This is a genomic window from Chryseobacterium sp. 1B4, assembly GCF_036631475.1.
In the GTDB taxonomy this organism is placed as follows: domain Bacteria; phylum Bacteroidota; class Bacteroidia; order Flavobacteriales; family Weeksellaceae; genus Chryseobacterium.
Genome location: NZ_JAPNUF010000003.1, coordinates 170,330 through 228,000 on the forward strand (window position 1 = coordinate 170,330; position 57,671 = coordinate 228,000).

Annotated in this window: 49 protein-coding genes and 11 pseudogenes (2 of these 60 running past the window's edge); 22 read left to right on the forward strand and 38 right to left on the reverse strand. The window is 38.3% G+C overall.

Annotated features, from left to right (window positions below; translation table 11 throughout):
• On the forward strand, positions 1-714 hold the 3' portion of the coding sequence (locus tag OWR28_RS02805; RefSeq protein WP_332385403.1) for a trehalase family glycosidase. 774 nt of this gene lie to the left of the window's left edge; the window shows 714 of its 1,488 coding nt (coding positions 775-1,488); its start codon lies beyond the left edge, outside the window; it ends in the stop codon at positions 712-714.
• A 40-nt stretch (positions 715-754) separates the two neighbouring features.
• Positions 755-3,172 carry a TonB-dependent receptor domain-containing protein gene (locus OWR28_RS02810; RefSeq protein ID WP_332385468.1) on the forward strand — a complete coding sequence of 806 codons (2,418 nt, stop codon included), beginning with the start codon at positions 755-757 and terminating at the stop codon, positions 3,170-3,172.
• Between the two features lie 122 nt (positions 3,173-3,294).
• Here the strand turns inward: OWR28_RS02810 and OWR28_RS02815 are convergent, their stop codons facing one another.
• Entirely contained in the window at positions 3,295-3,933 is a 639-nt protein-coding gene (locus tag OWR28_RS02815) for an MBL fold metallo-hydrolase (protein WP_332385404.1), read from the reverse strand.
• Between the two features lie 70 nt (positions 3,934-4,003).
• On the opposite strand from OWR28_RS02815, the pseudogene OWR28_RS02820 reads away from it, so the two are divergent.
• Positions 4,004-5,223, forward strand: a pseudogene (locus OWR28_RS02820) (type IX secretion system plug protein).
• A 360-nt stretch (positions 5,224-5,583) separates the two neighbouring features.
• Positions 5,584-7,539: a M4 family metallopeptidase gene (locus OWR28_RS02825; RefSeq protein ID WP_332385405.1), complete on the forward strand. Its 1,956-nt coding sequence runs from the start codon at positions 5,584-5,586 to the stop codon at positions 7,537-7,539.
• Positions 7,540-7,620: 81 nt separating this feature from the next.
• Here the strand turns inward: OWR28_RS02825 and hemH are convergent.
• From hemH to OWR28_RS02845, 4 genes and pseudogenes are all read right to left on the reverse strand, one after another.
• Positions 7,621-8,647: pseudogene (gene hemH, locus OWR28_RS02830) on the reverse strand (ferrochelatase).
• A 15-nt stretch (positions 8,648-8,662) separates the two neighbouring features.
• Positions 8,663-8,821 (reverse strand): hypothetical protein, encoded by a 159-nt coding sequence (locus tag OWR28_RS02835; protein WP_332385406.1) that lies wholly within the window; start codon positions 8,819-8,821, stop codon positions 8,663-8,665.
• 42 nt (positions 8,822-8,863) lie between these two features.
• On the reverse strand, positions 8,864-9,190 hold the full coding sequence (locus tag OWR28_RS02840) for an NADPH-dependent FMN reductase (protein ID WP_332385407.1): 327 nt from the start codon (positions 9,188-9,190) through the stop codon (positions 8,864-8,866).
• 12 nt (positions 9,191-9,202) lie between these two features.
• Positions 9,203-10,080 (reverse strand): annotated as a pseudogene (locus OWR28_RS02845) (NifU family protein).
• A gap of 165 nt (positions 10,081-10,245) precedes the next feature.
• Between OWR28_RS02845 and OWR28_RS02850 the strand changes: the two are divergent.
• Positions 10,246-10,782 carry a gamma carbonic anhydrase family protein gene (locus tag OWR28_RS02850; protein WP_332385408.1) on the forward strand — a complete coding sequence of 179 codons (537 nt, stop codon included), beginning with the start codon at positions 10,246-10,248 and terminating at the stop codon, positions 10,780-10,782.
• Positions 10,783-11,105: 323 nt separating this feature from the next.
• Here OWR28_RS02850 and OWR28_RS02855 read toward each other — a convergent pair whose 3' ends face one another.
• Complete coding sequence (locus OWR28_RS02855) at positions 11,106-11,381, reverse strand: hypothetical protein (protein ID WP_332385409.1); 276 nt, start codon at positions 11,379-11,381, stop codon at positions 11,106-11,108.
• An 82-nt stretch (positions 11,382-11,463) separates the two neighbouring features.
• Between OWR28_RS02855 and OWR28_RS02860 the strand changes: the two are divergent.
• Positions 11,464-13,589, forward strand: a pseudogene (locus OWR28_RS02860) (helix-turn-helix domain-containing protein).
• A 31-nt stretch (positions 13,590-13,620) separates the two neighbouring features.
• Here OWR28_RS02860 and OWR28_RS02865 read toward each other — a convergent pair.
• From OWR28_RS02865 to OWR28_RS02875, 3 genes are all read right to left on the reverse strand, one after another.
• Complete coding sequence (locus OWR28_RS02865) at positions 13,621-14,259, reverse strand: M12 family metallopeptidase (protein ID WP_332385410.1); 639 nt, start codon at positions 14,257-14,259, stop codon at positions 13,621-13,623.
• Positions 14,260-14,625: 366 nt separating this feature from the next.
• Positions 14,626-14,877, reverse strand: coding sequence for a hypothetical protein (locus OWR28_RS02870; RefSeq protein ID WP_332385411.1), 252 nt, complete (start codon positions 14,875-14,877; stop codon positions 14,626-14,628).
• Positions 14,878-15,063: 186 nt separating this feature from the next.
• Entirely contained in the window at positions 15,064-15,519 is a 456-nt protein-coding gene (locus OWR28_RS02875; protein WP_332385412.1) for a hypothetical protein, read from the reverse strand.
• A gap of 185 nt (positions 15,520-15,704) precedes the next feature.
• On the opposite strand from OWR28_RS02875, the gene OWR28_RS02880 reads away from it, so the two are divergent.
• The 4 genes from OWR28_RS02880 to OWR28_RS02895 all read left to right on the forward strand — a co-directional run bounded on the left by OWR28_RS02880 (position 15,705) and on the right by OWR28_RS02895 (position 18,614).
• The gene (locus OWR28_RS02880) at positions 15,705-16,709 is read left to right on the forward strand and encodes an LLM class flavin-dependent oxidoreductase (protein ID WP_332385413.1); all 1,005 of its coding nucleotides are present in this window, start codon (positions 15,705-15,707) and stop codon (positions 16,707-16,709) included.
• A 68-nt stretch (positions 16,710-16,777) separates the two neighbouring features.
• On the forward strand, positions 16,778-17,899 hold the full coding sequence (gene ribB, locus OWR28_RS02885) for a 3,4-dihydroxy-2-butanone-4-phosphate synthase (RefSeq protein ID WP_115958382.1): 1,122 nt from the start codon (positions 16,778-16,780) through the stop codon (positions 17,897-17,899).
• Between the two features lie 96 nt (positions 17,900-17,995).
• Positions 17,996-18,358 (forward strand): cyclic nucleotide-binding domain-containing protein, encoded by a 363-nt coding sequence (locus OWR28_RS02890; protein ID WP_332385414.1) that lies wholly within the window; start codon positions 17,996-17,998, stop codon positions 18,356-18,358.
• Positions 18,345-18,614: a hypothetical protein gene (locus OWR28_RS02895; RefSeq protein WP_332385416.1), complete on the forward strand. Its 270-nt coding sequence runs from the start codon at positions 18,345-18,347 to the stop codon at positions 18,612-18,614. The genes OWR28_RS02890 and OWR28_RS02895 overlap by 14 nt, the downstream gene beginning before the upstream one ends.
• Positions 18,615-18,659: 45 nt before the next feature.
• Here OWR28_RS02895 and OWR28_RS26765 read toward each other — a convergent pair whose 3' ends face one another.
• The 7 genes and pseudogenes from OWR28_RS26765 to OWR28_RS02925 form a co-directional block, all read right to left on the reverse strand.
• Complete coding sequence (locus tag OWR28_RS26765; RefSeq protein ID WP_494168422.1) at positions 18,660-19,097, reverse strand: methionyl-tRNA formyltransferase; 438 nt, start codon at positions 19,095-19,097, stop codon at positions 18,660-18,662.
• 27 nt (positions 19,098-19,124) lie between these two features.
• Positions 19,125-19,611, reverse strand: a pseudogene (locus tag OWR28_RS26770) (methionyl-tRNA formyltransferase); the annotation flags it as partial.
• 139 nt (positions 19,612-19,750) lie between these two features.
• Positions 19,751-21,656 (reverse strand): annotated as a pseudogene (locus OWR28_RS02905) (RecQ family ATP-dependent DNA helicase).
• A gap of 77 nt (positions 21,657-21,733) precedes the next feature.
• On the reverse strand, positions 21,734-23,173 hold the full coding sequence (locus OWR28_RS02910) for an OmpA family protein (RefSeq protein ID WP_332385417.1): 1,440 nt from the start codon (positions 23,171-23,173) through the stop codon (positions 21,734-21,736).
• A gap of 238 nt (positions 23,174-23,411) precedes the next feature.
• Positions 23,412-24,908, reverse strand: a complete 1,497-nt coding sequence (locus OWR28_RS02915) for an OmpA family protein (protein ID WP_332385418.1) — start codon at positions 24,906-24,908, stop codon at positions 23,412-23,414.
• 52 nt (positions 24,909-24,960) lie between these two features.
• The gene (locus tag OWR28_RS02920; protein ID WP_332385419.1) at positions 24,961-26,076 is read right to left on the reverse strand and encodes an OmpA family protein; all 1,116 of its coding nucleotides are present in this window, start codon (positions 26,074-26,076) and stop codon (positions 24,961-24,963) included.
• A 31-nt stretch (positions 26,077-26,107) separates the two neighbouring features.
• Complete coding sequence (locus OWR28_RS02925; protein WP_332385469.1) at positions 26,108-26,365, reverse strand: 2-amino-4-hydroxy-6-hydroxymethyldihydropteridine diphosphokinase; 258 nt, start codon at positions 26,363-26,365, stop codon at positions 26,108-26,110.
• 154 nt (positions 26,366-26,519) lie between these two features.
• On the opposite strand from OWR28_RS02925, the pseudogene sppA reads away from it, so the two are divergent.
• A pseudogene (sppA, locus tag OWR28_RS02930) lies at positions 26,520-28,278 on the forward strand (signal peptide peptidase SppA).
• A 77-nt stretch (positions 28,279-28,355) separates the two neighbouring features.
• Here sppA and OWR28_RS02935 read toward each other — a convergent pair.
• The 6 genes from OWR28_RS02935 to rpmB all read right to left on the reverse strand — a co-directional run bounded on the left by OWR28_RS02935 (position 28,356) and on the right by rpmB (position 30,818).
• Positions 28,356-28,616 (reverse strand): GlsB/YeaQ/YmgE family stress response membrane protein, encoded by a 261-nt coding sequence (locus tag OWR28_RS02935; RefSeq protein WP_002976752.1) that lies wholly within the window; start codon positions 28,614-28,616, stop codon positions 28,356-28,358.
• Positions 28,617-28,689: 73 nt separating this feature from the next.
• Entirely contained in the window at positions 28,690-29,643 is a 954-nt protein-coding gene (gene ftsY, locus OWR28_RS02940) for a signal recognition particle-docking protein FtsY (RefSeq protein WP_332385420.1), read from the reverse strand.
• A 15-nt stretch (positions 29,644-29,658) separates the two neighbouring features.
• Positions 29,659-30,126, reverse strand: coding sequence for a RidA family protein (locus tag OWR28_RS02945; RefSeq protein WP_332385421.1), 468 nt, complete (start codon positions 30,124-30,126; stop codon positions 29,659-29,661).
• A gap of 67 nt (positions 30,127-30,193) precedes the next feature.
• Entirely contained in the window at positions 30,194-30,367 is a 174-nt protein-coding gene (locus tag OWR28_RS02950) for a DUF4295 domain-containing protein (RefSeq protein WP_332385422.1), read from the reverse strand.
• Positions 30,368-30,387: 20 nt separating this feature from the next.
• Entirely contained in the window at positions 30,388-30,570 is a 183-nt protein-coding gene (gene rpmG / locus OWR28_RS02955) for a 50S ribosomal protein L33 (RefSeq protein WP_002976756.1), read from the reverse strand.
• Positions 30,540-30,818 (reverse strand): 50S ribosomal protein L28, encoded by a 279-nt coding sequence (gene rpmB / locus OWR28_RS02960; protein ID WP_332385423.1) that lies wholly within the window; start codon positions 30,816-30,818, stop codon positions 30,540-30,542. The genes rpmG and rpmB overlap by 31 nt, the downstream gene beginning before the upstream one ends.
• Before the next feature lie 268 nt (positions 30,819-31,086).
• Between rpmB and OWR28_RS02965 the strand changes: the two genes are divergently transcribed.
• Entirely contained in the window at positions 31,087-32,742 is a 1,656-nt protein-coding gene (locus tag OWR28_RS02965) for an FG-GAP-like repeat-containing protein (protein ID WP_332385424.1), read from the forward strand.
• A 151-nt stretch (positions 32,743-32,893) separates the two neighbouring features.
• On the opposite strand, the pseudogene lnt reads toward OWR28_RS02965, so the two are convergent.
• Positions 32,894-34,526 (reverse strand): annotated as a pseudogene (gene lnt / locus OWR28_RS02970) (apolipoprotein N-acyltransferase).
• 56 nt (positions 34,527-34,582) lie between these two features.
• On the opposite strand from lnt, the gene OWR28_RS02975 reads away from it, so the two are divergent.
• Positions 34,583-34,996, forward strand: a complete 414-nt coding sequence (locus tag OWR28_RS02975; RefSeq protein ID WP_332385425.1) for a VanZ family protein — start codon at positions 34,583-34,585, stop codon at positions 34,994-34,996.
• Here the strand turns inward: OWR28_RS02975 and OWR28_RS26775 are convergent.
• From OWR28_RS26775 to OWR28_RS02995, 5 genes and pseudogenes are all read right to left on the reverse strand, one after another.
• A complete protein-coding gene (locus tag OWR28_RS26775; RefSeq protein ID WP_494168423.1) occupies positions 34,986-35,120 on the reverse strand; it encodes a pyrroline-5-carboxylate reductase dimerization domain-containing protein in 135 nt (44 codons plus the stop codon). The genes OWR28_RS02975 and OWR28_RS26775 overlap by 11 nt on opposite strands.
• Positions 35,117-35,794, reverse strand: a complete 678-nt coding sequence (locus OWR28_RS02980; RefSeq protein ID WP_494168424.1) for a pyrroline-5-carboxylate reductase family protein — start codon at positions 35,792-35,794, stop codon at positions 35,117-35,119. Before OWR28_RS02980 ends, OWR28_RS26775 begins: the two co-directional genes overlap by 4 nt.
• Positions 35,795-36,100: 306 nt before the next feature.
• Positions 36,101-37,112: pseudogene (gene murB, locus OWR28_RS02985) on the reverse strand (UDP-N-acetylmuramate dehydrogenase).
• A gap of 133 nt (positions 37,113-37,245) precedes the next feature.
• Positions 37,246-37,599 carry a hypothetical protein gene (locus OWR28_RS02990; protein WP_332385426.1) on the reverse strand — a complete coding sequence of 118 codons (354 nt, stop codon included), beginning with the start codon at positions 37,597-37,599 and terminating at the stop codon, positions 37,246-37,248.
• Between the two features lie 10 nt (positions 37,600-37,609).
• A complete protein-coding gene (locus OWR28_RS02995) occupies positions 37,610-38,815 on the reverse strand; it encodes a pyridoxal phosphate-dependent aminotransferase (protein ID WP_131435779.1) in 1,206 nt (401 codons plus the stop codon).
• Between the two features lie 226 nt (positions 38,816-39,041).
• Here OWR28_RS02995 and OWR28_RS03000 point away from each other — a divergent pair, with 226 nt between their 5' ends.
• The 6 genes from OWR28_RS03000 to OWR28_RS03025 all read left to right on the forward strand — a co-directional run bounded on the left by OWR28_RS03000 (position 39,042) and on the right by OWR28_RS03025 (position 44,873).
• Entirely contained in the window at positions 39,042-41,477 is a 2,436-nt protein-coding gene (locus OWR28_RS03000) for a fibronectin type III domain-containing protein (RefSeq protein ID WP_332385427.1), read from the forward strand.
• A complete protein-coding gene (locus tag OWR28_RS03005; protein WP_332385428.1) occupies positions 41,474-41,635 on the forward strand; it encodes a T9SS type A sorting domain-containing protein in 162 nt (53 codons plus the stop codon). The genes OWR28_RS03000 and OWR28_RS03005 overlap by 4 nt, the downstream gene beginning before the upstream one ends.
• Positions 41,636-41,854: 219 nt before the next feature.
• Positions 41,855-42,529 (forward strand): hypothetical protein, encoded by a 675-nt coding sequence (locus OWR28_RS03010; RefSeq protein ID WP_332385429.1) that lies wholly within the window; start codon positions 41,855-41,857, stop codon positions 42,527-42,529.
• The gene (locus OWR28_RS03015) at positions 42,517-42,960 is read left to right on the forward strand and encodes a hypothetical protein (protein WP_332385430.1); all 444 of its coding nucleotides are present in this window, start codon (positions 42,517-42,519) and stop codon (positions 42,958-42,960) included. The genes OWR28_RS03010 and OWR28_RS03015 overlap by 13 nt, the downstream gene beginning before the upstream one ends.
• 10 nt (positions 42,961-42,970) lie before the next feature.
• Complete coding sequence (locus OWR28_RS03020; RefSeq protein WP_332385431.1) at positions 42,971-44,392, forward strand: hypothetical protein; 1,422 nt, start codon at positions 42,971-42,973, stop codon at positions 44,390-44,392.
• Between the two features lie 25 nt (positions 44,393-44,417).
• On the forward strand, positions 44,418-44,873 hold the full coding sequence (locus OWR28_RS03025; protein ID WP_332385432.1) for a DUF1801 domain-containing protein: 456 nt from the start codon (positions 44,418-44,420) through the stop codon (positions 44,871-44,873).
• A gap of 190 nt (positions 44,874-45,063) precedes the next feature.
• On the opposite strand, the gene OWR28_RS03030 is transcribed toward OWR28_RS03025, so the two are convergent.
• From OWR28_RS03030 to OWR28_RS03050, 5 genes and pseudogenes are all read right to left on the reverse strand, one after another.
• Positions 45,064-46,329 (reverse strand): TolC family protein, encoded by a 1,266-nt coding sequence (locus tag OWR28_RS03030; RefSeq protein WP_332385433.1) that lies wholly within the window; start codon positions 46,327-46,329, stop codon positions 45,064-45,066.
• Positions 46,319-49,413 (reverse strand): annotated as a pseudogene (locus tag OWR28_RS03035) (efflux RND transporter permease subunit). The gene OWR28_RS03030 and the pseudogene OWR28_RS03035 overlap by 11 nt, the downstream one beginning before the upstream one ends.
• Before the next feature lie 19 nt (positions 49,414-49,432).
• Positions 49,433-50,101, reverse strand: coding sequence for an efflux RND transporter periplasmic adaptor subunit (locus tag OWR28_RS03040; RefSeq protein ID WP_332385434.1), 669 nt, complete (start codon positions 50,099-50,101; stop codon positions 49,433-49,435).
• A complete protein-coding gene (locus tag OWR28_RS03045; protein ID WP_332385435.1) occupies positions 50,017-50,526 on the reverse strand; it encodes an efflux RND transporter periplasmic adaptor subunit in 510 nt (169 codons plus the stop codon). The genes OWR28_RS03040 and OWR28_RS03045 overlap by 85 nt, the downstream gene beginning before the upstream one ends.
• Before the next feature lie 4 nt (positions 50,527-50,530).
• Positions 50,531-51,013 carry an MgtC/SapB family protein gene (locus OWR28_RS03050; RefSeq protein ID WP_433986325.1) on the reverse strand — a complete coding sequence of 161 codons (483 nt, stop codon included), beginning with the start codon at positions 51,011-51,013 and terminating at the stop codon, positions 50,531-50,533.
• A gap of 405 nt (positions 51,014-51,418) precedes the next feature.
• On the opposite strand from OWR28_RS03050, the gene OWR28_RS03055 reads away from it, so the two are divergent.
• Entirely contained in the window at positions 51,419-52,264 is an 846-nt protein-coding gene (locus tag OWR28_RS03055) for an EamA family transporter (RefSeq protein WP_332385436.1), read from the forward strand.
• 230 nt (positions 52,265-52,494) lie between these two features.
• On the opposite strand, the gene OWR28_RS03060 is transcribed toward OWR28_RS03055, so the two are convergent.
• Genes OWR28_RS03060 through OWR28_RS03070 form a run of 3 tightly spaced genes read right to left on the reverse strand, consistent with a single transcriptional unit; the run spans position 52,495 to position 54,586 of the window.
• Positions 52,495-53,316, reverse strand: coding sequence for an ATP-binding protein (locus OWR28_RS03060; protein WP_332385437.1), 822 nt, complete (start codon positions 53,314-53,316; stop codon positions 52,495-52,497).
• A complete protein-coding gene (locus OWR28_RS03065) occupies positions 53,313-53,855 on the reverse strand; it encodes a hypothetical protein (protein WP_332385438.1) in 543 nt (180 codons plus the stop codon). The genes OWR28_RS03060 and OWR28_RS03065 overlap by 4 nt, the downstream gene beginning before the upstream one ends.
• Complete coding sequence (locus OWR28_RS03070; protein WP_332385439.1) at positions 53,852-54,586, reverse strand: response regulator transcription factor; 735 nt, start codon at positions 54,584-54,586, stop codon at positions 53,852-53,854. Before OWR28_RS03070 ends, OWR28_RS03065 begins: the two co-directional genes overlap by 4 nt.
• A 182-nt stretch (positions 54,587-54,768) precedes the next feature.
• Here OWR28_RS03070 and OWR28_RS03075 point away from each other — a divergent pair, with 182 nt between their 5' ends.
• Both OWR28_RS03075 and OWR28_RS03080 read left to right on the forward strand, forming a co-directional pair.
• Complete coding sequence (locus OWR28_RS03075; RefSeq protein ID WP_332385440.1) at positions 54,769-55,362, forward strand: YiiX/YebB-like N1pC/P60 family cysteine hydrolase; 594 nt, start codon at positions 54,769-54,771, stop codon at positions 55,360-55,362.
• Between the two features lie 159 nt (positions 55,363-55,521).
• Positions 55,522-55,833, forward strand: coding sequence for a cysteine methyltransferase (locus tag OWR28_RS03080; RefSeq protein ID WP_332385441.1), 312 nt, complete (start codon positions 55,522-55,524; stop codon positions 55,831-55,833).
• Positions 55,834-56,073: 240 nt separating this feature from the next.
• Here OWR28_RS03080 and murA read toward each other — a convergent pair whose 3' ends face one another.
• Both murA and OWR28_RS03090 read right to left on the reverse strand, forming a co-directional pair.
• Entirely contained in the window at positions 56,074-57,381 is a 1,308-nt protein-coding gene (gene murA, locus OWR28_RS03085) for a UDP-N-acetylglucosamine 1-carboxyvinyltransferase (protein WP_332385442.1), read from the reverse strand.
• Positions 57,381-57,671 (reverse strand): annotated as a pseudogene (locus OWR28_RS03090) (DUF4290 domain-containing protein) (it continues 374 nt past the right edge of the window). Before OWR28_RS03090 ends, murA begins: the two are co-directional and overlap by 1 nt.

The window sequence follows — 57,671 nt, forward strand, 5'->3', positions numbered from 1 at the left end:
GCTGAATTTTACAGAAACATAAGAAGCGCCTGTGAGTCAGGCTGGGATTTTTCCAGCAGATGGTTCGCAGACGGACAAAATATACAGACGATAGAAACGCTGAACCTTGCACAGATTGATCTGAACTGCCTTTTGTGGCATCTGGAAATGTCCCTGGCAAAAGCTTCAGCACTTCAAAATCTGACAGAAAAAGAAAATTATTTTACTGAAAGAGCAGCAGGCCGAAGACAGATGATCAATCAATATTTCTGGGATGAAAACGCTAAGATTTACAAAGATTATCACACTAAAAAAAACACAAAAACACCGTCTGAACATATTGCTGCTCTTTACCCTTTATTCCTTGGTATTGCAGATCAGAAGCAAGCAGAAGCAGTTGCTGAAGCTATAGCTGAGAAATTTCTTTATCCGGGAGGACTTGTGACGACCACAAAAAAATCAGGACAGCAATGGGATCTTCCCAATGCATGGGCTCCTTATCAATGGCTGGGCTTTAAGGCAATGAAAAATTACGGCTTTGATGAGCTGGCAGAAAAAATTAAGACTAACTGGTGTTCCAACGTAGAAAGAGTCTACCAGAATACCGGGAAACTAATGGAAAAATACAATGCATTAGATACGGAAACAATAGCAGGCGGCGGGGAATACCCCAATCAGGATGGATTCGGCTGGACGAATGGAGTGTATTTACAATTACAACAGAACAGAAACTAACTATAAAAAATAAGGCTATGAAAAAAAATCAATCTTTTTAATCGCCGCAACAGCTACGTTATATTTTAATAATGCTTATGCCCAGGAAACTCCGCAGGACTCTGCAAAAGTTTCTTCCATCGATCAGATTGTCATCACAGGAAACTCAAATCCTAAGAAAAAAATAGAATCCAGTACAGCGATTTCCACATTCAGTTCCAAAGAAATTCAGAAGCAAAACCCGATCAGTGCAGCTGCTTTATTACAAAGGGTTCCCGGATTTGCTGTGGAAACATCGGGAGGTGAAGTCGGTAACAACCTTTTTGCAAGAGGTATTCCTTCCGCTGGAGCCTATGAATTTGTACAGGTACAGGAAGATGGTCTTGCCGTTTTTGAAGACGGCGCGCTTCAGTTTGCCAATGCGGATAATTTTTTCCGTGTAGATAATTCCGTAAGCCGTATGGAAGCTTTAAGAGGAGGTTCAGGATCCATTTTTGCAACCAATTCCCCCGGCGGTCTGATCAATTTTATTACAAAAGAAGGAACCAATGATTTCAGAGGTACGGCAAAACTGGAAACCAGTACCTACGGATTAATGCGTACTGATGTGAATGTAGGCGGAGCATTGGTTCCGGATAAATTATTCTTCAATGTCGGCGGCTTTTACAGAACAGACGACGGTATCAGAAAAACAGGCTTCAAAGCCAATAATGGAGGGCAGATCAGAATGAACCTGAAATATGTTTTTGATAAAGGCTATGTAAAAGTATATTATAAAAAACTGGATGACAGAAATACATTTTTCCTTCCCATTCCTTTGATCCAGAATGGAAATAAACTGAAGGGATTCCAGGGATTTGATCCTAATTATGGAACCTACAGTTATAGAGCCATCAGCCAGCTGAACATTCCGCAGGCCGGAGGCGGTTTTTTTAACAGAAATCTTGAAGACGGAATTCATCCGAAAGTTGATGTTGTAGGTGCTGAATTTAAATATGATCTTGGGAATAATTTCAGTGTTTTAAACAAGACAAGGTATACGGATATCAATATGAACTATACCGGGATTTTTCCGGCGGGAGGTCCTAAGCAGGCTTCTAAATATGCAACAGATCAGGTAAAAGACGGCGGACTTGGTATGAGTGACTATCAGTACTCCCTGGTGAGCAACGGAGCTGTTGTAAATCCTGAGTTTGTACAAAAATTAGGATTCTGGGCAATTGATAAGCAGATGAATAACTTTGTGAATGATCTGCAGTTCAATTATAAATTCGATAAAGGAAACGTTACAGCAGGGTTTTACAAATCCAATTGGAAATCCCAGCAGTACTGGAACTGGAGCAATATTCTGACAACAGCTACAGACAGACCTGAACTTCTGAATCTGGTAAACCCGTCTCTTAGTCCATCTGATGATGGATACTCTAAAACTTATAACGGAGTGATGGATATGACATTTTTGCAAAGAAGAACCCAGACCCAGGGAAGTTTGAATGACCTTTATGTAAACTTAGACTATAACATTACAGATGCTTTAAGTGTGAATGGAGGCCTTCGTTACAGCCATGATTATTATAAAGGAAATTTTGCCAATACAACGGCTTCCAACCTGAATAATTCCGGGTTAACAACAGATGGAACTCATGGTTTCAATACCACTACAGCTGATGATAATATGAGTGTATTAGGAAATAAATATACCTATTGGAATTATAATATAGATAAAGTTTCCTTCACATTGGCAGCCAATTATAAGATCAACAGGGAGAATGCAGTGTATGCCCGTTTTTCCAATGGATTCAGATCTCCGAATGAGGAAGCGTACTACAACTATTTTTCCAATCCGACACCGGATAAACCTTTAAAATCGGTAACAACCAATCAGCTGGAAGTAGGATACAAATATTACTCGCGTACTTTTGATGTGGCAGTGATTCCGTTTTATTCTACATTAAAGAACCTGTCATTTACCGATATTTTCTCTGATGGGAAATCTGAAAATACTTTTGCCAATACACAAAACTATGGAGTTGAGGTGGAAGGATATGCCCGCTTATTCAATAATATTTTAGAACTTACTTTCAACGGAACCATTCAAAGTCCAAAATATAAAAACCTTGAAGCAGGAAGTGTTCTGGAAGGTAATGTAGTAAGAAGAATGCCGAAATTCTATTTCAATATTTCACCGGCAGTGAATATCACAAAAGAATGGAGAGCTTATGTAAGCATGAATTACTATGGAAAACGTTTCCAGGATGAGAAGAATGTACAGACATTGCCTTCTTTCACAGAATTTGGAGCAGGAATGTCTTATCAGCTGGGAAAAATACGTTTTGCAGTGGACGGTACCAATATTTTCAATACAATTGGTATCACAGAAGGAGATCCGAGAGCAGGATCACCAAACGGAGACGGAATCATCATGGCCAGGCCGATTATGGGGGCTGCTGCCAGAGCATCAATCACTTTGGATTTCTAAACTCTGTTTCTTTATAACAACAAAACCGTCGGAATTTCTGACGGTTTTGTATTTTTATATTCTCCGGTATTAAGTATCAGGCCTAAGTTAGATTCCGGGTATTTACAGAACCTTCTCAAATGCTACTTCAAAAACGGATTATACTGTTTCTCAAACCCGATTGAAGTAGGATTTCCATGTCCTGAGAAAACCTGGGTATCATTATCTAAAATAAAAAGTTTCGATTTGATCCCTTCAATCAGCTGATCATAATTTCCTTTATACAGATCTGTTCTTCCTATGCTGCCTTCAAAAAGTACATCACCGGAGATCATGAATTTCTGGCCTTCATGATGATATACTACGCTTCCCGGAGAATGTCCCGGAACATGATATATTTTAAACTTTTCACCATCCAGGTCAAGTTCGTCTCCCTCTTTAATATATTCGATATCTACTTTTACAGGATCTACCTTCATCCCGAATCTCACACCGCTTGCCTGAAGCATATCCAGTACTTCCTGATCTTCCTGATGCATATTCACAGGGACCTTGAAGGTGTCAAATGCCCATTGAAGCCCGAAGACATGGTCAATATGAGCATGTGTCAAAAGAATTTTCTGAATCTTCAGTCCTTTCTCAGTAATGAAATTATCAATAGCCTGAGTTTCCTGAGCATTCATATTTCCCGGATCTATTAACCAGGCATTTTTATTTTCGTTATAGATGATGTAAGTATTTTCGCTCGCAAAGTTGAAAACGAAACCTTGAATCTGAAGCATATCTGAATATTTTTTATTCAAAAATACGATATTATTAAGAAAATGGCTATTTTTCGCTATCTTCGTCATAATGAAAACTTTGCGAATACTCTTACTTTCTTTAAGCGGACTGGTTTTTGGGCAGAATATCCAAAGTATCCAGCTGTTCAATCCCCAGACCAATGACGAAACTCCTGTCATTAAAATAGGAGAACAATTGGTTCTTGGTTTTGATGATCTTACCAACGGCAGTCAGATCTACCGGTATACCTTCAAACATTATGACAGAAACTGGAATGATGATAACCTGTTTTTTACAGAGTTTGCCGCCGGAAGCATGAATGCGCTTCTGGATCAGTTTCAGTATTCTTTCAACACACTACAGGCTTATACCCACTACAAACTGGTTTTTCCCAATGATAAGATCCAGCTGAAAGTGTCAGGGAATTATGAACTGATCGTTTATAAAGATTCCGCAGACCAGCCTCTTTTCAAAAAAGGTTTTATCTGGTAGAAGATGTAACATCTGTGGGGCTAAATATTTCGAGATTTTCAGATGCAAAAAATCCCAACGTTAACCAGAGGGTAGAAGTGAATGTTTCTCCGAAAGGAGGGGATATTTCTTCCAACGTCAATTCAATCACGATGAATGTGATGCAGAATAACAACCCGAATATGGTGATTTCTAACCTTAAGCCGAGCAGCGTTTTAGGAAATCAGATACTTTTCCAGCAGATGAATCTCGTTTTTCCGGGAGACAATGAGTTTTATTATTTCGATAATAAAAATATGAACATGGCAGCGGATATGGTGCGCGCCACGGAAATAAAAGATGATGTCAACCAGACCTATCTTCATCCTGTATGGGCATTTCCTTTGAATTATCAATACCAGCCTGACGTAAATGGAGCATGGTATTACAGAAGAAATGACCTGGGAAGAGAAAGAGATGCGGAAAGAGAAGCTGACTATTCATGGGTACATTTCTATCTGGATTCTGATCCTGTGGACAAAGAGATTTATGTTTTGGGAGGATTTAATAATTATAAGCCAACTAAGGAAAATCAGATGCAGTACGATTCTGCTACGAAGCAGTATGTGGCTAAAATATTCCTGAAACAAGGTTTCTATAATTATGTACTCGCAACGAAAGAGGCAAATGGCTCTTTGAACTTTGGTGAAGTTAATGGTAATTTCTGGCAGACGGAGAACCTTTATCAGGCATTTCTGTACTATGCGCCTTTCGGAAGAAATTACGATGGCCTTATGGGATATGGTGAATTCAGAACCCCGATTGCCAATAAACGATAAATGATCTGATATAATCATTATAAAAATTATACATATAAATGGGACTGTCTCTTGAGATGGTCCTTATTTTTTGTCCGTATTAAAACAATTAATCTTATAAACCTTAGATTGAGCCTTATTTTTTTAATTATAATGCACTGCATAGTGAAAAAAATAATTCACAAAATTTTGATTTTAATTAAATTTTTTAACATAAAATTTATATTGTTGAAAAATTATATTTAAATAATTTTCTTTGTTTTAAAATCATTATTGTGTTTTATTTATTGATTTATAATATCAATTGAATTTTATTCATTGTTTTTATTGTTTTATTGTGAAAAGTTTATAAATTCGTCATCACAATCAACCATTATTAATATGAAAACGAAATTTATCTTAGTGGCAAGCGTTGCTGCCTGCTCTTTTGTTTTTGGACAAAACACACCATCACAATTAACTCCGGGTAAAAGCGGTTTACATGCCGAATTTATGAGATTTGAAAAAAATGCGCCGGCATTCCAGGGAAGTCCGGTTTTATTTGATGAAGCCTCTCAGCGACTTTCTCCCGGACAAGGCCGTAAATTAAGCTCAGAAAAAGACGCATTAGGTTTTGAAATTCAAAGGTTTCAACAGACTGTAAATAATATTCCGGTAGAATACGGAATGATGGCTGTACAGACAAAAGACGGAAAAATTGTAGGTCAATCCGGGAAATGGGTTATGAAAGTTCCCAAAGGACTTGACAAAAACGCCAGCCTTGCTGAGAATGTAGCATTACAAAGTGCTTTATCATTTGTAGGGGCAGAATCCTATAAGTGGAAAAACAAAGAAGAGGAGGATTTTCTTAAAAAAGAAACCGGAGACCCTAATGCAAGTTTTGCTCCAAAAGGTGAATTGGTATATTATTCAGATCCTGATGATGACAAGCTGAACGATTTAAGGCTGGCATATAAATTTGATATCTATGCCGAAAAGCCATTAAGCAGACAATATGTTTTTGTAGATGCTAAAAACGGAAAAGTACTGGGAGTAGATGCTATTATTCATGAAGTGAACAGCCCGGGAACAGCTGTTACAGGATACAGCGGAACCCGTAGTATAACCACAGACTCTTATAACGGAAGCTACCGTTTAAGAGAAACAGGAAGAAATGCCGGAACAGCTGTGGAAACTTATAACCTGAGAAAAGGAACCAGCTATTCTTCTGCTGTAGACTTTACAGATACGGACAATAACTGGAATAATGTCAATACCAATAAGGATCAATATGCTACAGATGCCCATTGGGGTGCAGAAATGACAGTAGATTATTTTTATTCAAAATACGGACGTAAGAGTATTGATAATAATAATTTCGCTATTAAATCTTATGTGCATTATTCCACCAACTACTTTAATGCGTTTTGGGATGGCTCCAGAATGACTTATGGTGACGGAAGCTCTACGACAAACGGTGGAAAACCTTTAACAGCACTGGATGTCTGCGGTCATGAAATCACGCACGGCTTAACTTCCAAAACAGCTAATCTTGCTTATCAGAGAGAATCAGGAGCTTTAAATGAAGGGTTCTCAGATATTTTCGGAAATACAATTGAGCGCTGGGCAAGACCTACACAGGCAAGCTGGACACTTGGAGAAGATTTCAATTATGTGATCAGAAATATGGCTAATCCCAATGCTTACAGCCAGCCGGATACCTATATGGGAACTTACTGGAAAACAACCACCACTTCAGGTTGTGTAACGCCGAGCCAATCTAATGATTATTGTGGGGTACATACCAATTCAGGAGTACTTAATTTCTGGTATTATCTGTTAGTAACAGGAGGATCAGGCACCAACGATAAAGGATTTGCTTATAATGTTTCCGGAATCGGACTGGATAAGGCAGGTGCTATTGCCTACAGAACACTGACAACTTACCTGACTTCTTCTTCTACATATGCGAATGCAAGAACCTATTCTCTTCAGGCAGCAGCAGATCTGTACGGTGCCGGAAGCAATGAAGTAACACAGGTTACCAATGCATGGAATGCTGTAGGGGTAGGAGGTGGAACTTCTCCTGCCGGATTGGTAGCATCAACTTCAAACCTTTCAGCTTATACCATCAGCCCGAATCCGGCAACTGACAGATTCACTGTAAATTTTGAAGGTAAAGCAGGAAAAGGAATTGTAGAGTTGGTGAGCCTTACAGGTAAGAAAGAACTTTCTGAAAAAGTTGAAATCACTGATGGAGTGAATAAACTTAACATCCAGTTACCATCCAGCATTCTTCCGGGAGTATACATTGTAACCGTAAACGGTCAGAAAGCAGGAAACCTGATTAAAAAGTAACACCAAATAAATTTTAATATATTCAACAAAAAGGCCGCAAGTTAATCCTTGCGGTCTTTTGTATATTTAAAAACAGATAAATTAAACCAAATAGAAATCGTTCAGTTTTTCTTCACAAAGGATTTTCACCACTTCAATCCAGCGGTCTTCATCATTCAGACATGGAATATAATGGAAGTTTTCACCGCCTCCGTGCAGGAACTGTTCTTTACCTTCTACAGAAATTTCTTCCAACGTCTCAAGACAGTCGGAAACGAAAGCCGGGCAGACAATGGCCAGATTTTTTATTCCTTTTTTACCAATAGTTTCAAGTGTTTCATCCGTATAAGGCTCAATCCACTTGTCCTTTCCTAACCTTGACTGGAAGGAAACAATGGTTTTTTCCTTAGGTAAATTCAGTTTATCGATGACAAGCTGTGTCGTTTTATAACATTGGTGGCGGTAGCAGAACTGATGACTTGGATTATCCTCCCGGGAACAACAGTCATTAAGGTTACAGGTTCTGGTAGGATCTGTCTTATAAATATGCCTTTCCGGAACACCATGGTAAGAGAACTGAAGGGCATCAAAATTTTCTGGAAGTTTCTCTTTAATACTCTCTGCAAGACAATTGATATAAATATCCCTGTTGTAGAAAGGCTGAATATAATTGATCTTCACCTGTGGGAACTTCTTTTTCTGACTTCCTCAGCTTTTTCAATTACAGTTTCCGTTGTGCTCATCGCATATTGAGGATATAGAGGAAAAAGAACAATTTCAGTGATTCCCTGATCCACCAGTTTCTGAATACCGGTTTCAATACTTGGTTCTGCATACCTCATCCCGATTTCCACCGGAACATCTACTATTTTCTGCAGTTTTTCTGAATCTGCTCAGTAATGACAATCAGTGGTGAACCCTGATCTGTCCAGACCGTCTTATAGGCTTCTGCAGATTTCGCAGGTCTTGTCTTCAGGATAATTCCCTGTACAAGCAGCGCACGAAAGATCCAGCGATAGTCAATCACTCTTTCGTCCATCAAAAATTCATCAAGATATTCCTTTACGTCGTTTACAGAAGTTGATCTCGGTGATCCGAGGTTGACCAGTAAAATTCCTTTCTTATTCAATATTCTAATTTTTAATTATGAAACAGACATTGTAAAATCTGTTACTAATTCTGCTACTTTAGCAAAGGTATTACTTTCCAGTAAGCCATTGCTGTCAAATCTGCCTTTTATCCCTTTTATTAATACCTGATGTTTATCATCTGTTACAGCGCCCAGCGTTTTTAAAATCAGCAACAGCTCTTCATGTCCTTTCTCCCCACTGGCAGAAGCAAGTGATTACTGCTGTCGGTTTTTCAGAAAAACTGTTGTGGAAACACACCACTCCAATAGATTTTTTAATCTTCCGGGGATGCTGAAAATATATTCCGGTGTGGAAAATATGACTCCAACTGAATTTTTAATAGCTTCTCTGATCTCCAGAACTTCTTCAGGGGTATGATCATCTGTTAATGCTGTATCAAAATGGGGAAGAAGAGAAAGGTTATCATATATCCGGAAATCTGCATCATTCGTTTTTTCCAGTACCTGCTGCATCAGCTTCAGGTTGCCTGAATTTTCAGAAGCACTTCCTATAATGATAACAATTTTCTTTTCAGGAGGCATTTTTTAACTGTTTTATCCGTTTACAGCTTCTACTTTTTCTACCAGGTCCGGAACGAATTGTTTTAAAATGTTTTCAATTCCGTTTTTCAAAGTAGCTGTAGAGCTTGGGCATCCTGAACATGCACCTTGCAGAAGCATTTTTGCCGTTTTATTCTCCTGGTCATATTCCATCAGGGAAATCTTTCCACCGTCATTTTCTACGGCAGGAGCTACATATTCATTTAAGATATCAGAGATTTTCTGTTCATCTTCAGTATAATCTCTGTTGATGATTTTTTCAACAGGATTTTCATGTTTCTGAGGTTCTATTTTTGAAATCTCACCTCCGTTTTGAAGATATTCGGCGATAAGAGCACGAACAGTCATCATTACCTGATGCCATTCCACAGAATTATCTCTGGTAACGGCTACAAAGTTGTCAGAAATGAAAACTTCCGTTGCAAAATCAAATTCTTTAAAAATAGCCTGAGCCAAAGGAACTTCTTCTGCAGCATCTTTCGATTTTACTTCCACAAAACCGTCCATCAGTAATTTGCTTGAAACAAACTTCATTACATTGGGATTCGGAGTCATTTCAGCATAAATCTGGTACATTTCTTTTTCTTCTGAAGATAAATTCTCGGGTTAGCCAGTAATTCATCTTCAATTACATTTTTCAGACTTTCAGCAACATGTTCCCACTCCACAGTATCCTGCTTTGCCACAGCAACAAAATTAGCCGTAATGAAAATTCTTTCCACAAACGGATAATTGAAAAGTTCCTGTGCCAATGGAATTTCTGATATATCTGAATTTCTGTCCAGCTCTAAAGAACCCGGGATGAGATTGTAATCTGCTACAAATTTCATCACTTTTGGGTTTTCAGTTGGTTCTATAAGTACGGTACGCATTTTTTCGTTAAATTTGAGATACAAAAATACGCATTAGAAGTCAGAAGCTGAAGACAGAGAGTTAGATTTTTGCTATCGCTGTAATTTAGAAGTTAGATACCTGAAATTATATGGCATATATCACATTCTCAAATCGGCTTATTTTCAAATTTTCAAATTAATATTATGGCACTTATAAAAGCACTTTTAGGAAAAGCACCACAGATCGGGGAGAATACATTTTTAGCAGAAACGGCAACCATTATTGGAGATGTTACCATGGGAAAAGACTGCAGTATCTGGTATAATGCAGTGATCAGGGGAGATGTTAATTATATCAGAATGGGAGACAAGGTGAACGTCCAGGATAATGCGATGCTCCATTGTACCTATCAGAAATATCCTCTGAATATCGGAAATAACGTCTCTATAGGACACAACGCGATTGTGCATGGATGTACTATTAAAGATAATGTACTGATCGGGATGGGAGCTATTGTAATGGATGATTGCCTGGTAGAAGAAAATTCTATCGTAGGAGCAGGTTCTGTAGTTACTCAGGGAACCCACATTAAATCCGGAGAAGTCTGGGGCGGAGTTCCTGCAAAGAAAATCAAAGATATCAATGCACAGTTACTGGAAGGAGAGGTAAACAGAATTGCGGATAATTATGTCAAATACTCTTCATGGTATAAGGAAAACGTGAAAGATCATCAATTCTAGTTAAATGTCAATCCGCTGCGCTTGTCAATTTTTTTGGCTACAAACTTCACTATTCAGTTGCGAGTAAAAATTCACGATTAACAAATAGAAAAGCTCCGTCCCCGGGACAGAGCTTTTTCGATTTGATATAGAACCTTTGCTTTATTGTCAGTTTGGGTCAGGCGTGATAAGCCTTATCTTGCCATTGATACATTTTAGGGATGTAGGAGGCATAACCATCATACAGTCTGACACAATATTATACTTTTCATTAAAAGCTCTCACTTTATCCGTATACTCATTGACCCTCGGCAGGAAAGTCTCTTCTATTTTCTTTGGATAGGCTATGTATTGCTGAGGCCCGCCGCAGGATTTTGAACCCATAGGAGTAAATGCCCATTCACCGGCATCCGTACATTTTCACCTGATACCTCAGATTCAATAGAAGCTTTTAATTTATCCAACTGGGCCTGTTCATATTTCTGACTGTCTTCGTCAGCGGGTCTGTCTGCGATATCGACAGGAAGATTGGTATTGGCATTTTTTGATGTAGTACAGGAAACCAAAGTTAATGTAGTACATAATACTATTGCCGGGATATGAAAGAATAATTTTTTCACAATAAACTTTTTTCTTTTTAAGAATTTTCAAAACTTATGCCAAGGTAAGAAAATCAAATTCATTTCCGTATTTTTGACAACGATGAACAATCATTTTTTTGACTTAATAGAATACACCAACAGAAGTGTTTTTCTGACTGGGAAAGCCGGAACGGGGAAGACAACATTTCTTAATGATTTTGTGAGGCGTACCAAGAAAAAGCATATTGTGGTAGCTCCTACAGGTATTGCTGCCATTAATGCGGGAGGAGTAACGATCCACTCTATGTTTGGACTGCCGTTGAGAACCTTTCTTCCTACTACAGAGAGGATAGATACCAGCTTGGCCAATAATATTGCCGATCTGATGCCTCATTTCAAATATCGTAAAGATAAGCTTAAGCTTCTGAGAGAGGTTGAAATCATCATTATCGATGAGGTTTCGATGTTGAGGGCTGACGTTCTGGATATGATGGATTTCTCTTTGCGGTTTATCAGAAGGAATAATCAGAGGTTTGGAGGGGTGCAGATGCTTTTTATCGGGGATTTGTATCAGCTTCCGCCGGTGGTGAGGGATGAGCATATTTTGAAAATGTATTACAATTCACCTTTCTTTTTTGACAGTCATGCCATTAAAGAAATCCCCATTGTTACCATTGAGCTGACAAAAGTATACAGACAGTCTGATGAAGAATTTCTGGAAATCCTGAATGCGATCCGTGACGGAGATGTGGATAATATCGATTTTGACCATCTTAATGAAAGGTATGATCCTGACTTTGATATGGGAAAAGAATCTTACGTTTATTTGTGTTCTCACAATAAAATGGCAGATGAGATCAACCAGGAAAAATTAGCTGAGATAAAAGTAGATCCTCAGGTTTATGAAGCTAAGCTTGTAGGTGATTTTAAAGAGAACCAGTTTCCGAACGACCAGTTTTTAGAACTGAAAATCGGGGCTCAGATCATGTTTATCCGGAATGATATTTCCGGTGAGAAAAAATATTTTAACGGAAAACTGGGGGAGATTATCGGGTTGGATGAAAATGAAATCCGGGTAGTATTGGATGAAAGTGAAAGAGAAATTGTTGTAAAAGAGAAACCTGGGAACAGAAAAAATATTTCCTTGATACAGATAAAAATATCAAGGAAGAGGTATTGGGAAGTTTTGAGCAGTTTCCAATTAAGCTCGCATGGGCTGTCACAATTCATAAAAGCCAGGGGTTGACATTTGACAAAGTAATTATTGATGCCGGAAAAAGTTTCACGGCAGGTCAGGTGTATGTGGCTTTATCCCGCTGCAGAACCCTGGAAGGAATTGTTTTAAAGTCAAAAATTACCCCTGAAGTTATTTTTAAGGATAACCGGATTTTACACTTCCATACCGATACGATTGCCAATGATCATGTAGAAGCCATCCTTAATCAGGAAAAATATGATTACAGCATCAGAAAAGTGCTGCGTACCCTGGATTGTACATGGTTTTTGAAAGAAGTGGAAGAGTGGAACAGCCTTTCCATTGTCACGAAAAATATTGATCATGTTAAAACCAAACAGCTTTACCTCCAGTTAAAACATGAAGCGGTGAACCTTGGGAAAATATTTGAAAAGCTGGAAAGAATCATTTTCCAGAAAGTCAATAATTTTATTGAACAGAAAGAAGAGTGGTCGGAAATTGAAAGCAAATCAAAAGGCGCAGTTAATTTCTTTTTTACAGAGACCAGAAATAAAATATTCGATCCTTTGAAGGAATTTTATGCTGAGATAAAAGGAGCAAAAGGATTAAAACAATACAACGAAGAATTCAAAAGCTGGCTGGAAGACATTGAAGAATATCTGAATAGCTTAAGAGAAATTCATCTTCTTGAAACGAAACTTTTAGATGAAAAGAATGATAAGGAGATCAATCTGAAAATTGCTAAAGTCCCTTCTCAGGTTTTAACCTTCCAGTTGTTTGAACAGGGGAAAACCATCGGAGAAATTGCATTGGAAAGAGGTTTGGTGAAGGAAACCGTTATCGGCCACCTGGCTAAATTTGCAGAGCAGGGATTACTGGATATCTCCAGAGTCATCACTTCAGATAAAATCAAAGCTTTTGAAGATGAGTTTTACAAGAATCCGCATGAAACATTGACCGAGTGGAAAAACGCACTGCCCAATCATTTTGAATTTAACGAAATCCGGATTTTAATTAATCATTATAATTATAAAAAAGAAAAGAACTCGTAAGAGTTCTTTTTTTGATATGAATTTTTGAAAACTAAGGATACATCGCATTGATGGTATTGATGTCTCCGGTAGTAAATCCCGTTCTGTTATAAGTAAAATTGCTGTTGTCAGCTCTGGTAATCGTCGGCAGTCCGTTTTTAGAGTACGAAGTGGGCCAGTACATCATCACCGAATTGATATTAAAAGGACCAATATCCGTTCCGGAACTGTAGATATTAAAATTATAAGCCTGCCCGTTCTGGATGTTGTTCCACAGGATTTTTACATACTGATCCCTGTCTTTACGTGTATGCTCATGATAAAGACCTACCGTATGCCCCATTTCATGAATAACTGATCCTACAGAAATATATTGATCCAGAGAAATGGTTTGTTTTCCACCCTGATATCCGATATGAGCCCAGCCATCAGATCCTGATGAGCTTCCGAATATAAACTCTACATAATTAGACTGGTTGGTACGGTAAATCCATTGAGTATTGGTTTTAGTATTGTACTCATTAATTGCAGTATTGATTTTGTTTACGTTGATAGAGCCCATATTGCTGGCAATTGTGTAGTAAATCTTACCGTTTGGCCACCTTGAATAACTGGCGCCGCCTTTATTAAGTTCACTGCCTCCGGATAACTGTTTATCGGTAAGAACAATATCTCCCTGGAAAAAATTCATTCCGTTTTTCTTTCATAGGTAATTTCTGGCCGTTCAATTGCCCTTTTTTAATGTTTTCGGTATTGAAAGCATTGGTTTGTGCTTCAGAAGTAATTTCCTCATTATTTTTACTGCAAGATGTGAATGCTGCAGCAATAAATAAGATCAAAACAATAGTTTTTCCCGTCCACGATTTCTGATGGAACGGGATTTTAATTTTCTGGTTCATATTAATTAAGATTTGGTACACGAATATAATTAATATTCTCTTTTTATTGAATTATTTTTGTTGAAATATACTTATTCGTATTATTTGTTTAAAAACCATTTAAACAAAACCCTGTAAAATAAAAAAGGTTCTGAAAATACTCAAAACCCTTTTTATTCTTATTCGTTTAACATATCTTGATTGATTCTGTAACCAACGATTTTTATGTCTCCATCTTTATTCTTTTCTAAAGTAAAAGATTCTTCTGTTTTCTTAGTTTCCCTTTTTACATTGTACAGGAAGAAATATTGACTTCGGGCATTGCTTCCCTTCACTACCATTGTTTCCCATTTGGCAAGATTGTATTCTTCAACAGGACCAATCTCATTGACTGTATTCATCAGTTTTACGAGCTTTTCTTTATCAGTCACCTCAAAAACTTCTCACCAAACAACTTATAAATATCCTCCGGGTTTTTTCCATAACGTAATTCCCAATAAAATTTTATTGGAATTTTTTCACCATCTTTTTTGTCGGATTCTCTGTCCTTATAGAATTGATTAAAGGAGCAGCTCATTAAAAAGAATGAGAAAAGAAGTAAATATATATTTTTCCATTTAAATTTTAGTGTCTAAGATTAATTTTCTACGATTGTTGTCATAAAATGTAGCATGATAACTTTCATCTCTGAATTCAGTTTCTGTATTTTCTATTTCATTAAATAAGCTTTTGTCTGTCCGGGAAAATTCAACAATTTCAAAATACTTTTCATCAATATAGTTGAAGTCTACCAGCTTTAGATAGTCATTAATAGAGTTTTTATCGATCATAATTTTTCCACCACCAAACTGATGTCTGTTCTGACCATTTTTCTTAACGCCGGACACCCAATATTCTTCTCCCGTTTCTATATCAAAATGATTAGCGTTGACTCCTGGCCTTTTGAGTTTTTTGAGTGCCTTGTTATCGAAATAAACAGTTTGCCCTGATTTTGAGAATTCCACAAAACCAATCCATGCCGGCCCGTGATGTCCGAGGGATTTGTTTTCGATATACATTATTTTTGTTTTCATGTCATTAAATAACATCGCAATTTACCCAAAATCTTATATATAAAATCAAACAAAAAAGAATTTTATTCCAATAGTTTTTCCCTGAACTGATCAATTGTTTTTATTAATTACAAAAAGTAACTAATGCAGTTTTTATGTTTTAAATTTGTCTGGTTTTTTGAGACCAATGAAAAATTAACCTCAATATGAAAAATTTTGAAATTTCTGTTTTGGATCTTGCACCGGTAAAGCAGGGAAAAAGCATTCACGATACTTTTCAGGATAGCTTATCATTAGCTAATCACGCTGAAAATTTAAATTATAAAAGATTCTGGCTGGCGGAACATCACAATATGGAAAGTATTGCCAGTTCAGCAACCTCTGTTTTAATAGGTTTCATTGCCAATGGGACAAAGAAAATCAGAGTGGGTTCAGGAGGAATTATGCTTCCCAACCACAGCTCGCTCATCATAGCAGAACAATTCGGTACACTGGAATCATTGTTTCCCGGTAGAATTGATCTTGGGTTAGGAAGAGCTCCGGGAACAGATGGCTTAACGGCGCAGGCTTTAGGAAGAAATCCAGCCATCATCAATGAGCAGTTTCCAAGACAGATTCTTGAGCTTCAAAGATATTTCTCCAAAGAAAATTCGGATGCAATGGTTCGTGCAATTCCCGGCGAAGGACTGGATATTCCATTGTATATTCTGGGATCAAGTACGGACAGCGCATGGCTGGCTGCAGAACTTGGCCTGCCTTATGCATTTGCAGGACATTTTGCTCCGGAGCAGATGGAAATGGCTTTTAAAATATACAGAGAGCATTTTGAACCGTCAAAATATCTGGATAAGCCTTATATTATTGCCTGTGTAAATGGAGTAGCAGCGGAAACTTCAGAAGAAGCCCATAAAATTTCCACTACTTTATTCCAGGCATTTATCAATATTGTAAGAAACGACAGGAAACCATTTGCCCCGCCGGTAGATGATATGGACGAAATCTGGTCACCAATGGAAAAATCAATGGTTTTACAGAAACTGAGATATACGTTTATTGGAGATCAGGCAGAAATTCAGGAAAAACTTAAAGATTTCCAGGAAAGGTTTGAGGTAGATGAAATGATGATCAATTCACATATCTATGACCATCAGAAAAGAGTAAGATCTTATGAGATTTTCAGAGCGGCAGCAGACTCTCTGTCCAAAGCGTAATAAACCATCCATAATTAATTGGCAGATGCTTATTTTTATGAGTATCTTTGCACAAATAAAAAGTAAAAATGTCCGATATTAAATTAAATACTATTCCAGAGGCTATTGAAGACCTTAGAAATGGTAAGATAATCATAGTAGTAGATGATGAAGACAGAGAAAATGAAGGAGATTTTCTTTGTGCGGCAGAGCTGACAACGCCGGAAATTATCAATTTTATGGCTCTTCACGGAAGAGGGCTGATCTGTATGCCGCTTCCGGAAAAAAGATGTGATGAGCTTGGACTTGAAGTGATGGTAAGCAGAAGCAGCGATCCTAAAGAAACTGCTTTCACCGTATCGGTAGACCTTTTAGGAAACGGAACATCTACCGGAATTTCTGCAGGAGACAGAGCGAAAACAATTTTAGCACTGATGGATGAAAAATCCAAACCTACAGATTTTATGAGACCAGGCCATATTTTCCCGCTTCGTGCAAGAAAAGGAGGTGTATTGAAAAGAGCCGGACATACAGAAGCTGCTATCGATCTTACAAGCCTGGCCGGTTTAAAAGAAGGAGGAGTGATCTGTGAGATCATGAACGAAGACGGTACAATGTCACGTCTGCCTGAACTTTACGCTTTTGCCCAGAAGCATGATATGAAGATCGTTTCTATTGAAGACCTGATCCATTATCAGCTTAAAAAAGGAAATCTTGTGGAAAGAATTGAGGAGAGAAAAGTAAAGACATTTTACGGAGATTTCGATTTCTATGCTTTCAGGGAAACTTCCAATGAACAGATTCATTTTGCTTTAACAAAAGGAGCCTGGACTGTAGATGAGCCTGTTTTGGTAAGAGTACAGTCTTCTGATTCTTATTTCGATGTACTGACCAGACTGAACAATGGAGAGAAACCATTGCTGGAAAAAGTAACCAATATGGTGAATGAGGCAGGAAAAGGAGCTATTATTTTCATCAATAATGTTTCCAATTCCGAAAATACACTGAGAAAGCTTCAGCAGTTCCTGAATTATCAGGACGGGCAGGAACAGCATCCTACTTTAGCGTACAATTACAGAGATTATGGAATCGGGACGCAGATTTTAAAGAATTTAGGAATCAACAAGTTCAAAGTAATCACTCAAAACCCTAATATTAAACCTCAGGTTGGAGGTTATGATGTAGAGGTTACTGAGATGGTACAACTATAATAAATGAATAGCCAATAGTAGTTTTAACATCAATGGCTGTTTACAATACAAAATATAAGGTTTAGGATTTTCTGAACCTTTTTTTATTTTTAAACCATGACTGAGCCTTTAAAAAAACAAATCCGGGATTATATTGATATTTCAGATGAAAAGCTGGAGAAATATTGCAGTGCTTTCAGCCTTCGGAAAATAAAGAAAAAGGAATTCCTTTTAAAAGAAGGGGAGATCTGTGAATTTGAAGGATTTGTATTGAGCGGCTGCTTTAAAGTTTTTCATACCCATCATAATGCAGCCGAACAGATCTTATATTTTGGCATTGAAAACTGGTGGATCTCAGATATCGACAGTTTTGTGAACCGTATTCCTTCAAAGCTCAATATTCAGGCTCTGGAGGATAGTGAGATTCTTCTTATTCCCAAAAAAGAAAGAGAAATTGTATGCCGAAATGCCGGAAATTGAAAGATTAATGAGGCTTAAATTCCAAAAGTCAATTATAGCATTACAACGCAGAATTATTGACAACCTGAGTAAGCCTTCTGATGAGCGGTATGTTGAGTTTTTAAAGGACTATCCGCAAACAGCACACCGTCTTACCAATATCCAGATTGCTGCCTATCTGGGAGTAACGCCGGAATTTATAAGCAGAATCAGAAAAAAATTGTTAGTAAAAGCTAATCTTTCTTTATACATAATTAAAAAGTCCCGGAAGTTGTAAATACTTTTGGGACTTTATTTTGGATATCTGAAAAGAGGCAGTTCTTTAGTTTAGAGTGATTCCGTCAAAGTTCCGGAATCCGTTCAGAAAATCTTTTACCATCATTCTCTTTTTACCTTCCATCTGAAGTTCCAATGGATAATAGATTCCGTCCTGGGTGTAGATTTTAAATCCGTTCTTTGAGATATCCAGGGTTCCTGCAGGTTTCCCATGATCAGAAAGTTCAAACTTACCTCCGAATATTTTTAAACCTTTTTCTTCATTTTCGATCTTTAAAGTAGTGAATGCTGCCGGGTAAGGAGACATTCCAAGAATGAACTGGTGAATGGTCTTTGAAGGCTGATTCCAATTGATCCTCGTATCTTCTTTGAAAATTTTATAAGCATTTTTAGGATGTTCAACCTTTGGTTGTGGCTTCTCCTGAATAGCATTTTCGGCCAGTCCGTCCAGTGTTTTTACAACAAGCCCTGAACCCATTTCCATCAGTCTGTCATGAAGACTTCCTGCATTTTCATCAGGTAAAATTTCTATTTCCTGCTGAAGAAGAATATTTCCTTCGTCAATTTTTTCGTTAATAAAGAAAGTCGTTGCTCCGGTTTTTCTTCCCCATTGATTACTGCGTAATTGATAGGTGCAGCCCCCCGGTAATCAGGAAGCAATGAAGCATGAAGATTGAAAGTGCCCATTTTTGGCATTTCAAAAGGACTTTAGGCATCATTCTGAACGCAACTACTACAAAAACATCAGCATCCAGTTTTCTAAGTTCTTCCAAAAATTCCGGATTTCTCAGCTTTTCCGGCTGAAAAACAGGAATATTGTTTTCTTCTGCATAGATTTTTACCGGTGATTGGTGAATTTTCTGTCCTCGTCCGCTTGCCTTATCAGCAACAGTTACCACACCTACTACCTGATGATGAGATTGATGGATGGCCTCCAGAGAAGTCTTTGCAAACTCAGGAGTCCCTAAAAAACGACTTTCAATGATTTCATAGTACAAAGATAAGTTTTTGATCTGAGAGTCGGAAGGTTTCAGGTTCGGGGGTGGGAGAGTATGAGAGTGAGAGAGTTTTAGAGATAGGATGGGATGATGACCACTTCACATGCTGCCAGGCATCTTTATCATTACTCATTACTCATTACTCATGATTCAGCGCATACGTTCTGAAGTTCAGCATTCTTACCTTTCCTGAATCTAATAGGAAAATCAGATTTTCCAGGATATTTTCTTTGGAATGATAACTCAGCTGTATAGACAGTTCTTCAATGGTTGCAGATTTTTTTGCTAATAGATTGATGATTTGCTGGGAAATATTTTTTCCAAAGATAGACTGCTTATTTTTTTCACAGACAGAACATTGTCCACAATTTTTTGAATTTTTTCACCAAAATAGGCAAGAATGAGTTTCATTTTACAATAGTCATTGTTTTCTACGTAAAATTTCATCTCTTCCCATTTCTGAATTTTATTCCTCTGAATATGCTCAAATAGTTTCCAATAAGCGTTATTCACCGCTCTCTCATCACGGGGTTTCAGGAATTTGATGCTGGAAAGTGCTCCGTCGATATATTCCAGGTAATTTTTTTGCTGAAGTTCCTTCAGTCGTTCTTTGATCAAAGGAACGCTGATGTTAATTTTATGGCTTACCTGCTGCTCACTGAACATTACTTTATGAGTTGTAATTCCGGATATGGTACGGAAAAGGAGCTCTATAAAGTAAGCGTCTTTTTGTGGCAGCTGGTCTATCTCATCTGCTTTAATGAAAAGTTCGAGTGAAGACAGGCTTTTGTTATCATTGTAATAGACAATTTCCTGATTATGCAGAAAGTTGAGTACATTATTGATCTTTGCCTTCGACAGTTTTGTAAAGTTCTGTATGTTGAGGATGTTTAACTGAAATGTTTTTTCAGGAAGTTCAAACTCGGCTACCTGAAAAATAGAGTAGAGGTAACTGATAATCTTCAAAAATTCAGCTTTGTTGGGTGTCTGGTTTTTTAAGACCTGATCAAAATTCAATAATTCCTGCCTGTTCCAAAGCATGAACGCAAAACTGTCTTTTCCATCTCTTCCTGCTCTTCCGATTTCCTGATAATAGTTTTCCAGAGATGCTGCAGGGGAGTAATGAATAACGAAACGGACGTTATCTTTGTCAATACCCATTCCAAAGGCATTGGTGGAAATCAGCACATGATTGTCACTGTTGTTCCAGAGATTCTGCTTTGCATTTTTTCTTTAGTTGTTAAGCCTGCATGAAAATAATCTACATTTTTCAGCTGATTTTTCTTCAGGAATTCTGCCAGCAGTTCCGCTTCTTTTCTTGTCCTTACGTATACAATTCCGGAGTCGTTGCTGTATTTTAAAATGTCAAAAACACGCTGGAATTTATCAGATACTTCATCCGTAAAGATTTTGATATTTTCTCTTTTGAAACTTTTTTGAAAAACAAATGGATTCTTCAGCTCCAGTTTATTTTTAATTTCTTCCAGTACTTTTGGAGTAGCAGTTGCTGTCAGAGCAAGACAGGGAATCTCAGGATTATTACTCCGGAATCCTTTTATATTCTGATAGCTGGGTCTGAAATCCTGTCCCCATTCCGAGATACAGTGCGCTTCATCTACTGCAATGAAGGATAGCTGTATTTCCTCCATATTTTGGATAAACTGAGCGTTGGTAAGTCTTTCAGGAGAAACATACAGTAATTTTGTAAGTCCTTCCTTACAGCGGCCGTAAATTGTTTCAGCGTCATATTCATCCAGCTCGGAGGAAAGGTATTCAGCTTCTATGCCACGGGATTTAAGCTGATTGACCTGGTCTTTCATCAATGCCAGCAACGGGGAAACTACAAGGCAGGTTCCTTCCTTCAATAGGGCAGGCAATTGATAACATAAAGATTTTCCTGCTCCTGTAGGTAACAGAACCAGAGTATCTTTTTCGTTGATGACAGCATTGATAATTTCTTCCTGAGAATCTCTGAAGTCGGTATAACCCCAGAAATACTTAAGAGTATCATATTTTAGTTTTTGAAAATCCTGCGGAGAAATCATGTTGTAAAAATAAGGAAAGAATCAGGACAAAAAAGCCACGCATGGCGTGACTTTTATATAATATATCAATAAGTTTATTATTTAGCTTCGAAGTATACTCTTCTGTTGGCTCTGTTTTTCCATTCAGGGCACTTCGTTGCTGGTTCACACTCAGGATACTTAAGGTCTTTTTCACCTTTTCCTATTGCCTGAAGTTTACCTGTCTGAACACCGTTTTTGATCAGGTAGTTTTTAACGTTGTTTGCTCTTCTTTCAGATAGTTTCTGGTTGTAAGCGTCAGTACCTCTTGTATCAGTAGCACCGATTACATTGTAAGAACCGCTTGAAGAATTAATATAGTTTACAGCATTGTTCAGGATTGGAGTATTTGATGGTAAAATTCTGTCAGAATTTAAGTCAAACTCAATGCCTTCCAGTTTCGTTTCTGTCTCTACTACAGGTCCTGTTGTAGCTACAGGGCAACCGTTGTTTTCAACAGGTCCCGGAACTGTAACACACTTATCGTAAAGGTCAATTACACCGTCAAGGTCTGTATCAAGAGCAACTCCGGCACCATCCACTCTTGCTCCTGCAGGAGTGTCAAGCTGTCTGTCCCAATCGTCACATACCCCGTCGTTATCAGCATCTCCTTTTTTACATACTTCGATATCCTGGTTTTTATTAGCCAGCACATCAAGTTTGTAATAGATTTCCTGAAGCGGGTCATGCCACATTAAGTGGGATTCGTGTTTTCCTAATTTTAAAGAAACCCCTAAAGTAGCGTTGAAGAAGTTGTCAGAAACCTGCTCGGAACGCTTGTTGATCGCGCTGTAAGCATCACCGCCACCATCAAATTCATCATCACCGGTAACTACATACATCAATCTACCTTCAATATCAATTCTTCTGTTCACTTTAAATTTCAGACCTGTACCAGCCTGCATGAACATAGAACCTAATTTGAAAGGTTTAACTTCAGTCATTAGTCTCTGTGATCCGTTACCTACTTTCTGATATGCTCTGTAGGCAATGGTACCAACACCTGCATATCCATGAAGAGCCCATCTGTAAGGAGAATGGTTGTCTACTCTTCTCAATAGATTAGAGAAGTTGACATCTCCCAAGATTGAGATTGCATCATACTGGGTTCTTGCTCCTACAGCTGTTGCATCCGGTGCCGTTTTTTTAGTATTGAACCATCCTTGTCTTGTTTCACCTCTGTCATACTGTAAGTTGATCCCGAAAGCGTGGGTAATTGCTTTGTCAATACTTACATACGCTGAATATCCAAAAAGGTTTTTACCGTTACCGTTTTTGATAGAGGTTAAATCCGCTGACTGAAGAAGCGGAACACCCACCCCGGCAGAAATTGACCAATCGTTAAATCTTTTAGACTGATTGGTAAAGGGGGAAACATTAGCAGATCCGGAAGAAAATGTATTGGGGTATTCTCCTTTTGAAACTGCCGTTGAGTCTTGTGCATAGGTAGCAGAAGGAATTGCTAATGCTAATGCAACAATTGCTAAACTTAATTTCATAGTGTTATTTTTTTAAGTTAAGTTATTTTAAATGATTTTTTACGTTAAAAAGCGATTTTGTGTTAATTTTTTCAAAACAAACCTGTTGATTTCTAATGTGTTTCATACCAGTTATCCTGAAAATAATGATAAAGGTATGTAAAAAAATTCGTAGTAGAAAAAATTAAACCGAAAAGAACAATTCTTTCCGGTTGATGTATTTGAAATTAATTCTTCTTTTTCTTAGCTTGAACTTTTTTTACTGCTTTTTTACAGGAGTATCTTCATAGTCTTTCTTTTTGATAGAATCCCATTCTGAACTTTCTACAAATCTTACAGTAACTTTTCTGTCTGCCATTCTTTCAGCATCTGAAGCTGATGCAGGAATAGTTGCTTCAGCAGAACCTACACCTCTTGATTTCAGAACATTTTCATTGATACCTCTGTTTTCCAAAGCGCCCACCACAGCAGCCGCTCTTTCTTTAGACAGTCTTAGATTATATGCTGCGTTTCCTTTGATATCTGTATGACCTGTCAACAGGTAGTTTCCTCCGTTTTCTTTAATAATTGAAGCTGCAAGATCCAGTTTTTCATTAGATTCAGGTCTGATAGTAGCCTTATTGAAATTAAAATAAATATCCTTAAGGGTCTTTTCTACTTCTACAGCAGTTTCTTTATTGTCCTTTTTAGCTACAGGGCAACCGTTGTTTTCAACAGGTCCCGGAACTGTAACACACTTATCGTAAAGATCAATTACACCGTCAAGGTCTGTATCAAGAGCAACTCCGGCACCATCCACTCTTGCTCCTGCAGGAGTGTCAAGCTGTCTGTCCCAATCGTCACATACCCCGTCGTTATCAGCATCTCCTTTTTTACATACTTCGATATCCTGGTTTTTATTAGCCAGCACATCAAGTTTGTAATAGATTTCCTGAAGCGGGTCATGCCACATTAAGTGGGATTCATGTTTTCCTAATTTGAAAGAAACCCCTAAAGTAGCGTTGAAGAAGTTGTCAGAAACCTGCTCGGAACGCTTATTGATCGCGCTGTAAACATCACCGCCACCATCAAATTCATCATCACCGGTAACTACATACATCAATCTACCTTCAATATCAATTCTTCTGTTCACTTTAAATTTCAGACCTGTACCAGCCTGCATGAACATAGAACCTAATTGGAAAGGTTTAACTTCAGTCATTAGTCTCTGTGGTCCGTTACCTACTTTCTGATATGCTCTGTAGGCAATGGTACCAACACCTGCATATCCATGAAGAGCCCATCTGTAAGGAGAATGGTTGTCTACTCTTCTCAATAGATTAGAGAAGTTGATATCTCCCAAGATTGAGATTGCATCATACTGGGTTCTTGCTCCTACAGCTGTTGCATCCGGTGCAGCATTTTTAGTATTGAACCATCCTTGTCTTGTTTCACCTCTGTCATACTGTAAGTTGATCCCGAAAGCATGGGTAATTGCTTTGTCAATACTTACATACGCTGAATATCCGAAAAGGTTTTTACCGTTACCGTTTTTGATAGAAGTCAAGTCTGCTGACTGAAGAAGCGGAACACCCGCACCTACTGAAATAGACCAGTCATTAAATCTCTTGGATTGGTTTGTAAATGGGGAAACATTAGCAGATCCGGAAGAAAATGTATTGGGATATTCTCCTGTCGAAACTGCTGTTGAGTCTTGTGCATAGCCAGCCATAGGAATGGCTAAAGCAAATGCAACAATTGCTAAACTTAATTTCATCGTGTATTTATTATTTGATTTCTTTTTTTGAAAAAGAATTTTAAGTTTTTGATTATTTAACCGGGCATCCGTTATTTTCAACAGGTCCTGGAACGGTTACACATTTATCATAAAGGTCAATAACTCCGTCAAGATCCATATCCAAAGCAACTCCGGCGCCATCTACTCTTGCTCCTGCAGGAGTATCAAGCTGTCTGTCCCAGTCATCACATACTCCGTCATTATCAGCATCTCCTTTTTCACAAACAACAAGATCAGTAGCTGCGTTTTCAAGAACGCTGGTTCTGTAATAAGCTTCCTGAAGCGGATCATGCCATGCCAGGTGAGATAAATGCTTACCTAGTTTGAATGATACTCCTAAACTTACTGTCCATGCATTATCTGATCTTCTTGAGTTTAGCATATTATACTTTGAACCTGGTGTAGAAGGGTCATAATCATTAGGGTCTGCCCATCCGCCACCATCGAATTCATCATCACCACTGATGATGTACATGGTTCTTGCTTCAACGTCAATAAGTTTGGAAACATTGTACTTTATTCCTAAACCTCCCTGATAGAAGATAGAGTTGATATCAATATCCTGTTTGATAAACAAAGGGGTTCTTCTTGGAGTAGTGCTCCATCTGAATTCATCATTGTCATGTAATGATGTTCTGAATCCCTGTACGCCAATACCCATATATCCATGGAAAGCCCATCTGTATGGAGAATGGTTGTCTACTCTTCTGAATAAGTTTGAGAAGTTGATATCCCCTAATAAAGAGATGTTGTCAAATTGTGTTGTTGCAGTAGCTATTCCTGATTTTACACCTGCAGCACCGGGAAGCTGGGCTGTTTGTTTCGTTTCTCCTCTCATATACATAAGGCTTAGGCCAAATGCATGTGTGATTTGTTTGTCTACGCTTACATATGCATTGTACCCCCAATTGGTCTTATCCTTACGGATAGATTTTAAATCGGAGTGTACCATAAATGTAGGACCTCCTCCGACAGATATAGACCAGTCTCTGAAGCGTCTGGCTTTATTGTCAAAGGGCTGTACATTAGCGGAACCTGAGGAAAATGTATTAGGATACTCTGTGGAAGAGTTTACTGTAGTGCTGCTGTTCTGTGCGAAAGCTGCAATTGGCAATGACGTAGCCAATAATAATAAACCTAATTTCATACAATATGTTTTATGTTTTAAATAAAATCTTTTAATAATACTCTGAAAAATCCCTTTCAAAAAGATGTTTTTTATGAGGGATTTCTAATCTTTCTGATTTAAAATTTAATTCATTATACTTAATGATATCAATATCTATTATCCTGTCAGTATAGCCTCCGGATACTTTTGAATCATTAATTCTTCCCATTTCAACTTCTATATTCTTTATACAATCAAGCAGTTGAATTGGTGAAAGATGTGTGAATATTACTGTTGCAATATTACAAAAAATATTGAACTGGCAAATTCTACAGGTTCAGACATTAAATATTCGCTGGTTTGTGAAATGTGATTTCCGGCATCACTAATCTTCTTTAATGCGTGCTCTATATTTTTTTTGCTCTCCCAGGTTACTTCCTAGTAACAAAACTACCTTATGCTGCGACATATTGGAAAATTGATTGATTTATGAGAAGTTTCTTCAAAATGTTTTGGCAAATATAGTGGCAATAATCATACTTTGCGCTCTATTTTTCATCTTTTCATTATGATGCTTGTATTCAGTGCGATGGGAAATGATAAGTCGGTGGCGGTGAAAAAGAACTCGGTTCTTACGATTAATTTAAAGACTAATATCATTGATAGCCCTACAGAAGAGGAAATGGGATTGTTCGGTATAGGGGCGCAAAATAAAAGTATCCTTATCTATGATGCAGTGGAAGCTATTAATAAAGCCAAAACTGATGATAATATTAAAGGGATCAGTATAGAAGCAGATGACTTGAATGCGGGACTTACCCAAATTGATGATCTTAGAAATGCAATTGAAGATTTCAAGAAAAGCGGAAAGTTTGTATATGCATATGGAAACGGAGTATCACAATCGGCTTATTATTTAGGATCTGTTGCTGATAAATATTACCTGCATCCGGCAGGAATGATCGAATTGAAAGGTCTTTCTACCGAGGTTACTTTCTTCAAGGATTTTGCTGACAAATACGGAATCGGGATAGAAGTGATCCGTCACGGTAAATTCAAATCTGCAGTAGAGCCTTTTTAAGAAATGATATTTCACCTGAAAATAAAGAACAGCTAAGTACTCTTCTGAATGATCTCTGGAAAAATACTTCCCATAAAATGGCTGCTTCAAGAAAGATTGATACAGCTCAGTTCCGAACCATTACAGATAGCTTATACGGGATGATTCCTGAGCAAAGCTTACAGCATAAACTTGCAGACAAACTGATGCAGAAGTCAGAATATGAAGATCTTATCAGGGCAAAGTTAAATGTGAAAGAAAAGGAAAGGCTGAACAAAATTTCTCTGGCAAGCTATATCAGTTCTTATGCTGATGATGATAAATCTGGTGAAAAGATAGCTGTACTGTACGCTTCCGGTTCTATAAATAACGGGGATGAATACAACGATATTCATTCCGAGAAATATGTGAAGTATATTAAAAAACTTCAGGAGGATGATAAAGTGAAAGCTGTTGTTTTCAGAATCAACTCTCCGGGTGGAAGCGCTAATGCTTCAGATGAAATCTTATTTGAATTGCAGCAGCTGAAAAAGAAAAAACCTTGATCGTTTCTTTCGGGGATTATGCTGCGTCAGGAGGATATTATGTAGCTATGGCTGCAGATAAAATTTATTCAGAACCAAATACACTTACCGGTTCTATCGGAGTTTTCGGGTAATGCCTTATTATAAAGATATTGCGGCTAAAAATGGAATCCGTGCAGATATTGTTGCTACCAATGCCAACTCTATGTATTATTCCGGATTAAACGGAGTAACGCCTTATGGTGTTAATATGATGACAAGAAGTGTGGAAGGTACTTACAAGAGATTTGTACATTTTGTGACTCAGAACAGAAAGAAAACTTTTGAGCAGATCGATAATGTAGGAGGAGGCAGAGTATGGAGTGGTGTTCGTGCCAAGAGATAGGATTGGTAGATGAACTTGGTACGTTAACAGATGCTGTGAAATTCGCAGCGCAAAAAGCAGGATTAAAATCATATCAGGTAGATGCCTTTCCTAAGAGAATGTCACCGTTTGAGCAAATCTTCAAAGATCTGAATGAAGAGGATGTTTCTGCAAGAATCATTAAAAACAAAATAGGGAAATCCAACTATGAAATTTTACAGCAGATCACAGACAAAAAATTACAGTCTGAGGTGAAAATGGAAATGCCGTATCAGATCAGAATCAACAACTAACTAAATTTATATTGTATACAAAAATCCCGGACCTGAAATTTCAGATCCGGGATTTTATTTTTTTATCAGCGTTAATATCAGCTTTTCCTTGTGGCCATTCCGTAAATCCAGAGGATAATTAAAGCGCCTCCGATTGAAAGAATCCAGCTTCTCGGATTCCAGAATGAAGTGACATCTCCCCAATGCAGAATGTAAACTCCTATAGCTCCTCCTACAAATGCTCCCAGAATTCCCAGGATAATAGTGATTAACCATCCTCCTCCCTGAGTCCCAGGCATGATCATTTTAGCAATAGCACCTGCAATAAGACCGAATAAGATCCATGTTAGTATTCCCATAGTTGCAAATTTTTTTAGTGTTAATATTTTAAAAATGATTTGTTTGCTAATATAAGGGAAAACATGATATAAATCATCTTTTCTTGAAGAATGAGTCTACAAATTCCGTACCATTAAAAAGCTGCAGATCCTGCATTTTTTCGCCTACACCAATATATTTAACCGGAATCTGAAACTGGTCAGAGATACCGATTACAACACCGCCTTTTGCTGTTCCGTCAAGTTTTGTTACTGCTAAAGCGTTTACTTCTGTTGCGGCTGTAAACTGCTTAGCCTGTTCAAATGCATTCTGTCCTGTAGAACCGTCAAGTACCAATAGAATTTCATGAGGTGCATCAGGAATTACTTTCTGCATCACTCTTTTAATCTTGGAAAGCTCGTTCATCAGGTTAATCTTATTGTGAAGCCTTCCTGCGGTATCAATAATTACGACATCTGCATTTTGAGCTACCGCACTTTGTACCGTATCAAATGCTACAGAAGCAGGATCGGAACCCATTCCCTGTTTTACGATGGGAACATCAACTCTTTCACTCCAGATCGTAAGCTGATCAACAGCCGCCGCTCTAAAGGTATCTGCCGCTCCGAGAACTACTTTTTTACCTTCTGATTTGAACTGGTGCGCAAGCTTTCCGATAGTCGTTGTTTTTCCAACTCCATTTACTCCTACCACCATGATAACATATGGCTTTTTGGAAGTATCAATATTTCCTGTACCTGCATGCGGATTTTCAAGCAATAATCCTGAAATTTCTTCACGAAGGATTTTATCCAGTTCGTTTACACCTACATATTTATCTTTGGCAACACGTTCTTCAATTCTTTCAATGATTTTGATAGTGGTAGAGGCGCCAACGTCGGAGGCAATCAGTACTTCTTCCAGGTCATCCAGAACCTCATCATCTACTTTGCTTTTACCGACAACGGCTTTCGTCATTTTTTCAAAGAATCCCTGGCTGGACTTTTCCAGCCCTTTGTCTAAGGTTTCTTTTTCTTCTTTTTTGAAAATATTTTTAAACCAACTCATAGTTTTAGTTTATTCTTATTTATTTTTAATCACTGCTGTGGCTTCTACCTCTACAAGCACATCATCTCTGAAAAGCCTGCTCACCTCCACAAGGCTGCTTACAGGAGGATTTTGAAGGTTGACATATAAATCCCTTACTTTTCTGAATTCAGGTGTTTTCTTGATATCTGTGGTATAGATTACCATTTTGATAATATCTTTTCCCGTAGCTCCATACTCTTTCAGAATGTTTTCAATATTTTTGAAAACCTGCTGTGTCTGTTCTTCCATAGTATTTCCCACAAGGTTCCCTTCCGGATCCAGAGGCACCTGTCCCGATAGCAAAATCATTTTGGAACTTCCGCAGTCAATGCTTACTGATTGTGAGAGTCCTTTTATGTCGAAAACTTTCGGCGAACTTTTATATTCTGCAGGATTCATTGTTTTCTGACTGAATGAAAATAGAAAAGTTGCTGTGCAGGCCAGAACAAGTATCTTTTTCATACTTTACTGATTAATAATCTGGTGCACAAAGATAACAAAAAAACTACCCAAAATATGAGTAGTTTTTTTATATTGTAAACAAAGTACTGATTATTTTTAAATAACCATCTACTTCATCAGCATTCATTACTTTTTCTTCGAAAACGTAAGCTCCTGATTTAGAAGACTTAACCATTTTCACCACTTTAGTCATTTTTTTAGACTGACCGCTTTGTAGGGTTGCTACTACTTTCTTTGCCATGGTAAGTTATTATTTATAAATTACTTAATTTCTTTGTGAATGGTAGATCTCTTAAGAACAGGATTGTATTTTTTCAATTCCAATCTTTCTGTAGTGTTCTTTTTATTTTTTGTAGAAATGTATCTAGACATTCCTGGCATACCACTTTCTTTGTGCTCTGTGCATTCAAGGATTACTTGAACTCTATTTCCTTTTTTTGCCATGATTTATTAATTCTTTTAATCAATCCGTTTCTAGTAGCTCTTTCAATAGCTTCCTCGATTCCAATCTTGTTAATCACTCTCAATCCATGAGCTGATACTTTCAGTGTTACGTGCTTATCTTGCTCTGGAAGGTAAAACTTCTTCTCTAATAAGTTAATTTCAAAACGACGCTTCGTTTTGTTATTAGCGTGAGAAACGTTGTTACCAACCATTGCACGCTTTCCTGTTATTTGGCAAATTCTTGACATATCTCGATGTTCTTATTTGTATAATATTTGAGAGTGCAAAATAACGAAGAATTTTTAGATAGACAAATCTTTTGAAAAATATTTATAAATAAGTGGCTGATTAATAATATTGAATTTTTAAAATAGCAGAATCCTTGGGATACAGCAGATAATCAGTACTGATATATTTCATACAGACTTTTTTTCAGCCAAAGAATTTAATATTTTATCTTTGTTTTTAATTAATCTAAATAAAAATAATATGAAGAGGATTTATATTTTTTGTTCTATGCTGCCCATATCCCTGATGGCTCAGAATTTTACTGAGGTGCAAACGGGCATGAATAATTTTTATTACTCGTCGGCTGATATTGCAGATATGGATAGCAACGGTACGTTGGATATTGTGATGAATGGAGCGATAGATTCTGATGGTGACGGGAATGTAGACAGTACCTATAATGAAGTATATCAGAATAATGGAACTACATTACTTCCGTTTACAGGACTGGGAGGAGATGTGACACATCTGGGAGATATTAAATTCATTGATTATAATAATGACGGGCTGATGGATATTATTTCCACGGGGCTCAGCTATATGGATGTTGTTAATTATAAGCAATACCGGTTCAGAAATACCGGAGCGGGATTTGTAAAAGAGGCGGATTTGCCTGGTAAGATTTATGGTTCTCTGGAAGTTTTTGATTTTAATCATGACGGAAAACCTGACTATGCCCTTAATGGAACTCAATATGCGCATGGCGGAGGTTTCGGAAACAGCCTTGATTATTATAAAAATACAGGCAATGATTTTGTTGTAACAGAAAACTGGCTGGCTGGAACTCAGAGTGGAAGCTTTAAAATGTTAGATCTTAACAATGATAATCTGCTGGATCTTGTAATTATCGGGTCGGATATCAACGGAGATGCAGTATCTAAAGTATATATGAATCAAAATGGAATTCTTGTGCCTACACAGGAACTTCCTCCTGTAGCAGTAGGAAAAATAGATTTTGCGGACTTTAATGCTGATGGATTCCAGGATATTGTAATGATTGGAAGGGATATAAATGATGACGGATATTTTGCTGTTCTGATGAATGACGGAACGGGTATGCTGACGCCGCAGGTAATTCCGGAGAATGATATTGCGGATGTAGCATTAAGTGTCGGAGATTTAAACAATGACGGATATTACGACTTTATCATTTCAGGAAACAAGAATTACAATGCTGTTGTGAAAACGTACCTGTATGATATTTCCAATAATAAGTTTAATGAAGGGAATGTAACCGGAATTACTGAGCTGGGAGGTCCGGGACTGGTACAGCTTTTTGATTTTAATAATGACCATCACCTGGATATTTTACTGGGTGGGTTTAATTGGTCAGCATCTGATCTGCCTTCGCTGACGAAAGTTTTTAAAAATATTTCTACATCGGTCAATGAGAAACCTACGGCTCCAACTCAATTGAATCTGACCAAAAACGGCAACCGGTTCAATTTTACATGGAGTGGTGCAACAGATGATAAAACCCCGGTGAATGCGTTGCGTTATGAAATTTCGGTTGGATCTGTACAGGGAGCTCATGATATTGCCAGATATGTGGTGACAACACCGTCATGGTTTCTGGAGCTTGACCCGGCCATTCAGAATGTATACTGGAGCGTAAAATCTATTGATGCTTCAAAGGCGTATTCTGATGCTTCCACACAGAATTTTCTGGGAACAGCAGAAATCAGATCTGAAAAACAGCTGATTATCTATCCCAACCCTGCATCAGATAAAGTGTATATCAAAGGGGAAAAAGTTTCGGAAGCGGAAATATATTCAATGGATGGAAGAAAACTTAATATCAGTATAAATAGAGATCAGTCTGTTGATGTTTCTCATTTACCTAAAGGAGTATATCTGTTAAAACTGAAGATAAAAACGAAATAACCGCCAGAAAACTTACGATTAAGTAATTGAATCAATTCTATCTTCTATCAATGAGAAAAGCCGGACGTCCAGCCGGCTTTTCTCTCTTTTATTGCTCAAAACTCAGGTTGTGTTATTAGGGTAAAAGATTTGTGCAATTCGTGTTTAAAAATTATGCTTTCTTTGTTTTCTTTTTAAACCATTCAATCAGGTAGTAAAACAATAAGAATCCTAATGCAAATATGGAGAACCTCGAAAGAAGGTCACCTGCTCTCGTATAAAAGGTCATGGTATCATACAGATTTACCTTCGCAAATAAGGCTGTCTGGTCACCATAGAAAGTGTCGGCAGTGACCTCTCCCTTTGCATTGATATGCGCTGAAATTCCACTGTTGGCAGCACGGGCAATTTCCTTCTTGTTTCAATGGCTCTCAGTTTAGCATAAGATAAAAGCTGTTTGTGTCCTTCCGTTACTCCCCACCAGGAGTCGTTGGTCATAATTCCTAAGAAATTGGCTCCTTTTTTTACATAATCTGTTACAAATTCACCATAAATGCTTTCATAGCAGATAATAGGTGCCAGTTTTCCTTTGTTGTAAGGATTTGAAAAGGCCACTCTTTCTTTATCTGTTCCCAAAGAAGCCACGGTACCACCCAGATTCAGCATGGCATCTCCCAACAAAGGTTTTAAAACATTCATATAAGGGAATATTTCAACACCCGGTACCAGTTTCCCCTTGTGGTAAACCTGTACTTTTTGGTTAGGGGAAAGCTGAATGGCTGTATTATAACTGCTTACCCAAACACCACCATTGACCTGGTATGCTTCTTTAGGTAAATCTGCAGGATTATAATAAAAACGGTGTGATGAAATTCCTGTTGCAAAAACAGATCCCGGATGGTTGGATAAAAATCCTCTGATATTGTTGAGAAGCAAACTCTTTTCAAAAGCTGTTTCGGAAATAGAACCTCTTCCGGGCAGTGCTGTTTCCGGCGCAATATAATAATCAATCTTACCTGTGGAATTTTTTCAGCAAGCGCTAATAAATCCTGTTCTATCGTTAAACTGTCTTTCGAATATTTTTCAGCATAAGGATCAAGGTCGGGCTGCAGCATCAGAACATTAACCTGTCCGGATGGCTTTTCATCAAAAGTATTGTATTTAATGACCGAGATAATCATCGGCAGAGCAATTAAAGCTGCAATGACCGCCGAGTTTTTAATCAGGTCTTTTCTCTTTCTTCCTGCTTCCCAGGTTCTTACCGTATAAAAAATCAGTACATTAACCAAAAGAATCCAGAAGCTTCCTCCGGTTGCCCCCAATGTGTCATACCACTGGATCAGTTTCGGGTAATCTGAGAATACGTTCCCAAGGTTCAGCCAGGGCCATGTTAATTCCCATCCCAAATGGAATTTTTCAAAGCTCATCCAGATGGCAATCAAAAAACCTAAACCCCAATAGGTACCCTGAGCATTTTTATACCAGTGGTAGCATTGAAACACCAAAGAATATAAAAGAGAATTTACCAGTACAGGAAATAAAACAGCCATCAGTGAGTGGCTTCCATCAGGATTCTTTGAGCCATACAGCCATCCTGTAGTGACTACATTCCAGATCACGAAACATAAGTAAGATAATCCGAAGACAGCCCAGCTTTTTCTTTTATAATCTGAAAATTTTGAAATTCCATGCTCCATCATCATCAGAGGAACAAGAGCGAAAAATATAAAAAACGGAACCCCGTAAGTTGGCCATGAAACCGACAGCAGCATTGCTGAAATAAGTGTAAGCAGAACGTATTTCATTAAATTATTTTAATACACAAATTTAATGTTTTTGAAATGAATATATTAGCAGTTCAATGTTAAAGAAAATATATAAAATCATTATTGTTCCGTATATTCTGTTTCTGCTCTACCTGATGTTTTTGGGGATGGGCAGATTTCAGTACGAGGAAAACCTTATTACTGTAGAACCATTTTTTTCCACCGTAAAATTTATCCAGGGGCCTCATAAGACCATAGATGTAGTGAAGATTGTTCTGGGAAATATTATCATGTTTATTCCTTTTGGATTTCTGGGATGGATGATTCCTGAACTGAAAAAACTGAAGCCTCTGGTATTTGGTTTTATCTCATGTATTGTTATCGTTGAAGCGCTTCAATACTTTACAAGAATGGGAATATTTGAGGTAGACGATATCATCCTGAATACTTCCGGGGTCTATACAGGCTGGCTGCTGTGCGGATTTATTGAGAGGAAATTTAACGGTTAAGTTCTTTGGCCCGTTTTTCAGCATTCAGAATTCCCTGTTTCAGAATTTCTTTGAGGTTGTTTTCTTCATAAGTTTTTAAAGCCGCTTCGGTAGTTCCTCCTTTGGATGCAACATCTTTAATCAGTTCTTCAAGATTTTTTCTGAGTTATTGATTAAATGATAAGCGCCCAGCATGGTCTGTTTTACAAAAAGTTTGGAAAGGTTTTCTTCAATACCCATTTCAATACCTGCCTTGATCATGGCATCAATGATATAATAAAAATAGGCAGGGCCGCTTCCTGAAAGTGCGGTAACACCATCCAGAAGCTCTTCATCTTCCAGATAAACTGATCTTCCGGTACTGTTCAACAGTCTTTCAATATTGATTAACTGGCTGAAAGAAATTCCGTTGGCAGCGGTATACCCGGTAATTCCCATTCCCAGAAGGGTAGGAGAGTTCGGCATGGCTCTTACGACCAGCGGATGATTCAGCAGGGTTTGGATTTTTTCAATATTAATTCCGGCCATGATGGATAGAACCATCTGGTTTTCTTTTAAAGTAAACTGAATATTTTGTGCAACCCTCTGGAAATCCTGAGGTTTTACAGCAATGATGATTAAATCCGCATCAATCTCTTTTACTTCTTCGAAAATGGAAATTTTAGATTTGGGGAATTCTTCAGCTATTCTGGAAATTTTTTCCTGATTTCTGATAATCAGATGAAGGTGTTCAGGTTTGATCAGTTCGTATTTCAGAAATGACTTTGAAAAGAAAGTCCCATATTTCCGGCTCCAAGAATCGCTATTTTCATTACGGATTGTAAATTTTCAGCTAAAATAATGATTTTCCGGAGACTGGATATGATTGATTCTGAATTAATTGTTGGTTGGAAAACGCAAAGACGCAAAGATTTTGAATAAAATGCTGTTTTAAGGCGCAGGAAAATTGAAGATTTTTCAGCAGGAGCAAAATAAAAGTAATATCATAAAGATCTGTATCATCTGCGAAATCCGTGCGAAAATATATTGCATAAATCCCTGAGACTTTAAAATATTCGATACTTACAGATCATTAAGAAATAAAAAAGACTGAAATCATAGGGATCAGCCTTTATGTATTTTAAATTAAATAATATTTACTTCCCGCTCAAGCTCTATCCCGAATTTTTCCTTTACAGAATTAATAATTTCCGTAGAAAAATCAAAAACTTCTTTTCCTGTAGCGTTTCCTGTTGCATTGATGATCACCAGGGACTGTAATTTATGTGAAGCAACATTTCCGATCTGTTTTCCTTTCCATCCGCACTGCTCAATCAGCCATCCGGCAGGAACTTTTACCATATCTCCGTTTGGATAGCCCTGGATATTTTCAAATTTCTGTTTCAATGCTTCAAACTGAGCCAGGGGAATGGTTGGATTTTTGAAAAGCTTCCGGCATTCCCGATTTCTTTAGGATCCGGTAATTTGCTTTGTCTGATATTGATGACTGCCTTGGAAACATCCTGAATAGTCGGATTTTTAATGCCAAGGTTTTCCAGTTCGGATGTGATGGCACCATATTCCGTTTTGATATGGTGATCTTTTCGGGTGAGTTTAAACGTAACCTCCAGAATAACATATCTGCCTTTTCCTTCCTGTTTGAAAATAGAATCCCTGTAACCAAACCTGCATTGTTCAAGATTGAAAGTTCTCAGTTCAAGATTCTCCAGATCCAATACCTGACAGCTGACAAAGATATCTTTGATTTCCGTTCCGTAAGCTCCGATATTCTGCATCGGAGAGGTGCCGACATTTCCGGGAATCAATGAAAGATTTTCCAGTCCGCCGTAATTCTTTTCCAGGCAATACATCACAAATTCATGCCAGTTTTCACCTGCTTTTGCGGTTACCAATACTTCATTTTCATTAATACTTTCCTCGGAAATTCCTTTTAAATTTAATCTTATGGCAAGGCCTTCAAAGTCTTTAGTCAGTAAAATATTGCTTCCGCCTCCTAAAAACAGAAGTTGAAGAGATTGGCTTTTGCGAAAATAAGCGCTTCTTTTAATTCATCAATCGTATTGACTTCAGTAAAATACCGGGCCCGGGCATCAACACCAAATGTGTTATAAGGTTTTAATGAAAAATTTTCCTGCATATTTTATTGGTATTCTTTGGGAAGAATTTTGTCTAGTTGTTCTTTAAGCTGTTGTAACTGCTTGTAATGTAAGGTGTCTGCATAAGCGTTCACATAGATATGTGATTTTTTGGGAGTCCTGATCTGGAACGTCTCATCTATCCCATCTACAGACTGTCGGCTGGGAGAGCTTTTTGTGGTCGAGATCTGTGATATTGACTGATGATATAAGCTTTTTCCAGGTTCTTGCATTAATGGCAGATGACCATTTTTTATGAGTTTGATTGGCTGTCATTCCCTTTTCAGCAAAAACAGAATCTCCTGTGGCTTTGATAATTCGGTAACTTCCGAGATTCCCTCCGATTTCCGATACACTGACAAATGTAATTTCGTATGGGTTTTTATGGGAACCGTACGATTCTGTTTTTTTTGAATCACAGGAAAACAATGCCGACAGCAAAAGAATCGAAAACAGGATTTTCAGACAGCGTTTTTTTGTTGTCGGCATAAGTTATATTTTACAGGCTGAATTCTTCTCTGTACTTCTTTAAAGCTTCTTTAAGAATTTCAGCACTTCTTTTTAAATCTTCTTCTTTCAAAACGTAGGCAATTCTTACCTGCTTTTTTCCCAGTTCAGGATTGCTGTAGAATCCTCCGGCTGGTGCAACCATAATGGTTTCATTATTAAGAGAATATTTTTCAAGAAGCCACTGGGCAAATTTTTCAGTATCATCTACCGGAAGTTCGGCAACACAGTAGAAAGCTCCTCTTGGCTTAGGACAGATCACGCCAGGAATCGCATTTAAAAGATCTACCAATACATTTCTTCTGTGGGTATATTCTTCTCTTACCGCTCTGATATAAGGTCCGTCGTTCTGGTGTGCCGCTGTTGCTGCAATCTGTCCCAAAAGAACAGGGCTTAGTCTTGCCTGGGCAAAAAGCATAGCCGCATTACGGATTTTGTTGGAACGGGTAACCATACATCCTATTCTTACTCCACACATCGAATAGCGCTTGGATTCAGAATCGATAATGATACAGTTTTCAGCTAATTCCGGGAACTCAAGCATTGAGATCTGCTGCTTTCCATCGTATACATATTCTCTGTATACTTCATCAGAAATGATTACAATATCATATTTTAAAGCAATTTCTGCCAGTTTCTGAAGCTCTTCACGGGTATAAAGATATCCGGTAGGATTTCCAGGGTTGCAGATAATGATTGCTCTTGTTTTTTCTGTAATTTTTTTCTCAAATTCCTCTACAGGAGGCAAAGCAAAACCTGTATCAATAGTAGAAGGTACAGCTACTACGTTTACATCAAATGTGCTGGTAAATCCATTGTAGTTAGCATAGTAAGGCTCAGGAATAATCACTTCATCACCTTCGTCACATAAAGTGGAGATCGCAAAATTGAGAGCTTCAGAACCTCCGTTGGTAACAATAAAGTTATCAGGAGTAAGGTCTGAGAAGCCTAATGAATGATAATATTCAGTAAGGGCTTTTCTGTACTCGATATTACCTTCAGAAAGCGCATATTCCAATACTTTTAAATCGATGTTTTTTAAAGCATTTAAAGCTGTTTCCGGAGTTTCAATATCAGGCTGTCCGATATTAAGGTGATATACTTTTATTCCTTTCTGTTTCGCTTGTAAAGCAAAGGGAACCAGTTTTCTTACCGGCGATGGCGGCATATGCAGTGCTCTGTTTGAAATATTCGGCATTGTTCAAAAAATTTGTATGACAAAAATAGGATTTAATTTCTCAATAATAAAATTATGAGTCAACAAGAAAATATTCCCTGAGCTTTTATGTTCTTCGAAAAATTCAGTTATAATGGTAGTTTTCAATATTGATTTTGTATGTGTTTTAAAGAAATGTTATGATTTTGTTAAAAATAATATTTCCGTATTGTTATTTTTCCTTAATTTCGCCATAAATGTGATTAAAATGGTAATAAATTTATTTTCTAGAGTGGTACCTGCTATTGCTCTGTTTTCAGCCTCTGCAATGATGGCTCAGAATTATCAAACTATGCCGGTTTCCTCGGGCTTTACTGCTGATGTGATTGCCAACGGGATAGGTTCTTCATCAGTTACTACAAACAATGACGTAGATGGAGTTTCTTACGCTTTTGTAGCTAAAGATTTTCAACTGACTTCCACAAGTCCTGCCATTACGTATGGTATACCTGTGGATGGGGTTATTAATTCTGTGGTGGGAACCACTCCGGGCCTGAGCTTCCAGTTGGCAAATTTGAATGCCAACAATTCGTTAAGGCTGGCTGCAATCAATGATAACGGAACTCTGACATTTACGGCACCGAAAGCCGCCACTAAACTGTATATGCTTGCCGTAAGCGGAAGTGGAAGTTCAACGGTAAGTGTAGTGGTGAACTTTACTGATGGCAGTTCGCAGGCGTTTTCTAGTGTCAGTCTTGCAGACTGGTACGGAGGTTCCAATTTTGCCATACAGGGAATCGGAAGGATTAAAAAGCCGGGAGCTACTCCTGCTGCGGGTGATGATGTTCCTTCTCCTGAAGGCGGGACCAATCCAAGATTATATCAAAGTGAACTGGCAATAGATGCTGCCAACCAGGCGAAGCTGATACAAAGTGTAACGGTAACCAAAGCAAGTGGTTCAGGCATCCCGAATATTTTTGCTTTTTCAGTAGATGCTTATTCGGATTGTATGCCTCCTGTATTGCAGGCAGTTTCAGGAATCACGGCCAACTCTGCTTTAGTTTCATGGACAGGTAATGCTGCCAGTTATGATGTATACCACAGTACTTCAAACACAACACCGGCAAGCTCAGTAACACCTACTTATCCGGGAGTAACGGGAACAAGCACAACGATAGGAAGTCTTAATTCCAATACGACCTATTATTATTGGGTAAGATCCAACTGTAATACCGCAACCGGCCAAAGTGTATGGTCTTTTGCAGGAACATTTAAAACAGCATGTTCTACTTTCACCGTTCCTTATACAGAAAACTTTGATACGACAAGTACCGGCTCCAGCACCAACAACAATACTCCAAGCTGCTGGGCATATCTGGAAAGTGCATCATTTGCAGGCTATGGATATGTAACTACATCAAGTAACTATTCAGCACCTAATGCTTATTATCTATATAATTCAAGCGCTACTACAGGAAGCCAGATGTTGGTTACACCTCCAACGATCAACCTTTCAGACGGAACGAAACGTGTGAGATTTTATGCAAAAACGGGAACAACAGGGACTACATTATTAATAGGTACTCTGTCGAATCCTGCAGATCCCGCTTCTTTTACCCAAATTGGTTCCCCTATTGCTTTGACATCTACTCACACGCAATATACGGTTAATATTCCTGCGGGTTCCGATTTGCAGTTGGCATTTAAACATGGTTTAGGAGGTACCTACCGTTCTATTTATATTGATAATATTTCTGTTCAGAATATTCCTTCCTGCCTTGAACCGACTGCCGTTACATCATCCAACGTGAATTCAAATTCAGCAACAATCGGATGGACAGCACCATCTTCAGTTCCTGCAGGCGGATATGAGGTGTATTACAGTACAAGCAATACCGCACCGGATGCTTCCACTGTTTTAAATGCTGCAAACTCTGCAACGTCTACAACAACTTCTGCACCGATAAGCACATTACAGCCATCCACAACCTATTATGCATGGGTGAGATCCAGCTGCAGCGCAACTGATAAGAGCATCTGGACTGAAGTTCCTGTATCATTTGCAACTACTTGTCTTCCGGTAACTACACTGCCTTGGAGCGAAAATTTTGATGCAATGACGAATATAGGCTCTGCTATCATTCCAGGATGCTGGAAACAAACTCCGGGAGGAAGTTCATCCAGCTATAATTTTACTTCAGCAAATGCTTCCCAGCAAGCTTATAATGACCCTAAATCTGCTCCAAATTATCTGACAATCTATTATCCATATAGCAATGCCGCTTATTTATGGACACCTACATTTACTTTAACTGCAGGAACTTCATATGAATTCTCATTCTATTGGGTAGGAGACGGCTATGCAGGCTGGCAGAATGAAGTGTTGGTAAATAATGGACAAACTGCTGCCGGTGCAACCAGTTTAACGACATTTATCACTTCTGATCAAACAGCAACAGGAGGAGGTAACAGTACTGAATATACTAAAGTTACTGTTTCGTATACCCCAACGTCTACCGGTGATTACTCATTTGGAATTAAGGCTTTGAATACAACAACGGCGCCATATTATATGGGATTTGATGATTTCTCCCTTACTCAGTCCAATTTAAGTACAGCTGAAACATCTGTTAAGAAAAAGAAGTCAATGTATATCCTAATCCTTTCAAAGATGTTCTGCATATTGCGGATATCAAAGATGTGAAATCTGTAACAGTTACGGATGTAGCGGGAAGAGTGGTTAAAACTATTGATAATCCGACTACAGAGCTTCAGTTAGGAGATTTGAATGCTGGTTTGTATTTAGTGACAATGAACTTTAAAGATGGCTCAAAATCAACAGTGAAAGCCATTAAGAAATAAAATTTTTGAGTTAATAATTTCTGTAGGCAGTTGCATTCGTGTGGCTGCCTTTTTAATGGCTTTTTCACATAATAACTGGAAAAATTATTATCGGAAATGTTCATAAAATTATTATACATTTGTGCCGAAAACTACAACAACCATGAATAAATTTAAACTACTTTTTTAATACCATTATTTTATTCCGGATTTTCCCAGGCTCAGCGAATTGATAAAGAAATGATCAGCTTCCAGCTTTTAAAAGAGCCGGTTTTTCCTACGGATCTTTCCAACAGAAATTACACGATTACAGTAAAATCACCCTATAATATTACAAAAGATGATGTGATAAGAATTTCAAAAGAAGATTATCAGAGAAAGGTGGACAATTATCAGACGAATGTTGAAAATGCCAAGTACGAACATCAGGAAAGATTAAAAGACTACGATGCTGAGGTAAAAAAACTGCAGGAGAAATACAAGCTGGAATCTGCAGAATACAATAAATTATCCGCAGTAGAAAAAATTGCTGCAACCAACGGAGCCCCCGTATTGAGATTACCTTCAAGACCCATTCTTAATATTCCTCCAATGCCGGTTTACCAACAGCCTGATCTGAGAGACGCTTTGATTGTGGATAACAAAATTCTGGCATCACAAATGGATGTGACGGGGTTTTCAAAAGGCGGAAATTATCTTGACATCATGATCGAAATGGAAAGAACAAACTTTCAGGACAACCAGGGAAAAACTTTTGCGAATCAGCCTACAAGAATCGTTGCAAAACAAGGCGGTGCAGTAAAACTGGATAAAACGTATTTCTCGGATTTTACTGAAGTAGCAAGTGTTCCGACTAATGAAATCAACCTGAATGCCCAGGAAAAAGATATCTTCAGAGAACGATGGACCGTATAAGGAATATCATTAATGAAAATTTCGGTTATCAGACCCTCAATTCTACGGTGACTCTGGCGACGGTAAAGAACAAAGGAGAATACGATGACCTGGAAAAAGCATATATCTACGTCACAACTAATCTGAAAAAACTTCAGGCAAAGTCAGACTACGCCCCGAATAAAGTAGCCATGGAAAATATGCAGAAAGGAGTTGATCTTTGGAAAACCGCTTTGACAAAAGTGAATTACAATGATAAAAAGGCCGTTTACAACCAAAAGATCGGGGAATACCTTTATTTTAACCTGATCAGATTGAATATTGCTTTGGGTAATTACCAGGAAGCAGAGAAATACTTAAATGAGTTGCAGGAACATTTAGTAGATATTAAATTGTCCTACGATGCCAATCTTGAACTGAAAAGATTGGAAGAAAAAATTTATAATAACTAAAGAAAACAATATGATTAAACGGATTATTGCTTCGGCATTAATGACAGCTTCTGTGTATAGTTATGCACAGACAAAAGTGACTGAGGGAACAAAGTTCACAGTGGACGCCAATCTTGAAACGGATGATCAACTGGTACTGGCAGATGATTACAACTCTTATATGTTCAGTGCCATCAATATTGACGGACTGATGAGAAATGTTTTCCCGCATAAGAAATTACTGATGAGAAAACTGGATCAGAACGGAAGCCTTGTGGATACTTATGTGAAAGATTATGCCAACAAAACAAATGGTGTACTTCACAACTACCTTGGCTCACAGCAGATTGATGAGGATAAATTTGTAGCATTTACGGAAGAGTATTTCGGAAAAGAAAACAGGAAGGAAATATTTCAGCATGTTTTCAGTAAAAAAGAAGGTACTTTTACCACCAAAAGCATTGCAAAATACAGCATCGAATCTACCAACAAATCAGGAACCACTTATGTTCTTTTTTCAGAAAACGGTAAATATGCAGCAATCTTCAATGACAGGTATGCCAACAAAAAAACAGATAATGTGAATGATGTTCTGGTCCTGGATCTGAGAACACTTTCTCCGGTTTGGAATAAAGAAATCACATTAAGTAATGATTATGTTGAAAAGTCTTTGACACTGACTAACTCCGCGAAAATTGTTGTGCTGAGAAAAGCAGCAGGCTGGAAGGAATCTTATAAGCTGGAACTTGTTTCGAATACTGAGGATAAAGACCTTCCGTTTGATGATAAATATATTCCTGAAAAGTTATATGCATTCAGTAAAAATGACAGCGATTATCTGGTGACATTTGGAAGAAAAAACGCTGCGGTTACCATTGGTGCAAGTACCTTCGGAACAGTAATGTTTTATGATATGAAATCCGGAAAAGCAGTGATCAGCAATACCAATTTAGCCGGAAGCAAAGATATGAGTGATGTAAAGGTCATCAAAACGATTGTAAAAGGAGATGAAACTTTAATGGCTGTACAGCAGGAGACAGTAACAATACCGATGCCTACAGCAATGAACCGTTTCCCTGATCCTGTATATTCCCTGGATGCCGGAATGCTGATCAAGTTTAATAAGGAAGGTGAGGTAAAGCAGTTTGTGGCTGCGGGAACTTCTACAGGAAAAAGAATTCATATTGTTGATGCCGGGGAGAAACTTTATATTTCTGCATTCTATCCGAAAGGAGCATTCGGGAATACAGGATTTTCTATGAAAGTTTTTGATTTTGCCAATCTGAAACCTCAGGAAGTAAGCCTTGATTATAAAGGGAGAAACTTTTTCCAGAACTATGGCTTCGCAGATGGAAATATGATTCAGTATGTTCCGAATGTCAATAAAATGATGTTCCTTCAAAAGAGCAGTAAGGATGTTCAGATGTTCAATGTCTATAATTTTATAAAATAATTGTATTTTAGAAAAAATTTAAAATATGCAGATTCAGTCAGTTTCCATAGAAGATTATATCTCAAAAATTCCTGAAGAAAGACAAAAGGCTTTTAAAAAACTTTTTGATACAGTGAATGACAATCTTCCAAAAGGTTTCGAAGAAGCTACAAATTATGGAATGATAGGCTGGGTAGTTCCTTTGGCAACATTTCCTGCAGGATATCATTGTGCACCCGGAACCCCGCTGCCGTTCATTAATCTGGCTTCCCAGAAGAATTTTATAGCGCTTTACCATATGGGGCTTTATTCGAAACCGGAACTTCTCGATTGGTTTGTGGCAGAATATCCAAAACATTCCAAAAAGAAGCTGGACATGGGTAAATCCTGTATCCGCTTTAAAAAAGTAGAAGATATCCCTTTTGAACTGCTCGCTGAGCTTAGTAAGAAAATGACTCCCGACGACTGGATCGGAATTTATGAATCTCAGTATAAAAGATAAAAAAGGCCCTGAAATCTATTTGATTTCAGGGCTTTCTTTATGCTGGAAGTTTGAAGCTGGAAGTTATAGTTGTGCTTTTAGAATCTATGTTTGTCGTTTGATGGTATGTATTGTAGATTAAAAAATTAATTAAATGATGTGTATTTATTCATCGGCTTTCGTAAACTTCCATCCTCCAGCTTCCTTCCGGTTAAAAATGAATATCCCAGATTCCCGCCTTACGTTCAAGCTCAATCAAAGCGGATGCATTATCTGCAAGAGCCTGATAATAGTCTTTCCTTACATTGTTATAGGTTCTCTGGGCATTCAGGACTTCAAGGATAGAGCTTTCTCCTCTTTTATAGCTGTAAATGATTCCTTCCAGAATGCTTTGGGCTTCCGTAAGCATTCCATTGTGGAATTGTCTGAGCTGTTTCTGGGTGGCTGTGTACTGCTGATAGGCCTGCATTACTTCTGCTTTTATCCCTTGCTCTATCTGTTTATATTCAATTTCTGCCTGAGAATGGGCCATTTCGGCTATTTTCAATCCTGCATTTCTTTTGTTGGAAAATTTCAGGGGAATGCTAATGCCTATTTTTACTGCATTTACAGTTGGGGAAGGTGCAACTTCGTTAATGGCTTCTGTGTGGCGTTCTGCCCCTGCACTGATGCCAAGGTCTATGACACGGCTGGCTTTTTCAAGACTGATCTGGCTTTTGGCAACCTCGGTATTTTGTCTGGCGGCTAATAAGTCAGCTCTTTCATTCAAGGCCTGGAGAATCAGGTCATCAATACTCAAATCCCTGTTGAAGGCATTAAAATTTCCGGCAACCTCTCTGTTCACAATTTTGCTGTCCCCCAGAAATACAGATAAACTGGTGAGGGCCTGCTGTTCTGCACTTTCAGCCTGATATACTTCATTGAGTAAAGAAGCTGCTTCCAGCTTACTTTGTTTGGAAGTCACGAGTGATATGGTTCCCAATCTGTAGCGGATACTGTCGGACTTTGCAAGCTGCTGCATGTTTTTATAAGAATCCTGCTGTACTTCAAGCAAAGCCCTGGACTTTAAAGCATCAATATACCCTAAGCTGGCATCTGCACGAAGGTTCCTGAAGAAATCCTGCAATTGTAGTTTGCTCAGCTCAGATTGGTTTCTGGCCAGATTGACCCTGGCTTTTCTTTTACCGCCAAGCTCAAGTGTCCAGCCAAGTGATGCCCCGTACACATACCCCATATTTTGATTCACACCGTTATTGGTGGTTTCCGTTTCCAATTGAGGATCAGGAAACATATGGGCGGTCTGGATAGCAGCTTCAGCCATACTTACATTGTATTTCTGGGAAGCATAGCCTAGATTTTGACTTCCAACAAGATTCAGGTATTCTTCAAACGGCAAAAGTTCTTTTTCCTGCGCTTTCATACCTGTGATGCTGAGCAATACGCCGGATACTATGATAAAGTGAACTCTAATTTTCATCTGATTCTAGATTTTGTTTTTCGTTTCTGGATTCAGCCATAAAATATATCGCCGGCAGTACAAATAGGGTTAAAACAGTGGAGAACATCAGTCCGTAAACAATGACAGTTGCCAGTGGGCGCTGTACATCAGAACCGATTCCTGTGGCCAATGATGCCGGAAATAATCCGATTACAGCAACCGTAGCAGTCATCAGTACAGGTCTGAAACGGTCTTTTGCCCCTTTGATGGCGGCCTTTTTCAGTTCATATCCTTGCTTACGCAGATCGTTGATGTGAGAAATCATAATCACACCGTTCTGGATCGCAACTCCGAATAAGGCAATAAATCCTACCGCTGAAGAGACGTTCAGGGACATTCCCCGGATATTAAGTGCCAGCATTCCGCCAAATAATGCCAGCGGGACAATAGACATCAGGACCAAAGCCTGCCTGAAATCTCCAAATGCACCATACAGTAACAGAAACATAATGGCCAGTGCGAGCGGAACAATAAATGCAAGTCTTGAATAAGCCCTGTTTTGGTTTTCAAACTGTCCGCCCCATTTGATCTGGTATTTTTCGTGATCGTATTGTACATCTTTTTCAATTGTAACCCGGGCTTCTTTCAGGAATGAAGAAAGATCGGTGCCCCTCAGGTTAAGCTTTACCGTAAGATGCCGTTTGTTCATTTCTCTGGTAATAGTACTTTCACCCGTACTTAATTTCACTTCTGCTACCTGAGACAGTGGTATTTTGGCTCCGGAAGCTGAGGTCAGCATCTGGTTTCCGATTTTATCCGGAGTATCGCGGCTGCTTTCTGGGTAACGGCAGGAAATATCATACACTTTATTGCCGATAAAAATCTGGGAAATGGCTTTTCCTCCCAATGCCACTTCAATAAGGCCGGCAACATCTGCTACATTCAGACCATACTGAGCAATCTTATCCCTGTCCGCCATGATCTGCAGCTGGGGTAACGGCGGCTCCTGATCAATGGCAAGGTCTGCCGACCCTGGAATTCTATTCAAGGTAGACAAAACATCTTCTGCAATACGCCTGGTTTCTTTAAAGTCTTCTCCATATACTTTTACCACCAGCTCACTGTGCGCTCCGGAGATTTTATCCATTACTCCGTCAATCATAGGTTGTGAAAAGCCTACCGTGAATCCCGGCATGTCTTTATAATCTGCCGCAAGTTCTCTGATGAGGTCTGCTTTTGTTTTCCCGGAAGTCCATTCGCTGTAAGGTTTTATTCCAATGGAAACCTCGAAATGAGAGGCTGTCCACGGATCTGTACCATCATCATTCCGGCCCGCCTGTACCATCATATAAGTGATTTCTGAATGTTTCAGGGTACGGACCCGCAGGGTGTCACTCATTTCTTTCGATTTGGCAAGGGATATTCCCGGTGGCAACTGTACCTGCAGCCAGATAGAACCTTCATCCAGCTCCGGAAGAAAATCTTTTCCTACGGTGTAAGACAGAATTCCGGAGGATATCAATACAATAATGATCGGAATAATAACCCTTTTGGGAGCCTGCATTATTCTTTCTATTCTTTTCCCATAGGCAGCAGCGAGTTTTTCCAGCCATTTGTTATGATAGATCTTTTGTGGTTTGCGGTAGATAACATACGCTAATCCCGGGATCAGAAGTAATGCTACAGCGAGCGCACCTAACAGGGCATATCCTACAGTAAAAGCCATGGGGGTAAACAGTTTTTCTCTACCCGTTCAAAAGCAAACAAGGGCAGATAAGCGGTGATGATAATAATTGTTGAAAAGAAAATAGGCTTGGCTACTTCAATCACTCTTTGAGTAATGGTTTTTTCTTCCAGTGCTTCTTCCGGATTCTCTTCCCGTTTCTTCAGAATGGTTTCCAGCATAACGATGGCTCCATCCACAATGATTCCGAAATCAATGGCTCCGAGTGAAAGCAGATTGGCTGGAATGTCAGTAAAATGCATTAATATAAAAGCAAATAATAAAGAAAGCGGAATGGTGATTGCTACCAGCAATGCTCCGCGCCAGCTTCCCAGAAATGCAATCAGGATAATAATAACCAGTACAATACCTTCGGTAAGGGTATGAGAAACTGTGGTAAGCGTTGTTTTTACAAGATCTGTTCTGTCAAGAAAAGGATGAATTTTTACGCCGGGAGGAAGTGTTTCGTTATTCAGTTCTTCAATGGCTTCATGTACACCTGCCAGCACTTGCGAGGGATTTTGTCCCCTTAATAAAAGTACAATTCCTTCCACACTTTCAGAATAATTACGTTTTCTGTCGGTATAGCCGAGAATTCCTTTTCTTTCCAGGTTCCCGTATTTCAGGTTTCCTACATCATTTAAAAAAACAGGAACGCCGTTTTGGGTTTTGACTACAATTTTTCCAAGGTCATTTAAATCTTTTACCAATCCTATTCCACGGATGACATAGGCCAGGTTTCTGCGGGGAAGCATACTTCCTCCGGCACTTACATTATTTTTGGAAATGGTTTCAGTTACTTCTGAAAGAGAAAGTCCATACTGTTCAAGCTTATGAGGATCCAGCTCGATCTGAAACTGGGTGGTTATCCCTCCGAAATTGGTAACATCAGCAATCCCGGAAACCTGTTTGATACGGGGAATAATGACAAATTTTTGTAAATCCGTCAATTCCCGCAGACTGTGGTTATTGCTTTCTATAATATAACGGTACACTTCGCCGATGGGAGAGGTGAGGGGATCTAGGCCGGGCTGTGCATTATAAGGAAGCTCTACATCCGTCAGTCTTTCCTGAATACGCTGCCGTGCCCAGTAATCATCAATTCCATCATCAAAAACCATAGTGATAATGGAAAGCCCGAAGGTACTTTTGCTTCTCATCACATGCATTCCGGGAAGTCCGTTCAGTGATCTTTCCAAAGGAATGGTGATCTGCTGTTCTACTTCTTCAGCGGCCAGCCCCGGAACCTGTGTGACTACCTGGGAAGTTACATCTGCAATATCGGGATAGGCTTCTATGGATAATCTGGTCCAGGAATAATATCCGAAGAATCCCAGTAAAAGGAAGAGGGCAAGCATCAGCCATCTCTTCTGTATAGAGAGTGTAAGTAATTTCTTCATAATTTTCATTTACATTATTTCACATCGGCATATAAATTCCGCCTTCAGTCATGATGATTTCTCCGGGCTTTAAGCCTGCTGTGATTCTTACTGTTTCCTGATTGGTTTCTCCTGTTGTCACAAAACGTTTGGCAAACTGGTTCTTACCGGTTTTTACCCACACATATTGAGAGCTGTCCTGCAGCATTAAGGCTGATACGGGAATCATCACGGCTTTTTCAGGAACTGTTGAAAAATTAACTGTAGCGTACATTCCCGGCTTTAGTTTCCGGCCTGGGTTATCACATTCAATAAGGACTTTGATGCTTCGGGTGTTTTCATCTACCACTTCATTGATGTGATATACTTTTCCGGTAATATTTCTGTCAGGATAGGCACTTACTTTTACGGTAACCTGATCTCCTGTGTTGACAAAGCGGATGTCCTTTTCCTTTACATCACCCGAAATCCAGACTTTTGATAATTCGGCGATCATTATCACCGGATCTGCATCTCCCTTCAGATATTGGCCGTTTACAATTCTGTTGGAAATAATTTCTCCGTTAATGGGAGCTCTTACTACAAGCGGACTTCCTATACCTCCGCCTTTGCTGTTATATACCTTTAAGGCTGAAGAAGCATTGGAAAGAGATGTTCTTTTATTTTTAAAATCGGTTTCCGCTTCATCCAGCTCTTTTTGAATGCCCACTCCGTGTCTGACCAGATCCTGCTGGCGTCTGTAATTTTTTCTGCAAGCTGTACATCATTCACAGCATCTGTATAATCCTTCTGAACTGAAAAATAATCGGAAGAAAGAATTTCAAAAAGCGGGCTTCCGGCAGAAACATTCTGTCCAAGCTGAATAAAGGATTTGGTAATTCTTCCGGAAAAGGGACTTGCAATTTCTGCATAATGATTGGGAATGACCTGAATTGTTCCTGCTGAAATAATACCGTTGCTGTGTTCCTGCTCCGTTACGGTCTGCATTTTAATTTTTTTGAATACAGGATTATTTTCCGGGATTGTGACCTGATTATCCTGAATCATTATTTCCTGTTCGTTGCTTTGCTGAGGTATATTGTCCTTACAGGAGGCTGCAAAGAGAATTATACTGCTTAAGATTATTTTTTTCATGTTCTTAAAACAATTGAGTGCTTTTGCTGATTTTTATTTTTTCTGTATTGTTTTTCCTGGTGTTGAGCAGTTTTTTGCTCCTTGCTTCTTTTTTGGAGGATAAAGTGGGTCTCAGGAATATATTGGTGGAGATGATGAAGAAAACTGTAATAAGGGCTTCTTTAGGATATCCGAGTGCACACAATGCACCTATGGCTGCAGAGCACCATAATGTGGCTGCCGTATTGAGCCCTCTCACGGTAAGGCCGTCTTTCATAATAACGCCGCCGCCGAGAAAACCGATTCCACTGACAATATAAGAGGTAATTCTTCCGGCTGCATCACCACCAATTCTGATGGCTATCAATACGAAAGCTGCAGAGCCGAGGCATACAAGAGTGTTGGTACGGAGACCTGCATTCTTTTTACGCCATTGTCTTTCGAAGCCAATGCCGGCTCCCAGGCAGAACGCAGTCAGTAAACGAAGGGTGAATTCAAAGGTATTCATAACTTTTCCTGTTTTATAAGCTTTTCAGCTGTACGGGAAAAGTGGGTACAACTAAAGCTTTTAAGATTGATAATGACTGTAGGGATCTGAGTCCATATGCTTTATTTTTTACTGTGCAAAAGTAAATAGAGCCGGAGTTTTATGCAGTTAGAAAAGCTTTAGAATATGATTAGAAAATTATTAGAGAAAATAAATTCTTGTTTGGAGCATTAGGAAAGCAATAAAAAATAATTATTTATTAAGTCTTACTGATAAGTGAAAACTGTACCCATTACAAAAGCTAAAAAATCAATACATTTGGTGTCAGTTATTTTATATGATAAATTTCATGATTGACAATATAAAATAAGAGTTTGTTTATCCCGGAAACTTCTTTCCAGAATTTTTTGAATGATATATTTAGACATGAAAAAATCAAATATAGCAATACCGGCTACACTTTTGGCGATTATCTGTGTGCAGGGAGGGGCGTCTATTGCGAAGCAGCTTTTTCCGGCTATAGGGGCTGTTGGTACTGTTACTTTAAGGATTGTACTTTCAGCGGTGCTGCTTACTTTGATTAACCGTCCGAAATTTTTAACATTTAACAGACAGAAGTGGCAATATTGTGCCATATACGGAATCGGGCTGGCAGCAATGAACCTTATTTTTTATATGGCTATTCAAAGGATTCCATTGGGGCTGGCCGTGACTGTGGAATTTGCGGGGCCCTTATTTCTTGCATTGGCTTTATCCCGTAAGCTGCTGGATGTAGTATGGGCTTTGCTGGCTTGTGCGGGAATCTTACTGATCGTTCCGTGGCATAATGACCATGTAGATTTAATAGGTCTTGGATTGGCTTTTCTGGCTGGAATGTTCTGGGCTGTTTATATCATAATGGGAGGGAAGGTTTCTAAAATAATGGACGGAAAGGATGCTGTAACGACAGGAATGATATTTGCGAGTCTGGTAATTATTCCTTTTACAATATGGGATGGTGCTGTTTTCAACCTGACCCCGGCTATTTTTGTGAAAGGTCTTGGTGTGGCTATTCTTTCAAGTGCCTTGCCGTTTTCTTTGGAAATTATGGCTTTGAAAAGACTTCCGGCTAAAACTTTCAGTATTCTGATGAGTCTGGAACCTGCATTTGCGGCACTTTCAGGATTGGTTTTCCTTGCTGAAAAATTATCTTTTTTACAGTGGATTTCTATTGCCTGTGTGATTGCTGCAAGTATAGGAACAACAGTTTTTAGCAGAGCATCTGATCATTAAAGATTTGTCCCATGATAAGAATACATTGGAAAATACAGCTTGTCCTGCTTCTGATCTCACTTTTTTTCGTTGGTTTGGGCATACAAAGTATAGCAGAAGAGAAAATTCCGGAACTCTTTTATTCAGACATTTTTTACACATTATACCTTTTGTGACCAGCAGTATGGTTTTTATCGTGAATATCTGTTCTCAGCGCAAAAAAAGGTAATGAACCCTGTCTCTTCAGAAGGTTATATAATATCAAATATCACTGTGAAAACAGTCTCATCGTATTCTGATACAACGTTGATTCTTGCATGGTGAAGATTAATGATCTTTTCAGTAAGAAATAATCCTATTCCATGCCCTTTTTCCTGCCTGGAGGTTTCACTTCTGTAAAATGGCTTGAAAATATGCTGTAAATCTTCTTTAGAAATGATATTTCCTGTATTGCTGAAACTGATGGTAAGAGTCTTGGAGTGAGCGCTCACGTCAATCAGGCAGGTATGTTCCGGTGAATATTTGCAGGCATTATCAATAAGATTATTAAAAGCAACCTGCAGAAGGTATTCATTTCCCTGGATGATAAGCTGATGTTCTTCTACTGAATCTTCTATGTTCAGTGAAACTTTATATTCTGAATTTTCTTTTATTGTTTTGGTATAAGACTCCAGGAGAACTTCATCCAGGCGTACTTCAGAAAAACTGATTTCATTGGGATCATAGCTCGCTTTGGCAAGATCCATCAGACTGTTGGAAAGCTTTACCATATTTCGGGCATCTTCCAGCGCATATCGGATGGTTTCCTGATATTCTTCTTTGGTTTTATCCTTTTCGGAAGCCAGTTCAAGTTCTGTAATAATGGCTGATAGAGGGGTTCTCAGTTCGTGTGAAATATTGGCTACGAAATGTTTTTGTGAATCAAAGGAATTTTCAAGCCGCTCCAGCATTCCGTTGAAGTTTTGGGCCAGTTCATTAAGCTCATCTTTTTCTTTCGTTGTTTTCAGGCGCAGCTGTAATTTTCCGGCAGTCATCTTTTTGATCTGATTTACCATCTCACTGAGCGGGCTCAATGCTTTTTGGAAAGGAATATTCCTGAAAGATAGATCAGGATCAGAATACTGAAAAAGGAAACAATACTGATGGTTAAAAGATGTGTGAGATATTCGTATCCGTATTTGTCATAAGCCGCGGCCGTTACAGCATAAGATTTTCCTTCATAATGATACACCATTCCGATGACCTGCAGATCATTTAAAAAGAAACTGATTCTTTTTTTCCGGAATATCTGTGAAAGCATTTCAGGGGTTTCCTTTACATAATCTACCCTGGCATCATCATGATAAACCAATTGCTTATTACTATCATAAATTGCTACCTGAACCTCATTCAGTGTTCTGGTATTGTTTTGATAGAGCTTATGCATTTCCTGCTCAGGTAATGAACTTCTGAAAAACAGGTCTGCTTTGGCGATGGCTTCATTCCGGAGTTCGCTGTAAAAAGATTGCTCTCTTGCTTCCTTGGATGAATAATAAATCGAAATGCTGTAAACACTTACAAGCATTGCAGTGATTAAGGTAAAAAGCAGCGTAAGCCGGGTCCTGATTTTCATCCGAATATTTTTAGTTTATTTCCATCATTATTGCACAATGCTTGATTCGTAATTTTCTTCAGAATAAATCCCATGCCGGCCTTGGTGTGAATAAGTTTGGTTGCAAAATCTTTGTCAATTTTCTTCCGGAGGTAATTAATATAGACATCAATAAAATTGGTTCCGGTATCAAAATGGGTTTCCCATACTTTCTCTGCAATTTCACTTCGGGAAAGAACTCTTTCTGAATTTTCAAGCATAAATTTCAGAAGATTAAACTCTTTGGGCGTTAACTTGATCGGGAAACGATCTCTGCTTACTGTTTTCTGCTCCAGGTTCATCTCAATACCGTCATATCTCAGTATAAAAACCTTCTGATGTCTCTGTTGTGAAAAGCGTTTCAGGAGTACTTTGATTCTTGCCACCAGTTCCCGCATTTCAAAAGGCTTGGTGAGGTAATCATCCGCTCCGGCATCAAACCCTTCCAGTTTATCATCAGTAGTTCCCAGCGCGGTAAGCATAATGACAGGAAGATCGGGTTTTAGAGTTTTGATCTCACTGCAAAATTCAAGTCCATCTTTTTTGGGCAGTACAATATCCGTTACAATCAGATCAAAATGATTCTGCAGGGCCAGTTTCATACCTGCGATTCCATCATAAGCCACAGTAACCTCAAACTGAGCTTCCTGGAATCCTTTTGCAATCAATTTTGAAAGTCTGTCGTCGTCTTCAACTAATAAAATATGTGGCATGAGAATATTGAAAATGTTTGGGGTTGATAGGAAGAATACGTCAATATTCCCACAAATGTAATGAATTCTATTTTGTAATTTTGATTCCGGAAGTATAATCAGATGTCAGAATTTACAATGTCTTTCAGAAAAAAAGTAAAAAAATTACAGTTACAGGATTTTGGTTCTGTTTATTGGTCATATTGGCTCAATGTAAAAGCAATTCTCCCGGAACGGTACAGCTCAAAAACGGAGATCTTCTTTTTGTTACGGCAAAAGAATCCGGACTATCCGGGGCCATCAATAACGTCACTCAAAAACAAAAGTCTGCTTCATTTGATCATATAGGAATTCTTGAAAAAGAAGGCAGCCGTTTTTATGTCCTGCATGCTGCTCCAAAGGACGGTTCACAAAAACAGAACCTGAATGATTTTATAAAAGATCAGAAAGAAGAAGGGCAGGAGGTGATGGTTTACCGTTTAAAACCGGAATACCGGAAAGCCATTCCTGAAGCTGTTAAAAAAGCACACTCCATGCTGGGAAAACCTTATAATTTTAATTACATTCTGGATGAAAACTCATATTACTGTTCGGATTTTGTGGAAAGAGCTTTTCGTGAAGAACATATTTTTAAATTGGAACCTATGACTTTTATTGATCCCAAAACAGGAAAAACGAATACATTCTGGGAAGAATTTTATACTAAGAAAAAACTGAAAGTTCCTGAAGGAGAGCCCGGTTGTAACCCCAATGGGCTCGCAGGTTCTGAGAAACTCGAAAGGATAGGAACCCTTTAAAAAACATAGAGAAGCTGAAGAGGCTTCTTTTTTTATGTTAAATTTTTAAAAATATTAGTCTACTAATTTGGTGGACTAATATTTTTTTATATTTTTGTCACAGATTTAAATGCAGAGCGCGATATGATCTGATAATGTTTAACCCAAAAATGTTTAGCGATGGTTACACCTAATCCCGGCCTGCAGGTTTTACAAAACAAAATAAACCTGCCTAAAAAAGAATTGTTACTGGAAATAGAGTTGAATGGCAAAATGAAATTTGAGCATTTGATGAACACCATCTATAATCAATTAGGTATCTGTCATAGAGTGTTATCTGCTAATGTAGAGTATGTGAACGGATATAGTTTTGGTTCCGTACAGTTATATATTAATGTCAGTTCAGAAGACTTTCAGCTGCTTGAGGTCTATCTGAATAAAAATAAACTTATCAATACGACGGTAGAATATACCTGCAGAACATATTTTTAAGTGAGATTCATATAGTTTTAATTACCCAAAGTGTCCGGTTCTTTTACCGGGCACTTTTTATTTAAAGTTATTTGAAAACCAATATAGAGTTGATGATCACTGTTTGATGGGGAGTATTCCTCTCCTCTGGAGGAGTATTGAAAATTCAAAGAATTTTTGACGGAGTGGTAAAAAAAGAAAATAGCCAAATAAAAAAAGCGTTCAGAATATTCCGAACGCTTTTGTATTCAATAAATAATTTTAAATTCTCTCGATGTCAGCACCAATAGCTCTTAGCCTGCCATCGATATTTTCGTATCCTCTGTCGATTTGCTCGATGTTGTGGATAATTGATTTTCCTTCTGCTGAAAGCGCAGCAATAAGAAGTGCATTTCCGGCTCTGATATCCGGGGAAACCATTGTGGTTCCTCTTAACGGCGCTTCCTGGTTCAATCCGATTACGGTAGCTCTGTGCGGATCACATAAAATGATCTGGGCTCCCATGTCGATTAATTTATCAACAAAAAATAACCTGGATTCAAACATTTTCTGATGAACCAGAATACTTCCTTTTGCCTGGGTAGCCACTACTAAAATAATAGACAATAAATCCGGTGTAAATCCTGGCCACGGGGCATCCGAAATAGTCAGAATAGATCCGTCAATAAATTTCTGGATTTTATAATGCTCCTGAGCAGGAATATAAATATCATCATTGCTCTGCTCCAGCTGGATCCCCAATTTTCTGAATGTGTTCGGGATAACACCAAGCTGGTTCCAGTTTACATTTTTGATGGTAATTTCAGACTTTGTCATCGCTGCAAGACCAATCCAGGATCCGATTTCAACCATATCCGGAAGCATCGTGTGCTCAGTTCCTCTCAGATAATCTACTCCTTCAATGGTAAGGAGGTTGGAACCTATACCCGAAATATTAGCTCCCATTCTGTTCAGCATTTTACACAATTGCTGAAGATAAGGTTCGCAGGCAGCGTTGTAGATTCTTGTTTTACCTTTTGCCAAAGCAGCTGCCATGACAATATTGGCAGTTCCGGTTACAGAAGCTTCTTCAAGTAAGATAAATTTTCCTATTAATTCTTTAGCTTTTAAAGAGTAGAAATATTCTTCTTCATCATAATTAAATTCAGCACCTAATTCAACAAGTCCCTGGAAGTGGGTGTCCAGTCTTCTTCTCCCGATTTTATCACCTCCCGGAGTCGGCATATAAGCTTCTCCATAACGGGCAAGCATTGGCCCCATCAGCATAATCGATCCCCGTAATTTTGCTCCGTCTTTTTTGAATTCGCTGGATTTTATATAATCAAAATTTACCTGATCTGCTTTGAAAGTATAATCTCCCTGTCCGTTTTTCGTAACTTTTACCCCAAAATCTCCAAGAATTTCAATCAGTCTGTTCACATCATGAATATCCGGAATGTTTTTGATTCTTACTTCTTCGTCCGTCAGGAGAACCGCACATAAAATTTGTAGAGCCTCATTTTTGGCTCCTTGTGGAGTTATTTCACCCTGCAGTCTTTTTCCTCCTCTTATTTGAAATGTTCCACTCATTATTTTCTGTTTTTATGATTGTTATTATGCCTTCTTTTGTTGGGCTGGTTATTGTTCTTATTATTGCTGTTGTTCCTGTTGTTATTGTTATTATTTCGGTTGTTGTTATTATTGGTGTAATAGATTTTACTTTTTCAAGAGAATCTATTCCGGTAAGATCCAACCTGTTTTCAGACAGTTCTTTCAGGTGGCGGAAAATCACATCATCCGTCACATGTTCCTTATTATAAACATTGTAAGACTTCTTCATATTGTTGGCAATCACTTCAATAAGAGCCTCTTTTTCTTCT

What these genes read in the sequence shown, in the direction of transcription:
- OWR28_RS02815 (WP_332385404.1), bottom strand. Translation starts at nt 3,933, where the DNA reads ATGCTTCAGATTCAAGGTTTCGTTTTCAACTTTGCGAGCGAAAATACT.
- OWR28_RS02825 (WP_332385405.1), top strand. Translation starts at nt 5,584, where the DNA reads ATGAAAACGAAATTTATCTTAGTGGCAAGCGTTGCTGCCTGCTCTTTT.
- OWR28_RS02840 (WP_332385407.1), bottom strand. Translation starts at nt 9,190, where the DNA reads ATGCCTCCTGAAAAGAAAATTGTTATCATTATAGGAAGTGCTTCTGAA.
- OWR28_RS02850 (WP_332385408.1), top strand. Translation starts at nt 10,246, where the DNA reads ATGGCACTTATAAAAGCACTTTTAGGAAAAGCACCACAGATCGGGGAG.
- OWR28_RS02865 (WP_332385410.1), bottom strand. Translation starts at nt 14,259, where the DNA reads ATGAATTTTTTCCAGGGAGATATTGTTCTTACCGATAAACAGTTATCC.
- OWR28_RS02875 (WP_332385412.1), bottom strand. Translation starts at nt 15,519, where the DNA reads ATGAAAACAAAAATAATGTATATCGAAAACAAATCCCTCGGACATCAC.
- OWR28_RS02880 (WP_332385413.1), top strand. Translation starts at nt 15,705, where the DNA reads ATGAAAAATTTTGAAATTTCTGTTTTGGATCTTGCACCGGTAAAGCAG.
- ribB (WP_115958382.1), top strand. Translation starts at nt 16,778, where the DNA reads ATGTCCGATATTAAATTAAATACTATTCCAGAGGCTATTGAAGACCTT.
- OWR28_RS02890 (WP_332385414.1), top strand. Translation starts at nt 17,996, where the DNA reads ATGACTGAGCCTTTAAAAAAACAAATCCGGGATTATATTGATATTTCA.
- OWR28_RS02895 (WP_332385416.1), top strand. Translation starts at nt 18,345, where the DNA reads ATGCCGGAAATTGAAAGATTAATGAGGCTTAAATTCCAAAAGTCAATT.
- OWR28_RS26765 (WP_494168422.1), bottom strand. Translation starts at nt 19,097, where the DNA reads ATGGAAATGGGTTCAGGGCTTGTTGTAAAAACACTGGACGGACTGGCC.
- OWR28_RS02910 (WP_332385417.1), bottom strand. Translation starts at nt 23,173, where the DNA reads ATGAAATTAAGTTTAGCAATTGTTGCATTAGCATTAGCAATTCCTTCT.
- OWR28_RS02915 (WP_332385418.1), bottom strand. Translation starts at nt 24,908, where the DNA reads ATGAAATTAAGTTTAGCAATTGTTGCATTTGCTTTAGCCATTCCTATG.
- OWR28_RS02920 (WP_332385419.1), bottom strand. Translation starts at nt 26,076, where the DNA reads ATGAAATTAGGTTTATTATTATTGGCTACGTCATTGCCAATTGCAGCT.
- OWR28_RS02935 (WP_002976752.1), bottom strand. Translation starts at nt 28,616, where the DNA reads ATGGGAATACTAACATGGATCTTATTCGGTCTTATTGCAGGTGCTATT.
- ftsY (WP_332385420.1), bottom strand. Translation starts at nt 29,643, where the DNA reads ATGAGTTGGTTTAAAAATATTTTCAAAAAAGAAGAAAAAGAAACCTTA.
- OWR28_RS02945 (WP_332385421.1), bottom strand. Translation starts at nt 30,126, where the DNA reads ATGAAAAAGATACTTGTTCTGGCCTGCACAGCAACTTTTCTATTTTCA.
- OWR28_RS02950 (WP_332385422.1), bottom strand. Translation starts at nt 30,367, where the DNA reads ATGGCAAAGAAAGTAGTAGCAACCCTACAAAGCGGTCAGTCTAAAAAA.
- rpmG (WP_002976756.1), bottom strand. Translation starts at nt 30,570, where the DNA reads ATGGCAAAAAAAGGAAATAGAGTTCAAGTAATCCTTGAATGCACAGAG.
- rpmB (WP_332385423.1), bottom strand. Translation starts at nt 30,818, where the DNA reads ATGTCAAGAATTTGCCAAATAACAGGAAAGCGTGCAATGGTTGGTAAC.
- OWR28_RS02965 (WP_332385424.1), top strand. Translation starts at nt 31,087, where the DNA reads ATGCTGCCCATATCCCTGATGGCTCAGAATTTTACTGAGGTGCAAACG.
- OWR28_RS02975 (WP_332385425.1), top strand. Translation starts at nt 34,583, where the DNA reads ATGTTAAAGAAAATATATAAAATCATTATTGTTCCGTATATTCTGTTT.
- OWR28_RS02990 (WP_332385426.1), bottom strand. Translation starts at nt 37,599, where the DNA reads ATGCCGACAACAAAAAAACGCTGTCTGAAAATCCTGTTTTCGATTCTT.
- OWR28_RS02995 (WP_131435779.1), bottom strand. Translation starts at nt 38,815, where the DNA reads ATGCCGAATATTTCAAACAGAGCACTGCATATGCCGCCATCGCCGGTA.
- OWR28_RS03000 (WP_332385427.1), top strand. Translation starts at nt 39,042, where the DNA reads ATGGTAATAAATTTATTTTCTAGAGTGGTACCTGCTATTGCTCTGTTT.
- OWR28_RS03010 (WP_332385429.1), top strand. Translation starts at nt 41,855, where the DNA reads ATGATCAGCTTCCAGCTTTTAAAAGAGCCGGTTTTTCCTACGGATCTT.
- OWR28_RS03015 (WP_332385430.1), top strand. Translation starts at nt 42,517, where the DNA reads ATGGACCGTATAAGGAATATCATTAATGAAAATTTCGGTTATCAGACC.
- OWR28_RS03020 (WP_332385431.1), top strand. Translation starts at nt 42,971, where the DNA reads ATGATTAAACGGATTATTGCTTCGGCATTAATGACAGCTTCTGTGTAT.
- OWR28_RS03025 (WP_332385432.1), top strand. Translation starts at nt 44,418, where the DNA reads ATGCAGATTCAGTCAGTTTCCATAGAAGATTATATCTCAAAAATTCCT.
- OWR28_RS03030 (WP_332385433.1), bottom strand. Translation starts at nt 46,329, where the DNA reads ATGAAAATTAGAGTTCACTTTATCATAGTATCCGGCGTATTGCTCAGC.
- OWR28_RS03045 (WP_332385435.1), bottom strand. Translation starts at nt 50,526, where the DNA reads ATGAAAAAAATAATCTTAAGCAGTATAATTCTCTTTGCAGCCTCCTGT.
- OWR28_RS03050 (WP_433986325.1), bottom strand. Translation starts at nt 51,013, where the DNA reads ATGAATACCTTTGAATTCACCCTTCGTTTACTGACTGCGTTCTGCCTG.
- OWR28_RS03055 (WP_332385436.1), top strand. Translation starts at nt 51,419, where the DNA reads ATGAAAAAATCAAATATAGCAATACCGGCTACACTTTTGGCGATTATC.
- OWR28_RS03065 (WP_332385438.1), bottom strand. Translation starts at nt 53,855, where the DNA reads ATGAAAATCAGGACCCGGCTTACGCTGCTTTTTACCTTAATCACTGCA.
- OWR28_RS03070 (WP_332385439.1), bottom strand. Translation starts at nt 54,586, where the DNA reads ATGCCACATATTTTATTAGTTGAAGACGACGACAGACTTTCAAAATTG.
- OWR28_RS03080 (WP_332385441.1), top strand. Translation starts at nt 55,522, where the DNA reads ATGGTTACACCTAATCCCGGCCTGCAGGTTTTACAAAACAAAATAAAC.
- murA (WP_332385442.1), bottom strand. Translation starts at nt 57,381, where the DNA reads ATGAGTGGAACATTTCAAATAAGAGGAGGAAAAAGACTGCAGGGTGAA.